Annotated in this window: 57 protein-coding genes (1 of these 57 running past the window's edge); 31 read left to right on the forward strand and 26 right to left on the reverse strand. The window is 35.2% G+C overall.

Annotation, left to right across the window (positions count from 1 at the left end; all coding sequences use genetic code 11):
- The 9 genes from BUE24_RS13675 to BUE24_RS13715 form a co-directional block, all read left to right on the forward strand.
- Nucleotides 1–1,321, forward strand: a 1,321-nt coding sequence (locus BUE24_RS13675) for a thioesterase domain-containing protein (RefSeq protein WP_244548151.1), incomplete at its 5' end; no start/stop codon positions are given.
- Between the two features lie 109 nt (nt 1,322–1,430).
- On the forward strand, nt 1,431–4,511 hold the full coding sequence (locus BUE24_RS13680; RefSeq protein ID WP_073316670.1) for a cyclic peptide export ABC transporter: 3,081 nt from the start codon (nt 1,431–1,433) through the stop codon (nt 4,509–4,511).
- A gap of 98 nt (nt 4,512–4,609) precedes the next feature.
- Nucleotides 4,610–6,091, forward strand: a complete 1,482-nt coding sequence (locus BUE24_RS13685) for a serine hydrolase domain-containing protein (RefSeq protein WP_084549549.1) — start codon at nt 4,610–4,612, stop codon at nt 6,089–6,091.
- A 96-nt stretch (nt 6,092–6,187) separates the two neighbouring features.
- Nucleotides 6,188–7,108, forward strand: a complete 921-nt coding sequence (locus BUE24_RS23630) for a CmcI family methyltransferase (protein ID WP_084549551.1) — start codon at nt 6,188–6,190, stop codon at nt 7,106–7,108.
- Between the two features lie 148 nt (nt 7,109–7,256).
- The gene (locus BUE24_RS13695; protein WP_073316674.1) at nt 7,257–8,195 is read left to right on the forward strand and encodes a TauD/TfdA family dioxygenase; all 939 of its coding nucleotides are present in this window, start codon (nt 7,257–7,259) and stop codon (nt 8,193–8,195) included.
- Between the two features lie 29 nt (nt 8,196–8,224).
- Complete coding sequence (locus tag BUE24_RS13700; RefSeq protein ID WP_073316676.1) at nt 8,225–9,019, forward strand: aspartate/glutamate racemase family protein; 795 nt, start codon at nt 8,225–8,227, stop codon at nt 9,017–9,019.
- Between the two features lie 61 nt (nt 9,020–9,080).
- Nucleotides 9,081–9,818 carry a thioesterase II family protein gene (locus BUE24_RS13705; protein WP_073316678.1) on the forward strand — a complete coding sequence of 246 codons (738 nt, stop codon included), beginning with the start codon at nt 9,081–9,083 and terminating at the stop codon, nt 9,816–9,818.
- 19 nt (nt 9,819–9,837) lie between these two features.
- On the forward strand, nt 9,838–10,512 hold the full coding sequence (locus BUE24_RS13710) for a 4'-phosphopantetheinyl transferase family protein (protein ID WP_073316680.1): 675 nt from the start codon (nt 9,838–9,840) through the stop codon (nt 10,510–10,512).
- A 154-nt stretch (nt 10,513–10,666) separates the two neighbouring features.
- On the forward strand, nt 10,667–12,085 hold the full coding sequence (locus BUE24_RS13715; RefSeq protein WP_073316681.1) for an FAD-dependent oxidoreductase: 1,419 nt from the start codon (nt 10,667–10,669) through the stop codon (nt 12,083–12,085).
- A 52-nt stretch (nt 12,086–12,137) separates the two neighbouring features.
- Here BUE24_RS13715 and BUE24_RS13720 read toward each other — a convergent pair whose 3' ends face one another.
- Nucleotides 12,138–13,310, reverse strand: coding sequence for a sensor histidine kinase (locus BUE24_RS13720; RefSeq protein WP_170864603.1), 1,173 nt, complete (start codon nt 13,308–13,310; stop codon nt 12,138–12,140).
- 193 nt (nt 13,311–13,503) lie between these two features.
- On the reverse strand, nt 13,504–14,886 hold the full coding sequence (locus BUE24_RS13725) for a sigma-54-dependent transcriptional regulator (RefSeq protein WP_073316685.1): 1,383 nt from the start codon (nt 14,884–14,886) through the stop codon (nt 13,504–13,506).
- Nucleotides 14,887–15,164: 278 nt separating this feature from the next.
- On the opposite strand from BUE24_RS13725, the gene BUE24_RS13730 reads away from it, so the two are divergent.
- The 10 genes from BUE24_RS13730 to BUE24_RS13770 all read left to right on the forward strand — a co-directional run bounded on the left by BUE24_RS13730 (nt 15,165) and on the right by BUE24_RS13770 (nt 23,440).
- Nucleotides 15,165–16,406, forward strand: a complete 1,242-nt coding sequence (locus BUE24_RS13730; RefSeq protein WP_073316687.1) for an efflux RND transporter periplasmic adaptor subunit — start codon at nt 15,165–15,167, stop codon at nt 16,404–16,406.
- Between the two features lie 29 nt (nt 16,407–16,435).
- Entirely contained in the window at nt 16,436–17,119 is a 684-nt protein-coding gene (locus BUE24_RS13735) for an ABC transporter ATP-binding protein (RefSeq protein ID WP_073316689.1), read from the forward strand.
- A 45-nt stretch (nt 17,120–17,164) separates the two neighbouring features.
- Nucleotides 17,165–18,505 carry a TolC family protein gene (locus tag BUE24_RS13740; RefSeq protein ID WP_073316691.1) on the forward strand — a complete coding sequence of 447 codons (1,341 nt, stop codon included), beginning with the start codon at nt 17,165–17,167 and terminating at the stop codon, nt 18,503–18,505.
- Nucleotides 18,506–18,859: 354 nt separating this feature from the next.
- The gene (locus BUE24_RS13745; protein ID WP_073316692.1) at nt 18,860–19,045 is read left to right on the forward strand and encodes a class I lanthipeptide; all 186 of its coding nucleotides are present in this window, start codon (nt 18,860–18,862) and stop codon (nt 19,043–19,045) included.
- 164 nt (nt 19,046–19,209) lie between these two features.
- On the forward strand, nt 19,210–19,383 hold the full coding sequence (locus BUE24_RS23975) for a hypothetical protein (protein WP_170864604.1): 174 nt from the start codon (nt 19,210–19,212) through the stop codon (nt 19,381–19,383).
- Between the two features lie 124 nt (nt 19,384–19,507).
- Nucleotides 19,508–20,272 (forward strand): molybdate ABC transporter substrate-binding protein, encoded by a 765-nt coding sequence (modA, locus tag BUE24_RS13750; RefSeq protein WP_139242004.1) that lies wholly within the window; start codon nt 19,508–19,510, stop codon nt 20,270–20,272.
- Nucleotides 20,269–20,667: a TOBE domain-containing protein gene (locus BUE24_RS13755; protein WP_073316694.1), complete on the forward strand. Its 399-nt coding sequence runs from the start codon at nt 20,269–20,271 to the stop codon at nt 20,665–20,667. Before modA ends, BUE24_RS13755 begins: the two co-directional genes overlap by 4 nt.
- Complete coding sequence (gene modB / locus BUE24_RS13760; RefSeq protein ID WP_425290165.1) at nt 20,667–21,338, forward strand: molybdate ABC transporter permease subunit; 672 nt, start codon at nt 20,667–20,669, stop codon at nt 21,336–21,338. The genes BUE24_RS13755 and modB overlap by 1 nt, the downstream gene beginning before the upstream one ends.
- Nucleotides 21,339–21,373: 35 nt before the next feature.
- A complete protein-coding gene (locus BUE24_RS13765; protein WP_244548152.1) occupies nt 21,374–22,210 on the forward strand; it encodes an ATP-binding cassette domain-containing protein in 837 nt (278 codons plus the stop codon).
- A 138-nt stretch (nt 22,211–22,348) separates the two neighbouring features.
- Nucleotides 22,349–23,440: a DUF2652 domain-containing protein gene (locus BUE24_RS13770; RefSeq protein ID WP_073316700.1), complete on the forward strand. Its 1,092-nt coding sequence runs from the start codon at nt 22,349–22,351 to the stop codon at nt 23,438–23,440.
- On the opposite strand, the gene BUE24_RS13775 is transcribed toward BUE24_RS13770, so the two are convergent.
- Both BUE24_RS13775 and gldJ read right to left on the reverse strand, forming a co-directional pair.
- The gene (locus tag BUE24_RS13775; RefSeq protein WP_073316702.1) at nt 23,437–24,714 is read right to left on the reverse strand and encodes a UDP-N-acetylmuramoyl-tripeptide--D-alanyl-D-alanine ligase; all 1,278 of its coding nucleotides are present in this window, start codon (nt 24,712–24,714) and stop codon (nt 23,437–23,439) included. The two genes, BUE24_RS13770 and BUE24_RS13775, sit on opposite strands and share 4 nt — an antisense overlap.
- A gap of 88 nt (nt 24,715–24,802) precedes the next feature.
- Nucleotides 24,803–26,479, reverse strand: coding sequence for a gliding motility lipoprotein GldJ (gene gldJ, locus BUE24_RS13780; RefSeq protein WP_073316704.1), 1,677 nt, complete (start codon nt 26,477–26,479; stop codon nt 24,803–24,805).
- Nucleotides 26,480–27,045: 566 nt separating this feature from the next.
- Between gldJ and porV the strand changes: the two genes are divergently transcribed.
- From porV to BUE24_RS13810, 6 genes are all read left to right on the forward strand, one after another.
- Nucleotides 27,046–28,197 (forward strand): type IX secretion system outer membrane channel protein PorV, encoded by a 1,152-nt coding sequence (porV, locus tag BUE24_RS13785; protein WP_073316706.1) that lies wholly within the window; start codon nt 27,046–27,048, stop codon nt 28,195–28,197.
- A gap of 106 nt (nt 28,198–28,303) precedes the next feature.
- On the forward strand, nt 28,304–28,786 hold the full coding sequence (locus BUE24_RS13790; RefSeq protein ID WP_073316708.1) for a cytidine deaminase: 483 nt from the start codon (nt 28,304–28,306) through the stop codon (nt 28,784–28,786).
- Nucleotides 28,787–28,935: 149 nt separating this feature from the next.
- Nucleotides 28,936–29,937 carry a pyruvate dehydrogenase (acetyl-transferring) E1 component subunit alpha gene (pdhA, locus tag BUE24_RS13795; RefSeq protein ID WP_073316710.1) on the forward strand — a complete coding sequence of 334 codons (1,002 nt, stop codon included), beginning with the start codon at nt 28,936–28,938 and terminating at the stop codon, nt 29,935–29,937.
- Between the two features lie 3 nt (nt 29,938–29,940).
- On the forward strand, nt 29,941–31,554 hold the full coding sequence (locus tag BUE24_RS13800) for a pyruvate dehydrogenase complex dihydrolipoamide acetyltransferase (protein WP_073316712.1): 1,614 nt from the start codon (nt 29,941–29,943) through the stop codon (nt 31,552–31,554).
- A 78-nt stretch (nt 31,555–31,632) separates the two neighbouring features.
- Nucleotides 31,633–32,622: a M20/M25/M40 family metallo-hydrolase gene (locus tag BUE24_RS13805; protein ID WP_073316714.1), complete on the forward strand. Its 990-nt coding sequence runs from the start codon at nt 31,633–31,635 to the stop codon at nt 32,620–32,622.
- 13 nt (nt 32,623–32,635) lie between these two features.
- Nucleotides 32,636–33,322 carry an SDR family NAD(P)-dependent oxidoreductase gene (locus BUE24_RS13810; RefSeq protein WP_073316716.1) on the forward strand — a complete coding sequence of 229 codons (687 nt, stop codon included), beginning with the start codon at nt 32,636–32,638 and terminating at the stop codon, nt 33,320–33,322.
- A 21-nt stretch (nt 33,323–33,343) separates the two neighbouring features.
- Here BUE24_RS13810 and BUE24_RS13815 read toward each other — a convergent pair whose 3' ends face one another.
- Both BUE24_RS13815 and BUE24_RS13820 read right to left on the reverse strand, forming a co-directional pair.
- Nucleotides 33,344–33,826: a hypothetical protein gene (locus BUE24_RS13815; RefSeq protein ID WP_073316717.1), complete on the reverse strand. Its 483-nt coding sequence runs from the start codon at nt 33,824–33,826 to the stop codon at nt 33,344–33,346.
- Entirely contained in the window at nt 33,823–34,683 is an 861-nt protein-coding gene (locus BUE24_RS13820; RefSeq protein WP_073316719.1) for a hypothetical protein, read from the reverse strand. Before BUE24_RS13820 ends, BUE24_RS13815 begins: the two co-directional genes overlap by 4 nt.
- A 178-nt stretch (nt 34,684–34,861) precedes the next feature.
- On the opposite strand from BUE24_RS13820, the gene BUE24_RS13825 reads away from it, so the two are divergent.
- Genes BUE24_RS13825 through BUE24_RS13840 form a run of 4 tightly spaced genes read left to right on the forward strand, consistent with a single transcriptional unit; the run spans nt 34,862 to nt 38,903 of the window.
- A complete protein-coding gene (locus tag BUE24_RS13825) occupies nt 34,862–35,725 on the forward strand; it encodes a DUF4349 domain-containing protein (RefSeq protein WP_073316721.1) in 864 nt (287 codons plus the stop codon).
- Nucleotides 35,726–35,776: 51 nt separating this feature from the next.
- Nucleotides 35,777–36,373 (forward strand): SprT-like domain-containing protein, encoded by a 597-nt coding sequence (locus BUE24_RS13830; protein ID WP_073317605.1) that lies wholly within the window; start codon nt 35,777–35,779, stop codon nt 36,371–36,373.
- A 3-nt stretch (nt 36,374–36,376) separates the two neighbouring features.
- The gene (locus BUE24_RS13835) at nt 36,377–37,453 is read left to right on the forward strand and encodes a mannose-1-phosphate guanylyltransferase (protein WP_073316723.1); all 1,077 of its coding nucleotides are present in this window, start codon (nt 36,377–36,379) and stop codon (nt 37,451–37,453) included.
- A 4-nt stretch (nt 37,454–37,457) separates the two neighbouring features.
- A complete protein-coding gene (locus tag BUE24_RS13840) occupies nt 37,458–38,903 on the forward strand; it encodes a DUF389 domain-containing protein (RefSeq protein WP_073316725.1) in 1,446 nt (481 codons plus the stop codon).
- Between the two features lie 43 nt (nt 38,904–38,946).
- Here BUE24_RS13840 and BUE24_RS13845 read toward each other — a convergent pair whose 3' ends face one another.
- The 11 genes from BUE24_RS13845 to gcvP all read right to left on the reverse strand — a co-directional run bounded on the left by BUE24_RS13845 (nt 38,947) and on the right by gcvP (nt 49,471).
- Nucleotides 38,947–39,711, reverse strand: coding sequence for an ABC transporter ATP-binding protein (locus BUE24_RS13845; RefSeq protein ID WP_073316727.1), 765 nt, complete (start codon nt 39,709–39,711; stop codon nt 38,947–38,949).
- Nucleotides 39,711–40,448 (reverse strand): MlaE family ABC transporter permease, encoded by a 738-nt coding sequence (locus BUE24_RS13850; RefSeq protein ID WP_073316728.1) that lies wholly within the window; start codon nt 40,446–40,448, stop codon nt 39,711–39,713. Before BUE24_RS13850 ends, BUE24_RS13845 begins: the two co-directional genes overlap by 1 nt.
- A 183-nt stretch (nt 40,449–40,631) precedes the next feature.
- A complete protein-coding gene (locus BUE24_RS13855) occupies nt 40,632–41,684 on the reverse strand; it encodes a flavin monoamine oxidase family protein (RefSeq protein ID WP_073316730.1) in 1,053 nt (350 codons plus the stop codon).
- A gap of 74 nt (nt 41,685–41,758) precedes the next feature.
- Nucleotides 41,759–42,055, reverse strand: coding sequence for a carboxymuconolactone decarboxylase family protein (locus tag BUE24_RS13860; RefSeq protein WP_244548153.1), 297 nt, complete (start codon nt 42,053–42,055; stop codon nt 41,759–41,761).
- A 28-nt stretch (nt 42,056–42,083) separates the two neighbouring features.
- Nucleotides 42,084–42,830 (reverse strand): SDR family NAD(P)-dependent oxidoreductase, encoded by a 747-nt coding sequence (locus BUE24_RS13865; RefSeq protein WP_073316734.1) that lies wholly within the window; start codon nt 42,828–42,830, stop codon nt 42,084–42,086.
- Nucleotides 42,831–42,889: 59 nt separating this feature from the next.
- A complete protein-coding gene (locus BUE24_RS13870; protein WP_073317608.1) occupies nt 42,890–43,456 on the reverse strand; it encodes a TetR/AcrR family transcriptional regulator in 567 nt (188 codons plus the stop codon).
- A gap of 81 nt (nt 43,457–43,537) precedes the next feature.
- Nucleotides 43,538–44,386: a glycosyltransferase family 2 protein gene (locus BUE24_RS13875; protein ID WP_073316736.1), complete on the reverse strand. Its 849-nt coding sequence runs from the start codon at nt 44,384–44,386 to the stop codon at nt 43,538–43,540.
- Nucleotides 44,387–44,400: 14 nt separating this feature from the next.
- Nucleotides 44,401–44,928 (reverse strand): class I SAM-dependent methyltransferase, encoded by a 528-nt coding sequence (locus BUE24_RS13880; protein WP_073317611.1) that lies wholly within the window; start codon nt 44,926–44,928, stop codon nt 44,401–44,403.
- A 79-nt stretch (nt 44,929–45,007) separates the two neighbouring features.
- Nucleotides 45,008–46,066, reverse strand: a complete 1,059-nt coding sequence (locus tag BUE24_RS13885; RefSeq protein WP_073316738.1) for a 3-oxoacyl-ACP synthase III family protein — start codon at nt 46,064–46,066, stop codon at nt 45,008–45,010.
- A gap of 123 nt (nt 46,067–46,189) precedes the next feature.
- A complete protein-coding gene (locus BUE24_RS13890) occupies nt 46,190–46,555 on the reverse strand; it encodes a group III truncated hemoglobin (RefSeq protein WP_073316740.1) in 366 nt (121 codons plus the stop codon).
- Between the two features lie 63 nt (nt 46,556–46,618).
- Nucleotides 46,619–49,471 (reverse strand): aminomethyl-transferring glycine dehydrogenase, encoded by a 2,853-nt coding sequence (gene gcvP / locus BUE24_RS13895; RefSeq protein WP_073316742.1) that lies wholly within the window; start codon nt 49,469–49,471, stop codon nt 46,619–46,621.
- A gap of 136 nt (nt 49,472–49,607) precedes the next feature.
- Between gcvP and BUE24_RS13900 the strand changes: the two genes are divergently transcribed.
- Entirely contained in the window at nt 49,608–50,435 is an 828-nt protein-coding gene (locus BUE24_RS13900; RefSeq protein ID WP_073316743.1) for a UbiA prenyltransferase family protein, read from the forward strand.
- Here the strand turns inward: BUE24_RS13900 and BUE24_RS13905 are convergent.
- The 8 genes from BUE24_RS13905 to BUE24_RS13945 all read right to left on the reverse strand — a co-directional run bounded on the left by BUE24_RS13905 (nt 50,424) and on the right by BUE24_RS13945 (nt 54,897).
- On the reverse strand, nt 50,424–50,684 hold the full coding sequence (locus BUE24_RS13905) for a hypothetical protein (protein WP_073316745.1): 261 nt from the start codon (nt 50,682–50,684) through the stop codon (nt 50,424–50,426). The genes BUE24_RS13900 and BUE24_RS13905 overlap by 12 nt on opposite strands.
- Before the next feature lie 76 nt (nt 50,685–50,760).
- A complete protein-coding gene (locus BUE24_RS13910) occupies nt 50,761–51,015 on the reverse strand; it encodes a hypothetical protein (protein ID WP_073316747.1) in 255 nt (84 codons plus the stop codon).
- Between the two features lie 5 nt (nt 51,016–51,020).
- The gene (locus BUE24_RS13915) at nt 51,021–51,575 is read right to left on the reverse strand and encodes a sigma-70 family RNA polymerase sigma factor (RefSeq protein ID WP_073316749.1); all 555 of its coding nucleotides are present in this window, start codon (nt 51,573–51,575) and stop codon (nt 51,021–51,023) included.
- A gap of 75 nt (nt 51,576–51,650) precedes the next feature.
- Nucleotides 51,651–52,049, reverse strand: coding sequence for an SRPBCC family protein (locus BUE24_RS13920; RefSeq protein ID WP_244548154.1), 399 nt, complete (start codon nt 52,047–52,049; stop codon nt 51,651–51,653).
- A gap of 85 nt (nt 52,050–52,134) precedes the next feature.
- The gene (locus BUE24_RS13925; protein ID WP_073316752.1) at nt 52,135–53,016 is read right to left on the reverse strand and encodes a methyltransferase domain-containing protein; all 882 of its coding nucleotides are present in this window, start codon (nt 53,014–53,016) and stop codon (nt 52,135–52,137) included.
- A gap of 40 nt (nt 53,017–53,056) precedes the next feature.
- Complete coding sequence (locus BUE24_RS13930) at nt 53,057–53,434, reverse strand: hypothetical protein (RefSeq protein ID WP_073316754.1); 378 nt, start codon at nt 53,432–53,434, stop codon at nt 53,057–53,059.
- A gap of 425 nt (nt 53,435–53,859) precedes the next feature.
- Complete coding sequence (locus tag BUE24_RS13940) at nt 53,860–54,300, reverse strand: hypothetical protein (protein ID WP_073316758.1); 441 nt, start codon at nt 54,298–54,300, stop codon at nt 53,860–53,862.
- Nucleotides 54,301–54,393: 93 nt separating this feature from the next.
- Entirely contained in the window at nt 54,394–54,897 is a 504-nt protein-coding gene (locus BUE24_RS13945) for a GbsR/MarR family transcriptional regulator (RefSeq protein ID WP_073316760.1), read from the reverse strand.
- 174 nt (nt 54,898–55,071) lie between these two features.
- On the opposite strand from BUE24_RS13945, the gene BUE24_RS13950 reads away from it, so the two are divergent.
- Nucleotides 55,072–57,597, forward strand: coding sequence for a M20/M25/M40 family metallo-hydrolase (locus BUE24_RS13950; protein ID WP_073316762.1), 2,526 nt, complete (start codon nt 55,072–55,074; stop codon nt 57,595–57,597).
- A gap of 62 nt (nt 57,598–57,659) precedes the next feature.
- Here the strand turns inward: BUE24_RS13950 and BUE24_RS13955 are convergent, their stop codons facing one another.
- On the reverse strand, nt 57,660–57,671 hold the final stretch of the coding sequence (locus tag BUE24_RS13955) for a M3 family metallopeptidase (protein WP_073316764.1). Its footprint extends 2,010 nt past the window's final position; 12 of the gene's 2,022 nt are visible here — the last part of the coding sequence; its start codon lies off the right edge, out of view; the stop codon is at nt 57,660–57,662.

Below are 57,671 nucleotides of genomic sequence, written 5' to 3' on the forward strand. Positions count from 1 at the left end.
AGGAGATGATCATTTGGTAGGTTATTATGTACCTTCATCTTCTTCGGTTAATGTATCCGATATAAAGAGTTATTTACAAGATCGTTTACCGGACTACATGGTTCCGAGTTATTATGTAGCGTTGTCTTCCTTACCATTGACTTCCAATGGTAAGATTGATCGCTCAGTTTTGCCTATTCCTAGTTTAGAAGATGTTGCTTCTTATCAAGCAGCAGAGACTTTATTAGAGTCTAAGTTGGTAGATATATGGAGTGATGTCTTAGGATTAGAGGCATCCAAGATTAGTGTGACCAGGAGCTTTTTTGAGTTAGGAGGTCATTCATTGAAGGCGACAAAATTAGTTTACAAAATAAAAGAAGAATTAGGAGTTACTCTCTCTGTAGTAGATATTTTTTCTAAACCAACAATTCGCGAGTTATCTCAGAAAATGGAAAAGGCAAATATAGCTGCAGTACATATTGACGAAAGTGTCATTTTGTTAAAAGAAAGCACTAACCAACTCAAAAATCTGTTTTTTATACATGATGGCGGTGGAGATGTGCAAGGATATATTCAACTTTCTCAATGGATTCAAAATTACAATTGTTATGGAATTCGAAGTAACACTCTAAATGATCTTCATCCTGTAGATCTTAGTATTCAAGATATAGCATATGATTATATCCAGATTTTAAAAACGATTCAGCCAGAAGGGCCTTATACAATTATTGGATGGAGCTTAGGAGGAGTCATTGCTTGCGAGATCACAAAACAACTGGAAAATGCAGGAGAAAAAGTAGACAAACTGATTTTGATTGATACGGTAATTAAGCAGCCAGTATCAAATGATAATAAAGGGTTTGATCTTGTTATCGAGAAAGATATTCTACGATCTATTATAGGAAACATACCGGGTCCATTACTTCAAGCACAAAAAGTTGAAGAGTTTTGGCAAGTATTGTTAGGACTTATACATGCTGAGGAAATATCATTTGATGTTGTTAAAAAAGCAATTCCAGAAAATATCCAAAGATTGATGTCAACTTTGGATCAGCAGAATGCCGAAAAGATGATCAAAACCTTTAATACAGTTAGATCTCTTGATCAAGCTATGCTGAGCTATACTGTTGAAGGGAAAATAGATGCCACGCTAGTATATATAATTGCTTCTGATTCTGGTTTGGATCACAAAACTCTTTTGGATAAGACAAAAAGACTCATTGTAGAAAAAATAGAAGGAGATCATTTTTCAATAATGAAATTTCCACAAGTCAAAGTACTTGCAACTGTCCTAGAATCTATGTTGTTACAGGAGGAACATATACTAGTTTCTCAACAATAAAATATTTCATAACAAAACTTTATTTACACCCTGTCTGTTCATCTATGAAGAAGAATAGATACTGGATGTGAGTAAATGTTTAGGACCTAAATTTAATCTAAAATCAATAATGAAAAGAAGGAGTAAAAATTTCCATTATAGTGTGATGGTAATGCTATTTGCATTTTATCAACTTTCGTTTTCTCAATCTGCTGCCAATGATCTAATTAGTTCGCAAATTGATGCAGAAGTAAACGAAATGATGAAAGAAGGTGATATCCCTGGGGTAAGTGTCATCATCATTAATGGCGACAAAAATGAAATCCGTAATTACGGGTACGCAAATCTTGAAAAAGAAATCCTGGTCACCTCTAATACTTTGTTTGAGCTGGGCTCATGTACAAAGGCATTTACAGCTCTTGCAGTAGCTAATTTGGTAGATCAAAATAAGATTTCTCTAACGTCTGATGTACAAACATACTTGCCATGGTTTAAGGTGTTTTATGAAGGTGACCCAGTGAATATAAAAGTGGAGCATTTGCTTCATCATACCAGCGGAATACCCTGGAGTACAATCTCCAAAATACCTGAGTCAAATGACGAAAACGCACTAGAGGAGACAATCAAAGCCATAGCAGGACAAGAACTTGAAGAACTACCAGGGCAGGAGTACGAATATGCTACAGTTAATTATGATATTCTCGCTTTAATTATCGAAAAAGTCACTCATATTTCATTTGAAAATTACCTTCAAAATGAGGTGCTAAAAAAAATAGGGTTAGACCAAACCACTATTGGAGAGCCTAAAGATGACAAAATGATGTCTTCTGGTTATAAAATAAGTTTTTTTCAACCCAGGAAATATAACGCTCCCAGATTCAAAGGAAACAATGCTGCAGGTTATGTGATTTCAAATGCAGAGGATATTTCAAAATGGTTGCAATTTCAAATGGGATTATTACAACTTGATTTTTATGAAATCGCTCAGCAAACTCATCAAAGAGACGAAACTGTACCATTACATAATATGTCATCATATGCCATGGGATGGGAAGTGTCATTGAGTGGAAATGGAGAGATTTATCACAGTGGTCTTAATCCAAATTTTACCTCTTATATCACTTTTAGACCAGATGAAAAATTAGGAGTTGCAGTTTTGGCAAATTCAAACAGTACATATACTCCAATGATTGGGGATCATGTAATGAAAATAATAGCTGGAGAAAAGGTGGTTAACGAGTTTGATCCCGGAGATAGAGGAGATAAGACATTTTCTATTCTTTCGATAACTCTATTGGTATACTTATTAATTCTAACGAGCTATTTCTTTTGGGCTATTCTCGATATTGTAAACAAAAAACGAGAATTTCAAGGATTGGATAAATCGGTACTAAAGAAATCAAGTACCATGTTATTATCAATTGTTCCTTTTATTTTAGGGTTGATCATTTTGCCACAGGCGATTGCTAATTTTGATTGGAAATCGATTCTGGTATGGACTCCAGAGAGTTTTGATTTTATGATAAAACTAGTAATAGGAGCAATGGCTGCGAGTTATTTTGTGTATGTCTTTACCATGTGTTTTCCAGAAAAGAATGCATATAAAAGAGCAATTCCCAGAATTGTATTAATGAGTATACTTTCTGGGTTGTCAAATGTAGTCGCAATAATCATTATAACTTCAGCCATAGGTAGTGATGTTGATCTAGAATATATTATTTACTTCTATTTACTAACAATATCGGTTTATCTATTAGGAAGAAGATTTGTGCAGGTCAACTTGATTCGATTTGCTAGAGGTTTGGTATTTGATTTAAGAGTTCGACTAGTAGATAAAATATTCGCTACTTCTTATCAAAAATTTGAGCGAATAGATAGAGGAAGAATTTATACGGTATTAAATGATGATGTGAACAGTATAGGGCAATCTACAAATATTTTTGTAGGCCTGATCACTAGTGTAATTACAACAATAGGTGCTTTTATTTACCTTGCTTCTATTGCGTTTTGGGCAACAGTACTTTCAATACTTTTAATTGTAGCTCTAGCTGCTATTTACTATTCTGTGGTTCAGAGTACAAATACCTATTTCGAAAAGGCAAGAGATGAAAGAAACATTTTTATGCGCCTTTTGAATGGAATGATTGATGGTTTTAAGGAAATAAGCCTTCATCGAAATAAAAAACATGAATATCAAGAAGACATCACTCTAAGTGCTGATAGATTTAGAAAAAAAATATCAATTGCAGATGTCAGATTTGTAAATGCTTTTTTAACCGGAGAATCCTTGTTGGTAGTGTTATTAGGGGTTGTTGCATTTGGGATGCCAGAATTTTTTCCAGACATGAAGCTTTATACGTTGATGAGTTTTGTTGTAGTGTTACTTTATCTAATTGGTCCTATTAACGGAATTTTGAATTCAGTGCCTGGTCTTATGCAATTAAAGGTGGCCTGGAATCGCATTCATAGATTTTTGGAAGAAATTCCAGCAGATATCCATGTAGCTAATTCCATCCCCAATGTAGAGAATAAAAAGTTGCACAATTTAAGTTTGGATCAAATAGAATATGAGTATAAAGATACTGATGGGAATACAGTATTTGGGATTGGTCCAATAGATCTTACACTAAAGAGTGGAGAAATTACATTCATCGTAGGAGGTAATGGAAGTGGAAAAACAACACTGGCCAAATTACTAACTGGTCTTTATAAACCAACTGGTGGGGCAGTAAAAATAAATAATCATAGTTTGTCCAATCTGGAGCTTAGCGAATATTTTTCGGTAGTTTTTAGTCCTTCACACTTGTTTAAAAAATTATACAACATAGATGCCAGAGGAAAAGAGAAAGAAATAGATGCTCTTCTCAATACACTACAACTCAAAGAAAAAGTTAAAATTATCAATAATGAATATAGCACAATTGATTTGTCGGCAGGACAAAGAAAACGATTGGCTTTATTTCAATGCTATTTAGAAAATTCACCTATTTATTTGTTTGATGAATGGGCAGCAGACCAAGACCCTGGTTTTAGAAATTTCTTCTACAGAACACTACTTCCCGAAATGAAAGCAATGGGAAAAACTATTATCGCCATCACCCACGATGATCACTATTTTGATGTTGCTGATACTGTTTACGAAATGAGAGAAGGACAGTTAAAACAATATAGAAAAGAGCTTGCTATAGAGAGTGTCTTCTCGAATGAATAATGATTCTCCATTATTCAGCAATCATAATCTTGAAATCAAATCCATCCATGAATATGCACATCTATGGATAATTTATCATAACACAAATTTATTTTAATATGAAACCACTTACGAATAGAAAAAAGAAAATGAGTCTTTTGAAACAGATGTTTTTCATTGGCTTAGCCTTGGCTGCAAACTGTTCAGTAGCTCAGGAAAAAGATTTTTTTGTCTCTAACAATGAGAAAATAAACAAAAAAGAGTTTGATGAAAAAATTGATAGTATTCTTGCTATCACAAATATACCTGCGGTATCCCTGGCAATAATTGAAGACAATAAAATAGCGTATTCAAATTCTTTTGGGTATAAGCATCAATTAAAAAAAGAGGTAATCGATAATAATACTCTTTTTGAGGCTTGTTCTCTCTCTAAAATATATTTGGTAGCTGCAGCCTATAAATTGGTAGATCAAGGGTTGCTAGATTTGGATAAACCAATTTTTGAGTACAAAACAAATGAAAAATTGGCTTATGATGCACGATATAAATTGATTACACCGAGAATGATATTAAGTCATACCTCTGGAATCGAGAACTGGGAATGGTTGAACGTTGGTGGTAAATTAGAAATATTACAGGATCCAGGAACTCAATATACGTATTCTGGAGAAGGGTTTCATTATCTGGCAAGGGTAATCCAAACAATTCTTGATAAACCCTATGAAGAATATCTGGATGAAATCGTTTTATCTCCATTAAATTTGAAACAAATCGACCTTAATTACACACCTGCCGACTCTATTGGAAATTATGCAAATGGACATAGTATAATTGGTAAGAGCCTAAACAAATGGGTGACAAAAGATCCTTGGCCGGCCTCATCAATTCATACTACTGCTGAAAGCTTTGCAAAGCTTTTGGTTTCGGTTTTTGATGAGCAATTTTTAACAAAAGAAAGTATCGCGAAAATGACAAAGCCAGTAATGGTTATTGAAGAAGGTAATGATTCTAAATATGGAATTGCAAATGGATTCTTTGTTCTTGAAAATGAAAATGATAAGATTGTGAATTTCTCTGGTGACAATAAAGGCTTCAAAGCTGATATGCTATACTCGCCTATTCATAAAAGAGGTTTTGTGTTTTTTACAAATAGTGATCTTGGTGGAGTGTTTGGAAAGCATTTAAATAAATTGACCACCAATTTGGATGCTAATTTGTACCTAGATAAACCATATTTCAAGGATTACGAAACTATATCAGATTTAATAGTACTCTACAATCAAGAGGGTAAAGGCAAAATGTTTGAAAGGATAGATAGCATGAAGGAAGAAGAGTTAAACTTTTATTTGCTCGAAGAGCTAATGTTTGATTTCTATTCGAAGGATAAAGAAGCATCTGAGAGAATTGCTGAAACGATTTTAAAATATGATAAAAAATCTGCCGCTTCCTATTTTCTTATCGGAGTGGTTAACTTAAAAGTTCATAATAATCCTGTCAAGGCAAAAGAATACCTATACAAATGTAAAAATCTAGGGTTTAATCGGTTTGATGTTGATAGTTATATCAGATCATGTGATGATAGCATCGCCCAGGGACACTAGAAAACTTCTTGCTCTTTTTTAATATTCACTATATGTAGTGATGGGGTGTAAGTGCCTATTGATTAAATATTTATAATTTAATTCTCAATTGTAGAAATGGAAGTAAAAGAAAGAAAACTCAACGGTAAAATTTTGAAGGATGCTTTTGATAAATTCACAGAGGCATGGGAACAAAAAACAAAGGATCAGGGAAATGCAGAGACGTTTAATGATCATTTGATAAAAGGAGGCTTGAACCTATTATCTGCAGCCAAAGATGCTATACCGTGGGAAGGTAGTTTACAGGCTATATTCTCAAAAATGGAAGATTATGCTCCACGCGAAGATATCGAATCTTTTGTAGCCTTGGTATTAAATAAGTACTACGGTAGATTTGTTGATTTCAATGACCGAACAACATCAAGTATTCATACTTCTGACGATATTAACTTAGATTTTCTTAAAAAATCTGATGAGGACGATAGCTTTATGATGAGTCAAGGTCGTTTTGATTGTTTGCGTTGGAAAGATACAATCATATTTAAAACCGTATATGATTTAGCAATTTATCAAATGATGATTTGGGAGCTAAAACCAAAAACTATTATTGAAATAGGGTCTGGATCAGGAGGAAGCGCAATATGGATGTCTGATCTTACGAACCAATATAATCTAGACAGCCATATCTTGTCTATTGATATTTATCCACCAAAAATGAAATACAGAAATGTATCATTCATTGAAGGCGATGTTAATCAAATAACTTCAATACTCGATGAAGAAACCATAAAGACGTTGCCACATCCTTGGTTAGTAATTGAAGATGCTCATGTAAACGTATTAAATGTTTTAAATCATTTTCATGGTTTTTTAACTCAGGGAGATTATTTGGTTGTAGAAGATAGCAAGTTCAAACAAGATGTTATTTCTGATTTTCTAAGAGAAAAAGAACAGGATTATCAGGTGGATACGTTGTATTGTGATTTTTTTGGTCAGAACCTCACTTGCTCTCACAATTCAATCTTTCGTCGTAACTGATCAAATTACAAAAGATAGAAGCTAAGACCTATAGAATTTCTTTTGCAGTAGGTTATCTATTTATACCCTATTTATTACAGAATTATAATTAATCATTGATGATTTAATGATCAGATCATCAATGCACATCATCTTAAACTACAAAAACATGATAGATAAATTAGTATTACCATTGGTTATAAATCTTGATGCTGTTACGGCCAAAGATTTTATCTCCTTTTATTTAGAAAATAAAATCGAGATCGAGACAAAATTAGAACATTATGGAGCAATAAAGTTTAGAGGAGTGCCTATTGCTTCTTTAACCGACTTTCAGGAAATAGTGAATTCCATATCAGATAAATTTTTAAGCTATATAGATGGAAATTCTCCCAGAACAAAACTTACTGGTAATGTTTATACCTCTACAGAATACGATAAGACCCAAAAAATTACCATGCATAATGAATTGTCGTATTCTGCCACTTGGCCTAATAAATTGTTTTTTAGTTGTTTGGAGCCATCAGAAACCGGAGGAGAAACCTTGCTCGCCGATAGCAGAGAGATTGTAAGAGTAATGAACCCTGATATCGTTGATGAAGTACAAAGTAAAGGGGTAAAATATATTAGAAATTTACATGGGGGATTAGGTATTGGGCCCTCTTGGCAAGATACTTTCGAGACCACGGATAAAGCTCAATTAGAATCGTATTGCAAGGCTTACAATATTAATTTTGAATGGAAAGAAGATGATAGCCTGCGATTAATACAATTGAGCAAAGGGATTATCAATCATAGAACTACTGATGAATTAATATGGTTTAATCAAATAGATCAATTTCACCCATCTCACTTAGGAGGAGAGTTATTTGATATTATGCAAACTATGTATGCAAAACCTATGGATTATCCAATGTTTGTTCAGTTTGGAGATGGAACCGATATCAATGAAGATATGATAAAAGAAGTGATAACGACTATTGATGCTGTTACGCAAGCTCCAAAATGGGAGAGAAATGAACTTCTATTAGTTGATAATGAATTGATAAGTCATGGAAGAAACCCATTTACAGGAGACAGGAAAGTTGTGGTTTCAATGTCAAAGTAGGATGTTGTATTAATTCGTAATGCATAATAATGAAAATTAAAAGAGATAAGACCGTTGGTATAGTTGGAGGGATGGGACCTCATTCGGGCTGTGATTTATTCGAGAAAATTTTGTCAAATTCTAGTGCAAAAACCGATCAGGAATATATATCAGTTGTGCTCATGTCTTTTCCGAGTAGTCATGTGGATAGAACTTCTTTTTTATTAGGGGAGACATCTATAAATCCAGCATATAGTATTGTAGATGTAATACGAAAATTGGAAGTTTCGGGAGCTGAAATTGTTGGAATATCGTGCAATACGGCTTACTCTCCACGTATTTTTAATGTAATTCAAAATGAGCTCAAAAGAGTAAAGTGTAACATCAAATTGTTAAGTATGCCTTTTGAAACTTGTATGAAAATTAAGAGAGAGCATAGTAATATTACTAGGGTAGGAATCATGGCAACTAATGGGACATATAAATCAGAAATCTACAAAAAACAACTAGTGGATCTAGGTCTAGAACCAATCACTCCTGATTTTGAATTTCAAAACGAAATAATTCATGCTATGATTTATGATCCGGAATACGGGATCAAATCTAATCCAGAACATATACATGCTAAGGCAAAGGTTTTGGTGAAAAAAGCGATTGAATATTTTAAAAATCAAGGAGCAGAGGCAATAATTCTTGGGTGTACTGAATTGTCACTGATCATTAAAGAGAAAAATATAAAGGGTATGGAAATTATAGATTCAACCCAAGAATTTTCAAGAGCATTAATTAAGGAGGCCAAAGTTGCTCTTCAAAATCCAAAAGAATTGTCTTTCCTAACTAATTAAAAAAGACTAAAAACGATACTTCAATTACGTATTAATCATACGATAAACGAATAAATTTAAGATGAATAAACTAAAACTTTTTTGTCTTCCTTATGCAGGAGGATCAGCTGCCATATTCAATAAATGGAAAGAGTTTATTGACGATACTATCGAAATTATTCCGATAGAATTGGCAGGACGTGGAAGCAGAATACAGGCTCCGATGTACACTTCAGTTTCAGAAGCTGTTGATGACATTTTTGAAATTGTTAAGGAGGGTATTACAGATGGACCATATGCATTGTTCGGTCACAGTATGGGAGCTATGCTCGCTTATGAGTTAACTACTAAGATTGCAACGCAAGGTTTAGAAGGGCCGCAGCATATTTTCTTTTCAGGAAGAGCTGTACCTCATATTAAAATGAGAGAGGATAAAAAGTATCATCTTTTGGATGAGGAAAACTTTAAAAAGCAAGTACGTAAATTGGGAGGTACCCCACCTGAGTTTTTTAAACATCCTGAATTACTAGAATTATTTCTTCCATTACTTCGAAATGATTTTATGTTGGCAGCAACAGATTATAGTAATAGAGAAATAGTTCCACATTCTTGCAATATCACAGTTTTTTTAGGCAAAGAAGAAGATATGACCCATGAACAGGCAGATGGATGGAAACTACATACCGAGGGAGTTTGTTCTATCCATTATTTTAACGGAGGTCATTTCTTTCTAAATCAATATGCCAAAGAGATGGTAGAATTAATGAATACAACATTGATTACGCAAAAAAATACCTTAGAAAAAATTAGACTTTCCTAATCCCGGAAAAATTAAAGAAATGAGTATATCATCAATTAATATTCTTTATACTTCTTTTTCTGAACGACTGCCTGGAAATATTTGGAATAAGTACTTCAATCTATTACCAGATAGAATGAAGGAAAAAAACATACGATTTCAACGTTGGCAGGATCGACATTCCCATTTATTTGGTCAGTTATTGCTATTAGTTAATCTCAAAGAATTTGGGTATGGTAAAGGATCTTTAGAACAAGTTCTTTATGAACCTAATGGAAGACCTTACCTTAATGCAGATATTGACTTTAATATTTCTCATTCAGGAGGAGAAGTATTATGTGCAATGACCAAAGGAATGCGAATAGGAATAGACGTAGAGGAAATCAAAAAGATTCATTTTCAAGATTTCAAAAACGTAATGAATCCATCACAATGGAGAACCATAAACAATGCAACTGAACCGTTGGGAGCTTTTTTTAAACTCTGGACGATAAAAGAAAGTGTTATCAAAGCGGATGGTCGTGGATTAGCAATTCCATTACCTGATATTAATATCGCTGAAAATATAGCCGAATACGATAATTGTATATGGTATTTAAGTGAAATCCAAACCCAATCAAACAGTAGTGCATATTTAGCTACAAGCAATAAAGAGGTTAAAATATACTTTAGGTGTTTGGATTTTTATCCAAGGTCATTACATCTTCAAAGATGACCTATTCTTTTTTAACGAATTATAAATCAACTTAATTCAAAGAAGCAAGTCCAATACAAATGGATAGCTTCTTACATATTTCCCTAGCTTTTTTTTAAAAGCGGGGATCACTCATTAGACTTTTTTGAATAAAAACAAAAATTAAAATCAAATTATGAAAAGTAAAATTGAAAAAACTGACGGTAACATCGTTATTGTTGGAGCAGGGCTTACCGGATCAATGTTAGCATTAATGTTAGCTCAAAATGGATTTAAGGTAGACGTTTATGAGAAAAGGGGAGATGTTCGAGAATATGTACCCACCAAGAAACGTTCTTTAGGAATGTCATTGTCCAATAGAGGTAGAAAAGCACTTAGAAAAGCGAACATTTTCAGTAAACTAGAACCAACAATGGCTTCAAAGCATGGTAGAGCAACGCATAATGCTAGTGGTGGAGTGAAATTTCAAATCTATGGAGACGGTGGTCAAACATTGAGCACGGTAAATAGAAAAAACATTAATAGTCTTCTAATCAATGAAGCTATTGATACTGGATTGGTGAACTTTCATTTTAATCAGCGATTATCTGAAATTGATTTAGAAAACCATGTGATAACCTTCCGAAGTTCAGAAACGCAGGAAGAAAATAATGTAGCCTATTCTTATTTATTTGGTGCAGATGGAGCAAATTCAAATGTTAGAGAGGTGCTTTCAGAAAATGATATATTGACTAGTGAACGTAAGAAGTTGTATCATGTGTACAAGGAGATGACGATACCTATGGGTGAGGATGGAGACTATGTTTTGGATCCAAAGTTTGTACATATCTGGAGTGCTCCTGATACCGTATTTGTTGCACTTCCAAGTTTAGATAAATCGTTTATCTCGACAATTTTTTATAGAAATGGTGAAGATGGAGAGCTCAAAAATGTAAAGACTAAGGAAGAACTTGATCTTTATTTTGAAAAGCATCTTCCTAATCTTCATAAGATTTTACCAAATTTGGAGGAAGATTTCTTCGGCAATCCAGATTCTGAAATTTTTGAAATCAAATGTTCTCAGTGGAATTATGAAAATAGAGTGTTGCTTATAGGAGATTCGGCCCATGCATTTGCTCCATTTTATGCGATGGGGATGAATACGTGTTTTGAAGATTGTAGTGTATTCATGAAAACACTAGAGGAAAACGGATTTGATTTTGGAGATGCAATATTAGAATTTGCAAATACCAGAAAAAAGGATGTAGACGCTATGCAGTTTTTAACGAATAGGAATTACCATAATCTTCAATTCTGTAAGCAACCTATTTTTGACCTAAAATGGAAGCTCGAACGAAAGATATGGGCTGCTCATCCTGATTTGTATATGCCAGAGTATTGTATGGTTGCTTTTTCAGAAATTCCTTTCTCTGAAGTAGTAGAAATATCCGAAAAGAACAAAGAACTCATTGAAGAAATTTATTCGCTATACCTAGAACAAATAGTAAATGAAACTCCAGAAATTGATATGGATTTATTCGTTCAAATAGAAGAGGTTAGAAATATTTTAATGAGTAGAGAAGCACACAGAGAATATCAAAAAGTGTTACTATAAAAACACATTGTGTATATCTACACACTTGCACTACAAGAAACAATAAAGATCTTTATTTTGTGAGTTGGTTAAATTTTAATTCGAAAGTGGTAAATGTATTTACTTCGGATCTTACCGTTAATGTACCTTGGTGCATTTGCAAAATTTGTCTTGATAAACTCAATCCAATGCCCGATCCAGTTTTTTTGGTGGTATAGAACGGGATAAAAATTTTATCTATAGCCTCGGGAATAATACCTTTACCATTATCAGTAATTTCTAGAATAAACTCTCGCTTGTGGTTGATATAGCCTTTTACAGAAATGGATGGAGTTTCATGATCAGATCGTTTAGCTTCAATAGCATTTTTAAATAAATTTATAAGCACCATTTCCAAAAGCTTGGCATCACCATATAAAAGAATATCTTTTGGTGTGGTTTGATATTTAAAATCAAAACCATTTTTGTCCAATTCTGGTTTCATCAAAAGATGTATATGCTTTAAAAGTTCTAGAACATTAATGCTAGCAAATACAGGAGTAGGAATATTGGTATAGTCCCGGTAAGCATCGATAAAACTAATGAGACCGTCGGCTCTGTTTTTAATAGTAGAAATCCCTTCTTTCAAATCGTTAAGGTTTTCGTGATCGATAACATAATTAGAGTCTAAGAGGGAAACATCTTCTTGTAAGATACTATACATTGTATCGTTTAGTGATACTATCGGCGTAATACTATTAATAATTTCATGGCGTAGAATTTTTGTGAGATTTTGCCAAGACTCTATTTCTTTACGCTGTAATTCTGGATAAATGTTTTGTAGTGCAATTATTTTTATAGGCTGATTTTTTATTTTTATCGTAATACTATGAATGGCAAGCTGAATTTCATCATCACTTTTTAAGAGGATATTTCTGCCAGAGGCTAGATCGACAACAGCTCTATGAAGTTCTTCATTATAGTTGGCTAATTCCTTAATGTTTTTTAAGTGTTTGATGTTAATTAGCTTTTTTGCGTAACTGTTTATTAGTTTTATTTCTCCCGAGGAAGAATAACAGATAAGACCGGTATTGACCTGCTGAACAATAGTGTTTAAGTATTGCAAATGCTCTTCTTTTTCACTTCGTTCTTCGCGAAACGCACTCAGTACCTCGTTAAAGGAAGTATTGAGGTTTCTGAAGCTTTTATCCAGGTGATTATCTACAGAGAGTTTAAGTACAAAGTCTGAATGCTTTATTGCTTCCAAAAATCGAGTGAGTTTTTTATCTGTACGTGTAAGATATTTGAATAAACTAACGAATTGAATGATAACGCTGAAAAATAGCAAAATAGCTATGGTATAAGCTAGTGCTGTACCATAGGTTATCGATAAATAAAACCCTACAGAAAGGGTAATGCATAGTAAAACAGTTTTTACTAATACATAAAATTTAAAATAACTAAAGCCCATGCTTTTTTAATCTTCTATATAATGCTGGACGAGTAATTCCAAGCTCATTTGCTGTTTTAGTAATGTTACCCTCATACTTCAAAAGTGTTTTTTGTATGAGCGTTTTTTCAACATCCTCTAATTTTTGGTGTTCGGTACTATTCTGATTAGAATTAGGCTTTAAATAAATGTCAAAATCATGAGGTTGTAAGATGATTTCGGAAGACATGATTACTGCCCTTTCTATAGAGTGCTGTAGCTCTCTAATATTTCCAGGCCAACTATGTTGTTGTAAGTTGGAAATAGCTTTTTTAGAAATGGATAAGTTTTTTTTGTTGTATTTTCTTGAATATATTTTCAGAAAATGATTTGCCAATAACGGAATATCTTCTAAACGTTCTCTTAGTGGAGGTAAATGGATCTCAATAGTATTGATGCGATAGAGCAAATCTTGTCTAAAAGTTTGTTCTTCGACCATTTCATATAACGGAAGATTCGTAGCGCAAATAAGACGAATATCAACATTTAATAGCTTGTTAGATCCGACTCGGTTTATTTTTCTACTTTGTAAAGAGGTGAGAAGTTTGGCTTGTAATGCTAAGGACAAGTTCCCGATTTCATCCAGAAAAAGGGTACCTCCAGAGGCAACCTCAAACCTTCCTGCTCGATCTTCTTTGGCATCGGTAAAAGCACCTTTTTTATGACCAAACAGTTCACTTTCGAATAGAGATTCGGATATAGAACCTAAGTCAACACCGACAAATGGTTCCCGATTTCTAAGTGAGTTTCTGTGAATAGCGTTTGCAATTAATTCTTTTCCCGTTCCATTTTCGCCAAGGATAAGAACGTTGGCATCAGTAGAAGCTACTCGGTCAATAAGATAAAAGACTTTTTGGATAGCAGGACTTTGACCAATAATTTCTTTGTATTTATTGTTTACATACGTATTTAATTCTTGTTGTTTACTACGTAGGTTTTCAATTTCTAATTTGCTTTCTCTTAATTGGATTGAAGAATAAAGAGTAGCCAAAAAGGAGTTGTTTTCCCAAGGCTTTAATACAAAATTAGTGGCGCCGGCTTTAATTGCTTTTACCGCAGTTTGGATATCGCCATAGGCAGTCATTAGAACAACCACAGCATTTGGATCAATATGGAGTATTCTTTCTAACCAATCAAACCCTTCTTTTCCACTGCTGACATCTCTTGTGAAATTCATATCGAGCAAGATGAGGTCATAGCTTTCTCTATTGAGATAGTACGGAATGGATTCGGGATTATCGGTAAGATCAATTTTTTCAAAATGACGTTTGAGGAAAATATTGGCAGCTTTTAAAATGTCTTCATTGTCATCAACGATTAATATTTTTCCTTTTTTCTGAGTGACCGTGGTCATAATAGTAGTATAGGTTTAAGAGGTAAATAAGATGAATGTAATCTTAAAATACAGGTTGGTTGGAGAATTAGGTTTTTAGAGTTTTTAAAGTATTAAATAGTATCAATATTTACATAAATAGATAATAATTGTATGTGATCGTTTACGAACAAAGGTGTTCGTTTATGAACGTTTTTGTGAGGTGAATATACGAAAAAATAAGGGTTTACAAGGTAAAATGTTGTTTGGTACGCTTGTTGCCAAAGTGGCATTGAAATGTTAATTATAATAAAAGTACAATGGACAAAATAATCAAAAAGAAAAAGTGGACAACGAAAAAAATCTCTTATACCGCAGTAGGAGTGGTTGTTTTATGTGCTGCCATCTATATCGGTTTTTCAGAAAGAGGATCAAAGCTTAATATTAATCCTGATAAGACTACATTTTCGATGGTGAAAAGAGGGCAATTTCAAGAGTATATTGTCCAAACAGGAGAAATAGTACCCAATGGCACCTATTTTCTGGATGCTATCGAAGGAGGAAATATTACTGAGGTAGTAAAAGAAAGTGGTGCAATCGTAAAAAAAGGAGATGTAATTGTTGTATTAGAGAATGCCAATTTAAGGCTTAATGTTTTGAGTCAAGAAAATTCGTTGAACGAACAAATCAATAGAATTAGAACAACGAGATTACAACTGGATCAAAATTATCTTTCTCAAAAACAACAATTGGCTCAAATTGAAAATCAATTACAAATTTTGGGACCTCAGTTTCGAAGAGATAGCGTTTTGTTTTCAAAAGAATTGATTTCAAGACAAGCTTTTGAAAAAACACAGGCGGACTACAGGTACAATCTAAAAAGAAAAGAATTTACTTATGAGTCTTTCAAAAACGACTCTACATCCAGAGTTACTCAGCTTAGTCAGCTAAGGTCTTCAGAAATTAGTATGATGGAAAGTCTAACAGGAGTAAGACAAATATTAAGTAATCTGGTAATTAAGGCCCCAATAGACGGTCAACTTACTACTTCTCGATTACAAGAAGGTCAAAACATCAGTAAAAGCGAACGAATAGGACAGGTTGACGTGATAGGGAATTACAAGGTTAAGGTTCCTATTGATGAATTGTATTTGTCTAGGATTGATAAAGGTTTGGTAGCTAGTACGCTGTATGCAGGAAAAGAGTATAAGTTAATGATCAATTATATCTATCCCAAAGTAGAAGATGGGAAGTTTGAAGTTGACATGAGTTTTATTGATGAGATTCCAGAGGGAATAAGAAGCGGACAATCACTACGATTGAAAATAGAACTGGGTAAATCATCAGAGCAGTTGCTTATTCCTGTAGGAGGTTTTTACAGAAGTACAGGTGGGAATTGGGTTTATGTTTTGGAAAATGATAATAAAGCTATAAGAAGAGAAATTAGATTAGGAAAAAAGAATTCAGAAAACTATCAGGTTCTAGAGGGATTAGATATCGGTGATAAAGTGATTACATCATCATATGATAACTTCGGAGATAACAAAATCTTGGTTTGGTAGGATTAATAACAACTAAAAAACAATTTAAAATGATAAAAGTAAAAGAACTTCAGAAAGTATACGTAGGCGAAGAAATTGAAACTTCGGCAGTGGATAAAATAGATATTGATATTCAAAAAGGAGAGTTTATTGCCATTATGGGGCCTTCGGGATGTGGAAAATCCTCTTTGCTAAATATATTGGGATTACTCGATAGCCCTTCTGGTGGAGAATACTGGTTTGGACAAGATGAGGTTTCAAGTTATTCTGAAAAGGAAAGATCAAAATTAAGAAAAGGTTCTGTTGGGTTTATATTTCAAAGTTTTAACCTTATCGATGAATTAACGGTTTTTGAAAATGTAGAATTACCCTTACTCTATATGAGGGTTCCAAAAGAGGAAAGAAAGCAAAAAGTAGAGGAAGCACTAGAGAGAATGAATATTATGCACAGGAGAAATCATTTCCCACAGCAACTATCTGGAGGGCAACAACAAAGAGTTGCTATTGCCAGAGCAATTGTGGCAGATCCTGATGTGATTTTTGCAGATGAACCAACGGGGAATTTAGACTCTTCTAATGGTGAAGAAGTTATGAGGCTATTAGAAGAGTTGAACGAACAAGGGACAACAATTGTAATGGTAACTCACTCTCCTAGAGATGCACAATTTGCCAATAGGGTTATTAATTTGTTTGATGGAAAAGTAGTAACTGAAACTGTAAACGCACAGTTTTGATGAGATATAGATAAATCACACTATATCATCTAATAAGAACATAAAATGATAAGAACATATTTTATATTTGGTTTTTTGTGGGCATTCCTAATTTTTGATATGAATGCTCAAGTGAAATTAAATTTAAATGAGGCTATTGATCTAGCATTAAAGCAGAATATCAATATTGCAAAAGAAGATAATAACCTTAAGGCGTCTGTAAAATCCAAAGTAAATGCTTTAGCTCGAGTGCTACCGAGTATTAATTTGAGAGGAGAAGGTTTTAATGCGACTGGAAGGAATTTTGACCAAACAACAGGAGTAGTTCGTACAGAAACGGGAGAATTTGTTAATGGAGCTGCTAATGTAAACTGGAATATTCTAAATTTTCTTGAAAATTATAGTAGAATAAGGATGTCTAACAATGACAGACACTCCAGAGAATTCAATTTAGAGGCTACAAGAGAGTTAACTACATTAAATGTTATTAATAGTTACCTTCAAATTTTGCAAAGTATCAAGCAAGATTCCATTTTACAAAAATTCTATGATACCCAAGAAACAAACCTGGATAGAACCCAAAAAATGATTGATATTGGATCTTTACCAGGGCAAGATTATTATACACAAAAGGCAGAGTTAAGTAGGATAAAATCCCTACAAATAGCAAATAATAATATTGTCGAAAACGCAAAAAGAGAACTGTTATTAATACTAAATCTACCGGCAAATACTGATCTGCAACTGGAAGATCATTCCGTAAACTCAGAGGCTTTCGATAATGAAAATGATGATTTGCAGAGTTTGTATAACTCTGCACTAATCAATAGGAAGGATCTAAAAAGTTTAGAATTTGATGTGAAGAGCAAAAAGAATCAGATATCTGTTTCTCGATCATCATATTATCCAAACATTAGATTATTTTACAATTATGGGTCCAACTATTCATCTTTTGCGGATCCGTCATTTAATGATCAGTTTTTTGATTTAAATATCACACAGACCTATGGTTTAGCAATCCAAATTCCCATATTTAACGGTCTAAATAGTCGAACGGAAGTGTATAGATCCGTAGTAGAATTTAAAAATGCAAATCTAGATTTAGAGCAGTTCAAAAACAACGTCTTGGTCGAGATTGCTAATGTAAAAGGAAACATTAAAGCTGCAGAGGAAACAAAAATCTACCGAGAAGAACAGATGAAAGCCACAAAAGTTGCTTATGAACTTCAAAAAGAAAAGTATTATCTGGGTGATGGAACACCTTTGGATTTAACTTTAGCACAAAGAGATTATATTGAGGCAACTTTATTATTAAACCAAATCAATTATCAATTGATATACAATAGATTTGAACAAGATTATTTTGCCGGGAATATTAGTGTTGCCCGATCAAGAGGTATGATGTAAATCTATTCTTCCATTTAATTTACTCTCAATTTTCGTACTTCAAAAAAATCCGGTTTATAGCTAGCAAGCATTTCTTTAAAGACATTGTCATTTAAACAACGGTACTAAAAACTCCGTATTGTTGAAAATAGCAAATTACATTCAGATCATTACCTGAGTTAATTACCGACACTAGCTTTCTCAAATAGCAGAAATCAACTATAGAAGAATCACCTTCACCAGTAAGCTTTATCAATAAAACTTACTGGTGGAGGTGATTTCATTATTAAATCAGAATTCTTCGACAGTATGGTCTAAGTCTTAATGGACCTAAAATGATTAAGAAAGTTTAAACAAAAACCAAAATTTTTTAGAATGAAAAAAAAACGTTTAAAAACACTTTCATTAAAGAAAGAAGTGATTACTAAGTTAAACCAAAGTCAAGTTCGAGGAGGACGTTTAGTAATTGACAAAACCACTACCAATCAGGATACAGAAAGAAATTGTACTCAAGGATGTTCTTTGGGAGGTACCTGTGGAGGAGGATCAGCGATATGCTAATGCTTTCTAACCTAAGAAATTAAGTTTTCTTAGGTTTTCTTCCTTAATCAAAGATGACCCTTAACCACCATGATATAATAGTGTTTTATGTTGTGATGAGGATGTTGAGTTACTATACTTTAAATCTAAAATCATTAACCGCATATTATTAAAATTTATTAAGCATGAAAAAAATAAGAAAAAACAATCTTAGCATAGACAAGTATACGATTGCTAAGTTGAACTACTCCAAAATAAAAGGAGGATATCCAAAAGCTTTTGCAACACAAAGTGATCAGCAAATAACGGGGTGTCAAACGAATTGCAAATCTGAAAATTGTGGAACAAATTATCAATAGTAAATAAAATTAGGAAGTTTCTGTTTTTTAGTTTTTTGGGAAGGGAGGATCTAATACTAGGTCTTCCCTTTTTTTATGATAAACGAATATTATTTCCTTTAATTTGTATAAAAGTACCTAAGGAATGATAAAGAGAGTAGTTTTAAGGGTTTGTATTCTCATTTTTAGTGCCGCTTGTGTTGAGCAAAAATCTGAGGATTTACGTATTGCTGTCTCTGCAAATATGCAATTTACCATCGATGATTTGGTTGCGGCTTTTAAAGAACGTACGGGAATAAGGTGCCAGGTAATCATAGGTTCTTCGGGTAAACTAACAGCCCAAATCAAAGAAGGAGCTCCGTACGATATATTTGTATCTGCAGATACTAGTTACCCCGATCAATTATTTAAAGAAGGGTATACGATGTCAGCTCCAAAAATTTATGGATATGGGAAATTAGTGGTATGGTCTAGATTGGATAGTACAATACCTTTGATTCCACTTTTAACAAGTCAACAAGTACATCATATTGCCATTGCCAATCCCAAATTGGCACCTTATGGTAAGGCAAGTGTTGAGGTTTTAAAAAAAATGAAAGTTTATGATGATATTAGGGAGAAACTGGTTTTTGGAGAAAGTATCCTCCAAACCAATCAATTTGTGATTTCTGGAGCTGCAGAAGTTGGTTTTACTTCAAAATCTGTAGTTTTATCAAATAAAGTTAAAGATATAGGAAGTTGGGTTGCCGTAGACCAAAGAGATTATAAACCGATTGCTCAAGCCTTGGTAGTTATTAAACACGAAGGAGATCAATACAAAAAAGCCGAAAGGTTTCAGGAATTTTTCTTTACCAATACCGCCAAAACAATTCTGGAAAAATCTGGTTACACTATAAATAGTGAAGAATGAACAGCTTAAAAGGAACAATAAGTGCCATTGAAAATAATGACGGGATATCTTTGATAACTGTCAATTTGGGCACAACAATATTTCATGTGCTGATAATAGAAACCGAAGATGAAACGACGTATCTTCGGGTAGGAAATACAGTGAAACTGATTTTTAAGGAAACCGAAACTATATTAGCTAAAACTGATAAAAATACTACCAGTATCCCGAATACTATTTTAGGACAAGTATTGACGGTACAAGAAGGAGCAATTTTGTGTAAAATTAGGATAGATATTAGTGTGGCCAAAATTACTGCTGTAATTACCAGATTGATGCAGAATCAGTTACAGTTTAAAACGGGAGATACAGTCACTGTATTGATAAAAGCATCAGAAATTATGTTATCAGAATGATAGATTGGCAACCTTTGATATTAACCTTTAAGTTGGCATTAATTACAACATTTTTGCTTTTTATCTTATCGATACCTTTATCGTATTGGTTAGCATACACAAAGTCTAAAATCAAACCTATTGTAGAAACCTTGGTAAGTATGCCTTTGGTACTGCCGCCAACAGTACTCGGTTTTTATCTTTTAGTTGTTTTTAGTCCCAACAGTTGGTTAGGGAGTTGGATACAAGAGTATTTAGGAATTCAATTTATCTTCTCTTTTCATGGTTTGGTGCTGGCCTCCATGATGTATAGCCTTCCATTTATGGTTCATCCTATACAATCTGGTCTTTCGGGGCTTAGTTCCTCGTTGACAGAAGCTTCTTATGTATTGGGAAAATCAAAACTGACTACGCTTTATAAAGTACTTCTTCCCAATATAAAACCTTCTCTGCTCACAGGCATTGTGTTGGCCTTTGCGCACACCATCGGAGAGTTTGGTGTAGTGCTAATGATAGGAGGGAGTATACCCCAAAAAACCAAAGTGGCTTCTATAGCAATTTATGAAGAAGTAGAAGCTCTAAATTATGATACAGCAAATGTGTATTCACTGATTTTGTTTGCTATAGCATTTTGTATTTTACTGTTCGTTTATGTAGGAAATGGCGGATATTTAAAAAGATTTTGGAAATGATTCATGTCAACATACAAAAAAAGCTACAAGGGGCTATGAATGAGATGGTACTTGATGTGGATTTCACCATTGAACACGGATCTTTTGTTACACTCTTTGGAGCATCTGGAGCGGGAAAAACATCTATACTTCGTATCATTGCCGGCTTAATGCGTCCTGATGCAGGGCAAATCAATATGGGCCAGGAAAAATGGTTTGATAGTGAGAAAGGCATTGATCGTAAACCGCAAGAAAGAAAAATTGGTTTTGTCTTTCAGGACTATGCCTTGTTTCCAAATATGTCGGTAAAAGAAAATTTACTTTTTGCATTAGAAAAAAATCAAAACCCCCAAGTGGTGGAAGAGTTAATTCAAATCATAGAGTTAGAAGATTTACAACACCGTAAACCTGAAAAACTATCGGGTGGACAAAAACAACGAGTGGCTTTGGCGAGAGCTCTTGTGCGTAAACCAACAATTTTGATGCTGGATGAACCACTCTCGGCACTGGATGCCAAAATGAGAACTAGACTGCAGGATTATATTCTTAAAGTTCATAAACAGTTCAATTTAACGACCCTATTGATTAGCCATGAAGTAAGCGAAGTCATAAAAATGTGTGATCGAGTTTTTATGATTGAGAACGGACGCATTTTGAAAGAAGGAAAACCTATGGAGGTATTTGCTAATCAAAAGTTAAGTGGCAAATTCCAGTTTTCTGGAGAAATTATAGAAATATTAGAGCAGGAAATAATTTGTATCGTCACCGTATTAGTGGGGATGAATTTTGTGAAGGTAATTGCGGATAAAGAAGAAATTAAAACCATGAATATCGGAGATAAGGTATTGGTGGCTTCAAAAGCTTTTAATCCGGTACTTCAAAAAATTGAATAAAAGAATTGATGTGCGCTAATTATACACTTCAAGAGCTTTGTAAGAACTACAATGGTTAAATAAAACCTAAGAGCGATAAAGGATACTCTAGGATTTGTATATTGCTATTAGGCAAAATTGTAAGAATATTTATAGTAGATGGCACAATCATTATTGTTTATACCAGATATTTCGGGGTTTACACATTTTATTCAAAATACAGAGGCAGAACATAGCCAGCATGTAATATCCGAATTACTGGAAGTTCTTATTAATGCAAATACGCAAAACCTTAAATTGGCCGAGGTAGAAGGGGATGCTTTATTCTTTTATAAAGTAAATGAAATCCCTTCGCAAGAAAAACTATTAGCACAGATAGAAACTATGTTTACTGCGTTTTATAGTCATTTGAAGCTGCTAGAAAAAAATCGAATTTGCCCTTGTAATGCCTGTGCTACCGCTCCAAATCTTCAACTGAAAATTGTCGTACATTCTGGCGAATTACAGTTTATAACTGTACAGGAGAAAAGAAAACCATTTGGGCAATTTGTGATCGAAGCACATCGATTGCTTAAAAACTCAATTCCTAGTGATAATTATGCTTTAATAAGCAATTCGGTTTGCGAAATGATTGGACTCACAGAATCATATCAAAGTAAATTATACAGTTTTAACAGGGGTGCTGATCGTTATGATGATCAGGATATTGGGTATTTGTTTTCAGAAATAGACAAGGAAAAACTCAAATTAAAGCCCTTTGCGATCCCAGAAGAAGTAGATTTTAAATCCGAGTCCTGCATTGTACTTGAACGTAATTTTGCTATTCCTGCAAATGAATTATTGGAATATATTACTAATTATGCATATCGACATTATTGGGCAAAGGGAGTGGATAAATTTGAGTATAATCCTGATGAGGTTACTCGATTAGGCACAGAACATGTTTGTGTAATTGATGGTAAAAGACTCAATTTTACTACAGTGACTAAAAAAGCTGAGGCAGATGAAATTGTCTACGGAGAACGTACTAATGATGTGCCAATTGATGAGTTATATCAGTTTTTTATTATTACTCCCATCTCGAACGCTAGTTGTAAGTTAAGAGTAGAAATGTATCCGAGAGCTAGGTCTATTTTTAAAAAAATATTGATTTCGTTGGTGCTCAAAAAGGCATTCAGGAAATCAATGAATACTTCAATAGATAACTTAGAGACAGCGGTAAAAAACCAATTGATGAAGGAAGTGGGTTAAAGGAGATCCAAGATCCGTTCAAGTTTCATGCCTCTAGAACCTTTGATAAGAATTTGTGTGTTGCTATTAGGAATATCTAGTTGATGAGCAAGATCTTCAAAATTTTCGAGCCTTTGCACACGAGTATCTGTACCTTTAGTTTTAAAGAAGTTGCTACCAATCAAATAAATTTTATCAGTAGCAGTATTGGTAATTAAATCGGCAATTCTTTGATGCTCGATTTCTGCTTCAACACCCAATTCAAACATATCACCTAAAAAAACAACCTTTGTACCTCCTTCAAATTGCTCAAAATTATAAATTGCCGCTTCCATACTCGTAGGATTGGCATTATAAGCATCAAGAATAATCGTGTAATTGTCCCTTTCTATAACCTGTGATCTATTATTGGTAGGAGTATAGGACTCTATAGCTGTTTTAATTTTTGCTGGATTAATTTTGAAATAGTTTCCAATAGCAATAGCGGCAGCAATATTAGTAAAATTATAGGAGCCTACTAAATTGCTTTGAATCTCTTGTTGGTCGTAAGAAACCACTACATTTGGGGCGGCCTTTTCAAATTTAATTTGAACGTCACTATCCTCATTTTTAGAAAATCTATAGGTCTTTATACCCGCAGCTGCATTAACTAATTTGGGATCATCAATATTCAGGAAAATCTGTTTGTTGTGTTTTTTTAGATGCTTATATAGCTCGGTTTTTCCTTTTAGAACACCTTCAATACCACCAAAACCTTCTAAATGGGCTTTCCCGATATTAGTGATATATCCGTAATTAGGTTTTGCAATATCTGATAATGCGGCTATCTCACCTTGGTGGTTAGCTCCCATTTCAACAACCCCAATTTCGGTTTGTTTGTTCATCGATAAAAGTGTTAAAGGAACACCAATGTGATTGTTCAAATTTCCTTTTGTGGCTTTTGTATTGAAACTACTAGATAGCACAGAAGCTATCAGTTCTTTGGTAGTTGTTTTTCCATTACTTCCAGTTAACGCGATAATGGGGGTGTCTAGATATTCTCTATGATATGTAGCCAGATGTTGAAGTGTTTCTAAAACATCTTTTACCAATATGTGTTTTTCTGAAGTTTTATAATTGGGATCATCTATTACCGCATGAGAAGCCCCTTTTGATAAAGCTTCATCGGCATAAGAGTTACCATCAAAATTTCCTCCTTTTAAAGCAAAAAAGATAGTGTTGTTTTTGATTTTTCGGGTGTCTGTTGAGATACCATCACTTTCCAAAAACAGCTCATGTAAGGTTGAAATTTTCATAAATACTTTGGTTTAGTATAGTAAAAAGCCCTGTACAAGTACTTTGCCAGGGCTTTTTCAATATAACGAACTTTAATATACTTCTATATTATCCTCTTGGTTTTTGGTGACGAGGAGTTTTCTTTCTTTTTGCTTTTGTACCTACTCTAGACATTGCATTTCTGAAACCGATGTAATCGGTTGCCATGTCTTGTGGAAGGAATCTTCTTTGTGCAGGGTCTAACCAATATGCTCTATCTTTCCAAGAACCACCTTTGTATACACGTACATTATCATCTACGATAGTTGTTCTTTTACTAGACTCATCATATCTTCTTTCTAGCTTGGTGCTGTCTTCTGCATCTGGTCCCACATAATGAATTGGCGCGTTGTACATTCTTCTATTAGGAAGGTTTTCATCTTGGTATCCTTCAAAATATCTAGAAGAGCTTTTATCACCATCTCTATAGTTTCTGTTGTCACTTTCTGTAAAATTAGTTCTCATATAAGTGTCCTCATCGGTGATAGGCACCTGAAGAATACCTCCCGGTAATACTCTCGAAATAATTTTACCGTTACTTAATGTATCATATACGATGGAGTCTGTCATTACAATTTTCACAGTACCATCAGGGTTGATAGCATTTTTGGTATACACATTACCTCTATAGTAGTTAAAATCGTTGTATTCATCATCTACAATAGGTCTGTATATATCGGCAACCCATTCGGCTACGTTACCAGCCATATCATATAAACCATAATCGTTTGGATCGTAAGATTTAACAGGAGCCGTAATATCAGCACCATCATCACTCCAACCAGCTATTCCACCATAATCACCATCTCCTTGTTTGAAGTTAGCTAATTGATCCCCACGGGTTCTTCTTTTTCCAGAACGCGTATATTTTCCATTCCAAGGGTATTTTTTTCTACCTCTATAGATATTATAACTTCTGATTTCTACTAAACCTAAGGCTGCATATTCCCACTCTGCTTCTGTCGGCAGTCTATATTTTGGTAATAATAGACCATCCTTACGTTGTATGTATAAGCCAGTGGAATCGTTGTCTTTTGCATATCTTTCTGATGCTCTACCACCGCGAATGGCTTCATCGTTACCTCCATATGTTTGTGAAGGGGCATTAAGATAAGTTTCAGTGTCGAAAGTACTTTCAGCAGAAACATCCTCAAATGGTGCATTTTCTCTGATTACACCTTCTTCTTCAAGAATTCTTTCATTAACTCGGTTGGTTCTCCAGTTACTAAATTCAACTGCCTGAATCCAGTTAACACCTACAACAGGATAATCTGCATATGCAGGGTGACGCAGGTAGTTATTAGTCATCATTTCATTGAATCCTAAACGATTTCTCCATACCAAAGTATCCGGAAGAGCTCCGTAGTATATGTTTCTGTATTTAGGTTCGGTTGGAGGATAAACACCTTTTAACCAGTCTAGGTATTCCAAATACATAATGTTGGTTACCTCGGTTTCATCCATGTAAAAAGATTGTACGTGCTGTTGCGTAGGGGTGTTATTCCAATCGTGCATAACATCATCCTGAACTCGTCCCATGGTAAAAGTACCTCCTTCAATAAATACTAAACCGGGTCCTGTTTCTTGTTCTTTGTAGTTTGTTGCTACCTGAAAGCCACCTTCCTTGGAATTGTATTTCCAACCAGTGGCTCTAGAACTACTCCCATAATCGTTCTTCGAGCAACTAAACAATAAAACACTAACGGAAAGTGCCATTAGCGACTTAAAAATAAACGCGTTTTTCATAATCTTAAGTTCGTTAAAGTAGAAATTAGGGCTTGCAATATAACAATTAACGTTAAATTTACCCTAAAATTTTTAAAATATTATCAATTCACAATTTTTTATGAATTGCCAACGACTTTGGTTTAACGCAATAATTTGTGGTTTATTATTTATCATTTAAGAAAAACCTAAAAAAAGAAATACAATACAAAAAAAGGATTTTACGACAATAAGCAATTGCTAAATAGCAGTTTTACTAATGGTTAAAATGGTATAAGACTCATTAAAAGTAGACGTAGTAATTTTTTTTAATTTTTTTTTTAGGGTAAATCAAAGGTTGGGTGTAATAGAGAAGAAAGATAAACATAATAGTGTGGTTTTTTTTATCACGGATAATAATTAAATTGATTCAGTATTTTTGGGTACATTTAGAATGGTGTGTAATGAGATTTAAAGAAATCAACACCTGCCATATAAGATATTGGTAAATTTTACGTTAAGAAAAGAACGAGTTGAAAAAATTAAACAACACACACTTTTTTAATCACTAAATAACTATATATTTGTCAAACTCAATTTTTGCAGGTATGAAAAAAACAATTATTCTTGGTCTTGCTTCTTTACTGTTTTCTAATCTTACTATCAAGGCACAAGAGAATAGAGCCATTACCACAGCCACCCCATTTTTATTAATTGCAGCAGATGCTAGAGCAGCTGGTTTAGCTGATCAGGGGGTTGCTACTTCGCCTGATGCTTTTTCACAGCAGTGGAATCCAGCGAAATATGCATTCGCAAAAACAAAACAAGGTGTTGGGGTAAACTACACTCCTTATTTAAGTAATCTGGTAAACGATATTTTTTTAGGGAATCTTAATTATTATAATAGAATCAATGAAAGAAGTGCAGTAGCTGCAAGTTTCAGATATTTTAGTTTAGGAGATATTGAGTTTAGACAAACCGCTGACGGTGCTGCAAATACGCAAAGACCTAACGAATTTACCTTGGATGTGTCTTATGCGTTGAAGCTTAGTGATCACTTCTCTATGGCAGTTGCAGGGCGTTATTTGCGTTCAGATTTAAGATTGCAAACCGAAAATGCAGATGATGCTAGTGCGGCAGGAAGTTTTGGAGTTGACGTAGCAGGTTTCTTTAGAAGTGAAGAGATTGCTTTCAATTCTTTTAACGGTAGATGGAGAGCTGGATTCAATATTTCTAATATTGGACCTAAAATAAGATATGACGATGCAGGTCAGGAAAACTTCATCCCAACTAACTTCAGAGTAGGTGGAGCTTTTGATTTCATCTTTAATGAGGATAACAGAATCACACCGACATTAGAATTTAGTAAGTTGTTAGTGCCTAGCCCTCAGGATTTTGATGGTGATGGAGATATCGATGCAGAAGATAATAGAGAGTATCAAGATATTAGCGCTTTTGGAGCGATCTTTTCTTCATGGGGAGATGCAGATGGTGGATTTAGTGAAGAGCTAAAAGAAATTACCTGGGCTTTAGGAGCAGAGTATATGTATAGAGATGTATTTGCTTTCAGAGCAGGATATTTTAACGAGAGTGAAGAAAAAGGAGCACGTCAGTTCCTTTCTCTAGGAACAGGTTTCAGATACAATGTAGTTAATCTAGACGTGTCTTACTTGTTTTCAACATCATCAGTACGTAGTCCATTAGAAGGAACACTTCGTTTTGGTCTTACGTTCAATTTTGGAGACGAATATTACGATTAAATAGAATAGATATAGTATTCGAAAAAAGTATCAAGCCAATGGTTTGATACTTTTTTTGTTTGTAGTACCTTGTGGTCCCTTTTTTTGAAAAGAAAATCAAGACAGCATGAAGGAAATAAAAATTACTTCAGTATTACAGATTTATGATTCGTTTGATGAACTGCCAGAGGATATTCAGGATTTAATGAAAAAATCCATGGAGATTAGGGATAAAGCTTATGCTCCCTACTCAGAATTTTTGGTTGGTGCTGCGCTATTATTAGAAAATGGAGAAGTGGTTCTGGGTAACAATCAGGAAAATGCATGTTATCCTTCGGGATTATGCGCTGAGCGAACTGCAATTTATTATGCAGGGGCTAATTATCCGGATGTAGCTATCCAAAAGATGGCACTTACAGCAAAATCCCTAAAATATAAGTTAGTAACACCAACTCCTCCTTGCGGAGCATGTAGACAAGCGATTGCAGAATACGAGGTAAAACAAAAAACGCCTATAGAGATATATTTTATGGGAGAGACAGGAAAAGTGGTGAAATCTTCCTCTTTATCTAATTTATTACCCCTTATTTTTGATAATTCGTATTTATAACGTTTTCGTAGATTTTATTGGTAAAACTGTTTTTCCCTTAATTTCGAATACCTTATTTTTGTTTTTCGTTCAGTTTTGAACGAAATCGGAAAAATTTAATAATTATCATTTTAGGTAATTAATTGTTACACTTATCAGCACAATTGTAAATGAAAAAAATAACCAAAGAAGTATACCTTAACTGGTATGAAGAAATGCTTTTCTGGAGGAAGTTTGAAGATAAACTTGCTCAAGTCTATATCCAACAGAAAGTAAGAGGGTTTTTACACTTGTATAATGGACAAGAGGCTATCCTGGCAGGGGCTTTGCATGCCATGGATCTTACAAAAGATCGTATGATTACAGCATATCGTAATCACGTTCAGCCTATTGGTATGGGAGAAGACCCAAAACGAGTAATGGCCGAACTCTATGGCAAAGGAACCGGTACTTCGCAAGGTTTAGGAGGATCTATGCATATTTTCTCGAAAGAACATCGTTTTTATGGTGGGCACGGTATAGTGGGAGGACAAATCCCTTTAGGTGCAGGATTGGCATTCGCTGATAAGTATCACAAAAGAGATGCTGTTACACTTACTTTTATGGGTGATGGAGCTACAAGACAAGGATCTTTGCACGAGACTTTTAACCTGGCAATGCTTTGGAATTTACCAGTTGTATTTTGTGTAGAGAATAATGGTTATGCGATGGGTACCTCGGTAGAAAGAACGGCAAATCATACCGACATTTGGAAATTAGGATTGGGTTATGAAATGCCTTGTGGACCAGTAGATGCCATGAATCCTGTAAAAGTAGCAGAAGCGTTAGATGAAGCGATTACAAGAGCAAGAACAGGTGGAGGGCCAACATTTTTGGAGCTGAAAACCTATCGCTATAGAGGGCATTCCATGAGTGATGCACAAAAGTATCGCACAAAAGAAGAGGTAGCAGAGTATCAAAAAATAGATCCGATTACTCAGGTGTTGGATATTATCAAAGAGAAAAAATATGCTACCGACGAAGAAATAGCAACAATAGACAAAAGAGTGAAGGATCGTGTGGCTGAATGTCAGAAGTTTGCAGAAGAATCACCATTCCCAGAAAAGAATGTGATGTATGATGTAGTGTACGAACAAGATGATTATCCATTTTTATCACACAAACCACAATAAATTATGGCTACAGTAATCAATATGCCACGTTTAAGCGATACCATGGAAGAAGGGGTAGTTGCAAAGTGGCTTGTAAAAAAAGGAGATAAAATTAGTGAAGGAGATATCCTTGCTGAAATAGAAACTGATAAGGCAACGATGGAGTTCGAATCGTTTTACGAAGGGACTTTGTTGCATATTGGTATCGAAGAAGGAGAAACAGCTCCGGTCGATAAATTATTAGCAATTATTGGTGATGAGGGTGAAGATATATCTGCATTATTAAATGGAGACGCTACAGTTGCACCTGAAACTTCAGATGAAAAGAAGGATGAAGAAGCGCCTGCTGCAACCAATTCTACTACAGAAATACCGGAAGGTGTTGAGATCATTACAATGCCACGTTTAAGTGATACGATGGAAGAAGGAACTGTGGCTACCTGGTTGAAAAAAGTAGGTGATGCTGTTGAGGAAGGAGATATTCTTGCTGAAATAGAGACCGATAAAGCAACCATGGAGTTTGAATCATTTTATAATGGGACATTACTTCATATTGGTATTGAAGAAGGGCAGACTGCACCCGTAGATGCGTTATTAGCTATTATCGGGCCAGCAGGTACAGATGTTTCTGGGCTTAAAGATGGAACTGTTGCGGCTAGCGCTAAAAGCGAAACTTCAACTACGAGTGCAGCACAACCAGAAGCTGAAAAAGAAGAATTGCAAACAGCAACAACGACTAATACCAGTGCATCTGGAGGCAGAATATTTGCATCTCCTCTAGCTAAGAAAATAGCTAGTGATAAAGGTATAGATCTTTCTCAGGTAAAAGGAACAGGAGAAAATGGACGTATAGTCAAAAAGGATGTAGAATCTTTTGTTCCGTCAGTATCAGCACCAGCTGAGTCTAAGAAGGTAACGGCAAGCCCAGCTGTCCAGGCATTCGTTCCTGCTGGAGAAGTAAGCTTTGAAGAGGTTAAAAACTCCCAAATGCGTAAAGCGATAGCGAGAGGACTTTCAGCATCCAAGTTTACCGCACCTCATTATTATCTTACTATAGAAGTAGATATGGATAATGCGATATCATCAAGGAAATTGATCAATGAATTACCTGATGTTAAGGTTTCTTTTAATGATATGGTGGTTAAGGCATGTGCAATGGCATTGCGAAAGCATCCTAAAGTAAATACTACCTGGAAAGAAGATGTTACTGTGTTTAATAAACACATCAGTATTGGTGTTGCGGTAGCTGTTCCTGATGGACTTGTAGTACCGGTACTACCTTTTACGGATAGGATGAATATTATGGAAATAGATTTACTTGTCCGAGAGCTTGCGACAAAAGCTAGAGATAAGAAATTGACTCCACAAGAAATGTCGGGAAGTACTTTTACGGTTTCTAATCTCGGAATGTTTGGGATTCAAGAATTTACTTCTATTATTAATCAGCCTAATTCTGCCATTTTATCGGTAGGAACTATCGTGCAAAAACCTGTGGTAAAAGACGGTCAAATTGTGGTAGGGAATACTATGAAAGTAACTTTGGCTTGTGATCATAGAACTGTAGATGGAGCTACTGGAGCTCAGTTTTTACAAACCTTAAAGCAATACTTGGAAAATCCAGTTACTATGCTGGCCTAATTATATTAAAACTTATTATAAGATCCCGCTTCACCTTGAGGCGGGATTTTTTTATCTTTAGCATCAAATAATTGAGGTATGAAAAAGTATTTAGGAATAATAGCAGTATTAAGTTTGTCTTTGGCTTGCAAACAGGCTACCGTTGTAGCACAATCTGATGTAAAAGAAGCACATACACAGATCGATAAAAAGAACAATTCAGGGGATATCACAGCAGAGTACGTAGCAACGACAATGAAGTTTTTGGCAAGTGATGAGCTGGAGGGTAGAGATACTGGGAGTAAAGGGTATGAAGCTGCTGTGCAATTTGCAGAAAAGGAATTTCAATCTATGGGAGTAGCGCCTTATTTTGATTCGTATCGAGACCCTTTTGAAGCCAAAGGTGTTCCTACGATGAACGTAGTGGGTTACCTAAAAGGGAATGACAAAGAACTTGCTAATCAATTCGTAGTGGTTGGAGCACATTTGGATCATATAGGAAAAGGTGGCGAAGTGAACGGAGATGCTATTGCTAATGGTGCCAACGATAATGCAGCTGGGAGCACTGCGGTTTTGGCTTTGGCCAAACAACTGTCTAAGCTTAAATCGAATAAACGAAGTGTTTTATTTGTTCTTTTTGGAGCAGAGGAAAAAGGATTATTAGGGTCTAAGCATCTGGCTCAGGTATTAAAAGATAAAGGTATGGATTTGTATACAATGGTCAATTTTGAGATGATAGGTGTGCCCTTAAATGAAAAGTCGTACAAAGCTTATATCACAGGCTATGAGAAATCAAATATGGCTGCAAAAATAAATGAATATTCTGGTGCGGAGTTAATTGGTTTTTTACCAAAGGCAAAAGAGTATCAATTGTTTCAGCGCAGTGATAATTATCCTTTTTTCAAACAGTTTAATGTACCATGTCAGACTATATCAACGTTTGATTTTACGAATTACAACTATTATCACCATGTGGATGATGAAGTCTCTGAAATGAATTTCGAATTTATGGCAGAATTAATCAATGCTTGTCTACCTGTAGTTGTAAAGATTGCAAGTACTTCAGAAAAAGAAATAAAGCTAAATTAAGCAGCTTACACAAATGAGTAATAAGAACATTATTATAACCGGGGCAAGCCGTGGTATAGGGTATGAATTAGCAAAATTATTTGCAGACGAGGGACATCATGTTCTTGCGCTATCCCGAAATGAAACCCCGATTCAAAAATTAAATCATAAAAACATAGCCAGTTTTCCTTTTGATATTTGCGAACCACAGGATCTTTCAAAAATGACGGATTATGTTACCAAAAATTGGGATCAGGTCGATGTTTTGATCAATAATGCTGGGAAATTACTGAACAAACCTTTTGCCGAAATTACTACAAAAGAATTTGAAGAGGTGTATCGGGTGAATGTTTTTGGCGTGGCCGAAATTACCCGATTAGTTCTTCCATTTATGAAGTTGGGAAGCCATGTGGTTACCGTGAGCAGTATGGGAGGCATACAAGGAAGTATGAAATTCCCTGGTTTAGCAGCATACAGCTCGAGTAAAGGAGCGGTAATCACTCTAAGTGAGTTGTTGGCAGAAGAATATAAGGAGAGCGGGATTGCTTTTAACGTACTTGCTCTTGGAGCTGTACAAACCGAAATGTTGGAAGAAGCTTTTCCGGGATATCAAGCACCTTTATCTGCTTTTGAAATGGCAAGTTATATCAAAGATTTTTCTCTTAGGGGGAATACTTTTTATAACGGTAAGGTATTGCAGGTATCTAGTAGTACTCCATAGTCAAAAGGGAAACACTTACTGCTAATTGTTGTTCTTTCCCTTTGTTTTAAGTCTTTCAAAATAAACCTGGGTTGTTTTCAAGGGTTTTCCATCAATTGTTGTTGTGCTTGTTTTGATAATAGTTAATATGGTGTCTATAGCGGTAGGGTAGATGATTTTTGTTTTTACCGATTGTACCGAGTCAGAAACAGCCTGAAACGAATTGATGAATTCAATTTTTGAAATGAGGGTGTCTGTTGTGTTGCCAATGATGTTTTCTGCTTCTGAAGTTATTTTAAATTTGGGATGAGTTGCTATCAGTTGTTTTTCATCTAGCAAAGCATTTAATTTCTGAATCACTAGAATTTTATAAGCTTCTTCTTTGGGAATTATACTGGTTTCCGTACTAGTTTCAGAAAACTCGAATTCAGGTACAGACAGGTCATCAGCCTCTTTTGAAGCTCTTTTTGAACATCCTATAAAGAGGAGAATGACGAAGATGATATAACTGAATTGAAACTTCATAGTCGTACTCTGAATTTTAGTTTTACAATTTGTCCATTCAATCTTTTGGATTCTATAATCTCTATATTTTTTAATTGTTCAGTAGGGGTGGTGAGCGTATTAATAAATTTTGTTTTGGAATACATCTCAATACCTAATCCATGAGGCAATACTTGAAAAATAGTAGCATCTTTTGCAATGAGTTGAAATAGTTCTTGCTTGCGATGTTCCCAGTCTTCTATCTTACCATTGGCATAGTAATGTAGCATCAATGCGTAGTCATCTGTGCGTATTTGTATTTCTTCATTTTTTCTAGAAGAAACAATTCGGTAAATCGTATCCGTTTTATGATATGGGGATTGTACCACAAATTGAATAAAATCATCTTTGGTAGTCCAACTAAAACACCCTAAACTATCACTTTTGGTATAGAAGGGAGATTGTTGATCATTAAGAATGATAATATCCATAGGGATCGTATTGATTGGTTGTTTTCGATCCTGATCAATAAAACAAAAATTAAAAGTGTTGGTTTTTGGAGTGAACATATATATAACGGTCAACAGAACCAGGCTCGATAGTAAAAGAATAGTCGCTTTTAAAAGAACAGGTTTTTTGTTCTTTAATTGGTCTTTGGAATGGGTAGTTTTAAAATCATTCCAATTTTTATAATCACAATATTGAGAAAGCAGATTTAGGATGTCTACCCTAGGGAGTTTTTCAGGAGTGTTTTTAAAGTAACTATAAAACGATTTTTCGCTAATACTTCCTTTTACTTTTTGCTGTAGGTCCTCTTGAAAAGAAATGATATCCTGTCCTTTCCAAAGAGAAATATCCTTGCTTGAAGCATTGTTATTGGATAAAAACTCCCGAGCCACTGCTTTTTTAAGCTGATCAAATAATATGTTGTCCTCTGTAGTGATTTTCTAAGTTTTTGATAAAAAGGCAATTACGTTTTGTAAAACAGATTACAAGTGTTTTACAAGTAAGCTACAACTCATGTCCATGACCTTCCAATACTTTTGATTTCAGTTTAACAAGATAAAAAATATAACAATGAATACGTTAAAATTAGGAAAAGTGTTGTTGGTGAGTTTTGTGTTCTTTCATCTTTCATGTAGTCAAGAAAAAAGTAATCTGGATATGCATTCAGAATCAATTGCTCTTGAGCCTACGGGAGAAACATTGGAGTTTAATAGTTACGAAATCGAAGAAGAAGTAAGTAAGAAAGAGTTGCAAAAAAAGAAGAACGATGATCGTTCTTTTGAGGCAAAAATTATCAAGAATGCAAATTGTCGTCTTAAAGTAAAAAGTGTTGAAGAGGCTACAAAAAGAACAAAGGCCTTTGTGGCCTTGTATCAAGGGTATATCGCCGACGAGAGGTTTACACACACTAATTATTCCAAAGAAAACAGATTTGTGATCCGCATACCAAAAGATAAATTTGACGTGGTTTTGGATAGCGTTTGTAAGTGGGCCGAGTTTGTGGATCATAAGAATGTTTCTACAGTGGATGTAACCGAGGAGTATATGGATGTGTCCTCCAGATTGAAAACAAGACTAGAAGTAAAGGAGCGTTACGAAGCTGTTTTGAGATCAAAAGCCAAAACGGTCGAAGATATTTTGAAGGCTGAGGATAAAATAAAAGATATTCAGGAAGAAATAGAAGCAGCTCAGGGACGAATACAGTATTTAAGCAATAAGGTTTCTTTTAGTACGATACAGATAGATTTGTATGAGGCTGTTGTTCCTAAACCTGAGCCTACAATATACGAACCTAGTTTTGTAAGTAAGGCAAAAGAAGGGTTCTCTTTTGGTTGGTCTATCATTCAAAATGCTACATTACTGCTCTTTTATATTTGGCCTATTGTATTTTTGGCGGTATTGGTTCTGGTGTATTTCAAATGGATAAGAAAATAAAATTAATACAAGCGTATCTCTGTGATACGCTTAATTTTGTATTTTTCACTCGTGAAAGAGATTTTAGCGCGATATATTCCTGAAAGAGCTATTGATCAAGCCTTTGATTTGATTGTTACTTGTAATGTGCATCTTAAGATTGTTAATGAAAGAGTGACTCGTCATGGGGATTATCGCAGAACTCCAGATGGAAGGCACCAGATTACAGTAAATGCTTCACTCAATAAATATCGTTTCTTAATTACGCTTATTCATGAAATTGCTCACTTGGTTGCTTTTGAAAAGTATGGTCGTTTTATCAAGCCTCATGGAATAGAGTGGAAAAGAGTTTTTCAGCAATTAATGTTGCCCTATATCAATCCAGAAGTTTTTCCATCAAAATTATTGCCGGTCATTGCTAATCACTTCAAAAACCCTCGGGCTAGTAGTGATACAGACGAAAAATTGTCGCTAGCCTTAAAGCAATATGATCCAGACAATGATAAAAGTTATATATTTGAATTACCTTTCGGAAGTACCTTTAGATTATACAATGGAAAAATTTTCAGAAAAGGAAATAAAAAGGTGAAACGATATGAGTGCGTCGAAATTGCAACAGGTAGAGTATACCTATTTAACCCCAATGCAGAAGTAGAACTGTTACATTAACTTATGAACAAAAATTATTATGCCATATTGATGGCCGGTGGAGTAGGGTCTCGTTTTTGGCCCGTTAGCACAACTAGTTTTCCAAAGCAATTTCATGACATGTTGGGTACGGGAGAAACCTTGATACAAAAAACGTTTTCTCGTTTGGCCAAGATTGTACCCGTAGAGAATATTTACATTTTAACCAATGAGTTGTATAATGACTTGGTATTAGAACAGTTGCCATCGGTTACACCAAAGCAGGTAGTCACAGAACCAGCGATGAGAAATACAGCTCCTTGTATTCTTTATGCAGCGATGAAAATTCAAAAAGAAAATCCTGATGGCGTTATGGTGGTAGCACCAAGTGACCATTGGATCGAGGATGAAGATGCTTTTATCGCTGACTTGCAACAAAGTTTCGAAGCTTGTAGTACTAAAGAAATGTTGATGACCTTAGGGATTCACCCTACATTTCCAAATACAGGGTATGGGTATATCAAATATCATAAAGAAGATAGTGCGATTAAGAAGGTAGAGCAGTTTACCGAAAAACCCGACTACGAAACAGCAAAGACTTTTTTGAACGAAGGAAACTATCTTTGGAATGCTGGAATTTTTATCTGGAGTGTAAGTAGTATTGTTAATGCATTTGCTCAATTTCAGGAAGAAATGACTACATTGTTCAAGAAAGGGGAGGATGTCTACAATACCGAACAAGAAAAAGCATTTATAGCAACCCATTATGCATTAGCAGAAAATATTTCTATAGATTATGCTATTTTGGAAAAAGCAAAAAATGTATTTGTTCTTCCTGCTAGTTTTGATTGGAATGATTTAGGAACATGGGGGTCATTATACGATAAATTGGATAAAACCAATGAAAAAAATGCAGTGGTGAATGCAAGAGTCCTGACTCAGGATGCCTCAGGAAATATGATAAGAACTACAAAGGATAAAATTGTAGTTGTAGATGGATTGACAGATTATATTATTGTAGACAAAGAAGAGGTGCTGCTGATTTATCCTAAGAAAAAGGAACAACATATAAAAGAGGTACGTTCAGAAGTTAAAGATACCTTTGGAGAAAAATATACATAATACAATGGAAGAGAATACCAAACCACCAGTATCTAATCAAGAAGAAATGACCGAGTCTGTAAAAAGAGACGCCAAAGGTCTTTTTACAAGTGTAAAAACATTTCTTCAAGAGTTACTGGATATAAGGTCTGAAACAGATAAGGATCAAACTATAGAGGATGTTAAGAATGATATTCCTTTTAAAGGGCATACGGCTTGGATTCTTATATTTTCTGTCTTTGTGGCATCTATTGGGCTTAATGTAAGTTCGACTGCAGTGGTAATAGGAGCCATGTTAATCTCTCCGTTAATGGGTCCGATCGTTGGGGTCGGATTATCTATTGCTATTAATGATATCGATACTTTAAAAAGATCGTTGATCAACCTTGGGGTGATGGTTGGGTTAAGTGTTGCAGCAGCTACTTTATATTTTTGGCTCTCTCCACTTACCGAGCTCACACCAGAGTTAGAGTCGAGAACAGCGCCCACCATTTTGGATGTATTGGTAGCAGTATCTGGTGGATTGGCATTAATAGTTGCCAAATCAAAGAAAGGGACCATGCCCAATGCTATAGCGGGAGTAGCAATTGCTACCGCATTAATGCCGCCATTATGTACTGTGGGATATGGTATTGCTGTTTGGGAACCCAACTTCTTTTTGGGAGCATTATATCTGTTTAGTATCAATGCTATATTTATTGCATTATCTACCTTTATCGTAGCCAAGTTATTGCGTTTTCCGATGATACGGTATGCAAATTCTGCAAAGCGAAAGCGTACCGCACAATTAGCGTCATTATTGGCAATATTAGCTATGATTCCCGCGAGTTATACATTTTATGTAACGCTAAAAGAAAGTAATGCAGAACGTGATTATTCTCATTTTATTGAAAATGAGGTGAATGCAAATGAAAATTTATACTTGCGTAAGGACTTCTATAATTACAACGAAAGAACCATTAAACTATATTTTGATGGAGAAATGCCAGAAGCAGTGATGAGTGATTTAAAAAATGAAATTAAAAACTACAAGCATATTTCAGATTTTGAGCTGGCCATTAATGGGAATAAAGCCCGTGGATTGGATCAAGTATCAAAAGCCTATGACCGCGCAATTGTAGAGCTAGATCGCATGCAAAAGGAAAATGATAAGTTGTTGGATGAGATCGAAGACCTTAAAATACAAATGGCCGGTCTGGAAACTAGCCTGAGAGAAGCGAATAAAGAAGTGCCAGTAGAGGTGTTGCCTTATTTTAATATTTCTAAAGATGCCAAAATTCGTTTTCCGGATCTGGAAACGCTGGGATATGCAGAAATGTTGAAATCAAATTTCTTGCGTATGGATACCGTTCAGGTCATCTTCCCGAGATGGAAGTTTAAAGTGTCGGATAGCCTTGAGATCGATAGAAATCAAAGATTAAGAGAATGGATTACCAGAGAGTTGAAAGCAGATACTTTGTATCTTGAATAATCTATCCTGAATAGCCAAAAAATCTTTTTGGACAGTTGGTATACTACAAACCTTTCAGTTGAGCATCTCTTACCTTTTTGAACAGGTTCGAGGAATATACAAAGTCGGTAACAGCTTTGTTATCGGTTTTAAAAATTTGAGTTTTATCACCTTCCCATTCCAGATCCCCTTTTTGAAGAAAAACGATTTTTTCGCCGATCTCCATCACAGAATTCATATCATGTGTGTTGATTACTGTAGTGATGTCATTCTCTTCGGTGAGTTCCTTGATTAGATTATCAATTACGATAGCGGTTCTTGGATCTAAACCAGAGTTGGGCTCGTCACAAAATAAGTATTTAGGTTGGGTTACTACTGCTCTGGCAATAGCAACACGTTTTTGCATCCCTCCACTAATTTCTGAAGGTAACTTTTTCTCAGCGTTTTCAAGATTAACACGCTGAAGTACTTCGTGTACTCGGTGTAACATTTCCTCTTTACTCTGTTTTGTAAACATCATCAATGGGAACATGACATTCTCTTCTACCGTCATAGAATCGAATAAGGCACTCCCTTGAAATACCATCCCCATTTGTTCTCTAAGATCCCTTTGTTCCTGCTCGTTCAAATCAGAATATGTTGCCCCATCATAACAGATAGTTCCTTTTTCGGGAGTAAATAGTCCTAATAAACATTTCAGGAAAACTGTTTTACCACTACCACTTTGCCCAATGATCAAATTTGTTTTTCCACGATCAAAGGTAGTCGTGATTCCTTTCAGAATCTCTTCTCCGTTAAATCCTTTATGTAAACCTTTTACTTCTATCATTAGCTAAGTAATAATTGAGTGATTAAATAATTAGAGATAATAATAACCACAGTAGTCCATACAAAAGCTGTAGTGCTGGCTTTACCTACTTCGAGTGCACCTCCTTTCATATAATATCCATGAAACGAAGGGATGGTAGCTAATAGAAAAGCAAAGAAAAAGGTTTTTATAAATGCATAGGTAAGGTGAAACGGCATAAACTCTTCTCGTAATCCAATCAGAAAATCAGTACTCGATATAAACCCTCCATATACACCAGCTACATAGGCTCCTACAATACCTATAAACATTGCAATAGCGATTACAAAAGGATAGGTGAGCATAGCTATGATTTTTGGAAATACCAAATAGTTTAAGGAATTGATACCCATTACTTCGAGTGCATCAATTTGTTCGGTTACCCGCATGGTTCCGATACTTGAAGTAATAAAAGATCCTACCTTACCTGCCATGATAACCGAAATAAAAGTAGGAGCAAACTCCAATATCACCGATTGTCGAGAAGCAAAAGCGATCAACTTTTTGGGAATTAAAGGATTGGTGAGGTTAAGGGCTGTTTGGATAGCAACTACCGCACCAATAAAGAACGCAAGGAATACTGTTATACCCAAAGATCCTATAATTAAGTCGTCTATTTCTTTAAATATTAAATTTCGTAAAACAGAACCTTTAGTCATACGACTAAAAACTCCTTTTAACATTAAAAAATAACGACCAATATCGTCTAGATAAAACATATATTCCCAATTAGAAAAGCTAAAATAGAAAAAAAAATATCCTTAGCATTTAACCTTTCATTAAAGTTTTGCTTTTATATCCACCGCGAATTTGCGGTCCAAATTGTATGAGGTAATGATTAGATGAACTTTTGGAACCTCACTTTTTTGTTATTGTCGGTTTCGGTCTAGATATAAAAGGAATTATAGAAGTTGTTGAAGTATGTTTTGTACACTTCTTACTGCGCCTTCCATATATCCTCCAAACTGAGGGGAGGTTTCTGATCCTGCAATGTAGAAGTTATTGTCATACAATCCATTTTGATAGGCTGGGTTTCCGTTGTTTTGATGTGGGAAAATAAACTGATTTGCATCAAACGTGGTGAATGCTTCATTTCTCCAGAGGGTTTCATGATATGCAGTATAAGAAAGAATGTCGTTGCCAAACATTTTTTGAAGCTGATTTAGAACTTTAGTTTGTCTTTCTTTGGTAGTGTCGAAGTGTATTTCATTTTTGACAAAACCTTTTAGGGCGTATTTGTTGTTTTCATAATTAGAATGATCATACAATTCTGTTACCGGTCCTACATTACTAAAAACAGCACCAGAATAATGGTGTTCTTTCCAAAAAGATTTAGAAAAAGAAAGTCCTACCTTTATGGAGTCACGCATCCATGTGTGTGTTTGGTTAGCGAGTGTAGTTATATTTTTGGGTAAGTTAGGATTGAATTTTACTGTATTCATTAATAACATTGGAGGAATAGTGGATACTACTTTATTGGATGTAAATTGTTGGTTTTCGGTCTTTACTATACATCCATTGATCTTATCATAGCTAATTTCGTTGACTTTACAACCTAATGCTATGTGGTTTGCAGGTATGGTATTTGCCAGTTGGTGTGTCAATGTACTGGTTCCTCCTTGTATTCTATAACTTGATGGTTGGTTTTCAGGTATTTGAATGCGTTGAGGTGGCGAAGTAGATAAGGATTCGAAAAGTGTGATGCCTCTCATTGATTGCTCAAAAACTGGAATTTTTAATTCCTTTAGTAGTTTGAATAAAGTGGTATGTTGTGTTCCTAACCAGGTGGCACCCATTTCTATTGGAGTATGATCGGGAGTATAAGTGGTGTGTATTCGACCTCCTATTCGATCTCTCGCTTCTACAACTGTAAAAGATATACCGTGTTGTTGAAGTCTATATGCTAGTAATAGTCCAGTTAACCCTGCCCCAATAATTGTAACTTCTGTTTTCATTGCATTTCAAAATTAAAAATAAAGAGTAAAGCTATACAACAGCTTTACTCTTTATTTTAGCATAAAAGTTGGTTTTATTTTTCCATTAAATGTGTGCCATGAACCACTGCGGCGCCTGCTCTAAGTGCAGCTGCAATAAATGTAGTTTCTGCCAACTCTTCCTGAGTTGCACCATGTTTTATGGCGTTGTTTTTATGGATTTCCAGACAATAAGGGCATTGTGTAGTTAACGCTACTGCAACTGCCATTAGCTCTTTATATTTTACCGGAATAGCACCTTCTTCTAATGCGATACTATCAAAAGCCTGAAATGCTTTCATTGCCTTTTCGGCATTTTTACCAAGTTTACCTAATTGCTTTAGGTTATTCATGTCATACATAGCGTAATTCGAATTTAGATTAGTTTCTACCAGCTATTACTCCTCCATCAGTATCCCAAATAGCACCAGTTACCCAAGATGCCTTGTCAGAAAGTAAAAAGGTAATACTATCAGCAATATCTTGTGGTGTTCCGTTTCTTCCGATCGGGTGGAAATTGTTGAAACCTACTAATGCTTTTTTAGCCTCTTCGGCACTTCCAAACACGCTGTCATACACAGGAGTCTCTACCACCGCAGGAGAAACTGCATTTACTCGTATACCTTCGTCGGCAAGTTCCATCGCTAGGTGTTGTGTAAGCGAATGCAAGCCTGCTTTTTGCATAGAGTACGCAGAAGACGGGGTAGCCTTAACTGCTTGCTTAGCCCACATAGAACCTACATTTACAATGGACCCGTACTGATTTTCTTTCATCTTCTTGGCAGCAGCTTGGGTAATAAAGAAAAACCCTCTGTTTAGATCCTGATACGAATCGTAATCAGCAACCGTATGATCCAAAAATGACTTCGGTCCAAAGATTCCTGAAGCATTTACCAAATGATCCAAACGATCCAGGCTTTCAATTTTGTTGATTAAGTCATTTACACTGTCCTGACTAGTTATGTCTACCTGGTGTTTGATCACGTTGGCTACGTCTTCTATTTTAGAAGTATTTCTTCCTACTACGTGCACTGTCGCACCTTCGTTAATTAGATTTTGTACGGTAGCTTTACCAATTCCGCTAGTTCCCCCTATAACTAAGGCAACTTTGTTACTAAATGTGTTCATGTTTTATAGTTTTAAGTTAATATTGAACAGACAAGTCTGTCTTTTTTTGATAAAAAAAATTATGCTACTAAACTTCTGCAAAGTGACAGGCCAGTCTCGATAGGCCATTTGCTTTGATGTAGTTTACTTTCTGAAATTGCACTTTCGTACAACAAATAAATCTTTCTTGCTAATAGTTCTTCTTCTTCTTGATCAGTAGCTTGGCTCAGATTTTTATTGATTAAAGCTTTAATAAATTGGATAAATTCTTCTTTTTGTTTCTGAATTTCCTGTTGCACTCTTTCGCTTCCATGCGGGAGTTCTGCTATGGTGTTTAAACACCAACATCCATTAAAATCCTTCTGATCAAAGAATTTCTGTAGAAACCCAAACAACGCATATAATTGATCTTTACCTTCTTCAGCTTGATTTACAAAATCTTTGATGTCTTTGGTAAAGGTGTTGTTCTTATATTGAAGATAGGCAAGGCAAATATCTTCTTTTGATGCAAAATGATTATACAAAGTAGCTTTGGCAATCCCTGCTTCTTTGATAATTTCATTGATTCCGGTTAGATTATATCCGTTACGGTAAAACAGATTGGATGCGGTTTCAATAATATGTTGCCTAATTAATGAATGTTTCATGGTACAAACATAGATAAAAAACAGACAAGTCTGTCTGTTTTTGTTTAATTTTAACATTTATGAGGCTCAAAAGAAGAAGAATTAGAGTAGTTTTTTTCTAATTTTTTTCCATCGTAATGCACGGACAAACTTACCTTCGTTGGCAGATATGAGATAAGTTTTCTTTTCTTTTTTGGCTTTAAAAAAGCCCGTGATATAATCTTTGATAAGAATAGGTCGCTTTTTGAGCAATGCTAACTTTATTGAGGCAATTAGAGTAATCCAAAACCCATAGCGCATTCGGTAAAAAGCTTCCCCTTGTTTGTATTTTGCTTTGGGATTGTAGGTGTTTCCAGTCGGTTTCAGATGTTTCACCTCTAAGGATTCGTCGGTCTTGATTTTCCATTGATGATATTGTGCTAGCAACTCATCGATGGTATCCCATCCCATTGCGGTTTTTAATCCTCCAATATCTGTAAAACAGTCTTTTCTATAGGCTTTAAGCGCTCCACGAATATGATCTTTATTGGTTAAATTCTCTAGTACCCATTCTTCATTTTTCTCAATAAAACAAAAACCTCCGACCATACCAATTCGTGAATTGGACTCGAAATGAGAGATCATTTTTTCTATATAGTTGTTGGGGAAAATCAAATCGGCATCAAACTTACAGATGATATCGTAGTCCTGATCTAATGTTTCATATCCGTTATAAAAAGCATTGATGACTTTGCTACCTGGTAAATGAAGTTCTGAAGCCGAGGTTTTTATTTGTGTTATGAAGTTATATTTCTCCGTATAACTAGTAACGATGGTTTCAGTATTGTCATTAGAATTGTCATTTACCACAACGATTTTCTGGGGTAGTAACGTTTGGGAAACCAAAGAATCCAAAGTTTTGGCGATAAAGCGTTCTTCATTATGAGCAGGTATGACGATATAAACCTTCAAATTTTATTGATTTTTTAATCTGTTATTCTTTCTGCATAAACCATATAATAGCGTGGAGTAAAAAGTCGTAACAGAGGTCTGAATCCTATTTTTTTTACCGGATGTGTCCATTTTTCCCTTGCCATGATTTTCCAACCTGCTTTTTCTAATAACCAATCAAATTGCCAATCTTCAAATTCGTGATAGTGTCGGTCCCAGGGATCAGTCTTACTGCGGTATGCTGGAGAGAACCATAGTTTTAACGGGATAGAAGCAACTAATTTGTTAGCCTTTATATCTCGAAGCACATTAAAAGGCGCTATTAGATGTTCAAAAATTTCGAAAGCTGTTACCATATCAAAACCCTCATTTATAACTGCTGTTGTATCAAGATCCAGATCTTCGCCTGTGGTATTCGCAACAGTGTATCCTTCTTTTTCCATGAATTCGACAAAAGGATTTCGTACACCTAGATCCAGGACGTTGGAAGGGGCAGGGGTGTGATTCCGTAAGAATTCTAGCGTTTTTTGATAGCGTTTATGAGGAAAAGTTCCTTCGTACATAGTAATAAGTGCATTATTGCCTGTAAAAATAGACAATTACTAAGATTAGCTGCACTTGTTCTTATATTTTTATCAATATCTAATGCTGATATAGAAAGGCATTAATGTTCATTCCGGCACCAACACTGGCAAATAGTAAATAATCACCTTTGTTAATGGTTTGATCGTCAATTTTATGGTTTAGAATAAGATCGTAGAGGGTAGGGATAGTGGCTACACTACTATTACCAAGTTTTTGAATACTCATCGGCATCACATTTTTAGGAACTTCTTTTCCATAAAGCTCATAAAACCGTTTTACAATGGCTTCGTCCATTTTTTCATTAGCTTGATGGATAAGTATTTTTTTGATATCACCAATACCAACATCCGTTTTATCCAAACAAGCTTTCATTGCTTTTGGAACATGATTTAGGGCAAATTCGTAGATCTTTCTACCGTACATTTTGATATATTTGTTGGAGTCGGTAGTATTTTGATTATAGGTTTTTCCAAAAAATAGAAAGTTAGCTTCTTCCAAAGTATAGGATGCGCTTATCGAAGAAATTATTCCTCCTTTATCTTCGGAAATCTCAATTACGGAGGCTCCGGCACCATCAGAATAGATCATAGAATCCCGATCATGTGCATCGATTACTCGGGATAAAGTTTCTGCCCCAATGACGAGGCATTTTTTGGCCATTTTACTTTTTATAAACGACTGTGCTTGTATCACACCTTCTATCCAGCCAGGACAACCAAATAATAAATCATAGGCAACACAATAAGGGTTTTTGATTTGCAATTTGTGTTTTACTCTTGCTGCCAAACTAGGAACTGTATCGGCTTGTGAAGTATTTTTGTCTACATCACCAAAGTTATGAGCTACAATGATATAGTCCAAAGTTTCAGGATCAACTTTTGCATCTTTTATGGCTGCTTTTGCGGATAGAAAGGCCAGATCAGAGGTATTTTGTTCTTGAGAAGCATATCTACGCTCTTCAATACCAGTGATTTTTTTGAATTTTTCAATGACCACTGAAGTTGGATGATGTATTTCGGTACCATCTGCGTTCAAAAACTGATGATTTAAAAAATCCTCGTTTTGCTCTATTAGTGCTGGTATGTAGCTTCCTGTGCCGGTTATCTTAATGTTCATCGTATTCCTTTTCCTATTGAAAGGATAAGATAGGTAATACAATCTTTTTTGCTATGCATGCATAATAAAAATTACGATGCCCAACCTTAGGTTTTTGTATGAAAACCTCTGATAATTTGCTTTTTACTGCATTTTTATGCGCATTACAGTAGCGATAGAAAGCGCTCTCGTTTTCATCAGGTTGGCAAGGTCTCCTTCGAAGTTTTGATCAATAGCTTTATTGAATAAAGCAAGCCAGGTTTGAAAATGAATTTCTTCAAACTTCTTTTTGACATTAAGATCTAAATGGATTTGCAGTACATTTTTTTGATAGCGCCCTTTTCTAAACAACTGTTGTTCCCAAAAATCTGTAATTTCTGGTAAATGTTCTTCAAGATGTAGACGGGCAATTTTGGTAAAGAAATCTCCGATTATAGGATCAACAAGTGCTTCGGTATAGAAAGTTTGCATTATGTGCTCAATATCTTGTCTTGAAGAAATGTCTTTCATTATGTTTGTATTAAAAAAAAGAGGCAACTTTTTGTTGCCTCCTTTTACTATCTAAACTTTTAATTAAGCTTCTGCTTCCATATATTCTTCGATAGGAGTGCAGGTACAAATAAGGTTACGATCTCCGTATGCATCATCTACTCTTCGAACCGTTGGCCAGAATTTATTATCCGCAACATAAGATAGGGGATAAGCCGCTTGCTCTCTGGTATAGGGGAAATCCCATTGATCTGAAGTGAGCATTCTCATAGTGTGAGGCGCATTTTTCATCACATTGTTAGGATTGTCTTTACTGGCTTCAGCGATCTCTTGACGTATAGATATCATAGCATCGCAGAAACGATCTAGTTCTGCTTTACTTTCACTTTCTGTAGGCTCGATCATTATCGTTCCAGCTACAGGGAAGGATACTGTTGGAGCATGAAATCCATAATCCATCAATCGTTTTGCGATATCAGTAACTTCTATTCCATTTGCTTTAAAAGGCCTGCAGTCCACAATCATTTCGTGTGCAGCTCTTCCTCGCTCACCAGTGTATAATACATCATAATGTCCGTCTAAACGTTCCTTGATATAGTTGGCGTTCAGAATAGCATACTCTGTAGCTTCTTTTAATCCTTTGGCTCCAAGCATGGTAATGTATCCGTAAGAAATCAAACAAGCCAATGCAGAACCCCATGGAGCACTAGATATAGCCGTTATTGCTTCTTCTCCTCCCGTTGGGATAATAGGATTACTAGGAAGGAATGGTGCCAGTTGTTTTGCAACACAAATTGGACCTACTCCAGGGCCACCTCCTCCATGAGGAATAGCAAATGTTTTATGTAAATTAAGGTGACAAACATCGGCTCCAATAGCTCCAGGATTGGTTAGCCCTACCTGTGCATTCATATTGGCTCCATCCATATATACTTGTCCACCATTATCATGAATGATTTTGGTAATTTCTTTAATTGCTGATTCGTATACTCCATGAGTAGAAGGATACGTAACCATAAGTGCAGCTAAGTTGTCCTTATACTGAAGCGCTTTTTCTCTTAAATCATCAACATCGATATTTCCTTCTTCGGTAGCTTTGGTAACCACTACTTTCATTCCGGCCATTACAGCAGATGCAGGGTTTGTTCCATGAGCTGATGAAGGAATCAAACAAATGTTTCTGTGATGATCGTTACGAGATTCGTGATAGGCTCTTATCACCATTAGACCAGCAAACTCTCCTTGAGCACCAGAGTTAGGTTGCAACGAAGTAGCAGCAAAACCTGTGATCTCGTTAAGTTGATCTTCCAGCTTTTTAAGAACGATCTGATAACCTTCGGCCTGATTCAACGGAGCAAATGGGTGAATGTTCCCCCATTGCGGATTACTCAACGGCAACATTTCTGAAGCTGCGTTAAGTTTCATTGTACAAGAGCCTAGAGGAATCATAGAGTGATTCAAAGAAAGATCTTTACGCTCTAACTTTTTGATATAACGCATCAACTCGGTTTCAGAGTGGTACGTATTAAATACTTCATTGGTCAAAAACTCAGTATCTCTCTTAATAGTTACATCAAAACCAGTTGTAACATATTCATCTATAGCAATCGTTGCTGTACCTTTTGCTTTAGCAAAGATGGCAATGATGGTATTAATGTCTTTTGCTGTGGTAGCTTCGTTGATTGAAATTGAAACCGTATTCGCATCAGGATAATAAAAGTTTACTTCATGCTCCTCGGCGATTTGCTGAATTTCTTTTGCATCAGCAGCAATACGGATAGTATCAAAATAGGCAGTATTAAGCTGTTGATACCCTAATTTTTCTACTGCAACACTCAATTGAGTAGTTAGAGTGTTTACTTTGTTTGCAATATATGTTAATCCTTCTGGACCATGATACACCGCGTACATACCAGCCATAACAGCCAGGAGTACCTGGGCTGTGCAAATATTAGATGTGGCTTTATCGCGTTTGATATGTTGTTCTCTGGTTTGCAACGCCATTCTTAGCGCTCGGTTGCCATCGGTATCTTGAGTGACTCCGATGATACGTCCAGGGATGTTTCTTTTAAATTCTTCTTTTGTAGCAAAGTATGCTGCGTGTGGTCCTCCGTATCCTAAAGGAATACCGAAACGTTGTGTAGTTCCTACTACCACATCTGCACCGATACTTCCAGGAGATTTTAGCATTACCAGACTTAGAATATCAGCTGCAACTGCTACTTTTATTTCAGATTGATGTGCTTTTTCTATAAAGCCGGCATAATCATATACCTGTCCCGATTTACCAGGATATTGTAGAATAGCACCGTAAAAATCTTCAGAGAAATCAAATTGCTGGTGATCACCTATTACCAACTCGATACCTAATGGAATTGCTCGGGTCTTTAATAGGGAAAGCGTCTGAGGTAGAATTTCTTCGGAAACAAAAAACTTATTGGTTCCATTTTTTTTCTGGGCTCTAGAACGTACCGCAAAAAGCATTGTCATCGATTCTGCCGCCGCTGTACTCTCATCCAGCAGAGATGCATTAGCCAATTCCATACCTGTAAGATCACAGATCATGGTTTGGTAATTCAATAACGCTTCTAATCTTCCTTGAGCGATTTCGGCCTGATAAGGAGTATAAGCGGTGTACCATCCCGGATTTTCGAGAATATTACGCTGAATAACAGCTGGTAAACAAGCTTCGTGATATCCTAAACCGATATAGGATTTAAAAACTTTATTTTTTGAGGATAATTTCTGTATGTGAGCAGAATATTCCTGTTCACTCATCGCAGCATCCAGATTCAATGGATTTTTTAAAAGAATATCATCAGGAACAGTTTCATATACCAGTTGCTCCATCGAATCAGCTTTGATAGTGTTTAACATGCTGTCCAGATCCTTCTCTGAAGGGCCTATATGACGCAGTTTAAATGAGTCAGTTTTCATAGCTAAAAAAACAGTTGAGATTCAGACGGCAAAAGTACATATTTAATTGCTAAAAATTTCACAATTAATTAACTCGACCGTGCCAAGTTTTTAACCATTTTCGAGTGTTATTAACAGATTACCCTAAATTTACAGTGTGAAAACCTTAAAAAGCCTATTTCAATTTTATATAAACGGTAGTATTCATGTTGCATTAGCTATTTGTGCTTTGGTACAAATTACCTTTATAAAGCTCGGTGTTTCAGAACGCTATGCTTTTCTTCTTTTTAGTTTTTTTGGAGCTATAGCAGCCTACAATTTTGTGAAATACTCCAAGGTTTCCAAATTGTATCATAGACGATTAAATAAATCTATGAAGGGTATTCAGATACTTACCTGGGGGGCACTTTTGGTATTTTTATATCTCGCTTTTGATGTTTCTAGAGATACTTTATTGTATATGATTCCCTTTATTTTGTTGACAGTCCTTTATACGGTTCCAGTTTTTCCAAATAAAAAGAACTTGAGGAGCGTAGCGGGAATCAAAATTTTTATTATTGCTATCGTTTGGGCTGGGATTACAGTTTTGGTTCCTCTAACTTACGCCGAGGAGGCTGTAAGTTTTGATATGTCCATAGAAATGATACAGCGCTTTTTGTTTATCGTAGTGATGATGCTCCCTTTTGAGATAAGGGACTTGGCATACGATGATGAGAAGCTGGTAACCGTGCCTCAAAAAATTGGAATCACCAAGACTAAGGTATTCGGAAGTGCCTTGTTGGTGTTGTTTTTGTTATTAACTGCTGTTAAGGATGAGTTGTCTCCAATAGAAATCTTAAGTACCATTTTGGTGACTACCATTAGTTTATTGTTTCTTTGGGGGACCGATAAGAAACAATCAGAATATTACTGCTCTTTTTGGGTAGAAAGTGTTCCTGTAATGTGGTTACTTATTGTGCTAATACTAAAAGAACTATTTGCTTAACTCTTTTTCCAGAAGCTTTTTCATTTCTTCTTTTTGAGAAGAGCTTATAGTTTGTATTTCAGCTTTTTTCATTGTTTTGGTAAGCTTACCATTCCTTTTGGAATACGCTCTGGTTACCTTGCAATATATCAAACGTATGTTTAGTTTGATAACTTCCATGAACGAAGCCTCTCCATACTGATTTTTGTCACAGATATGTTTTGCTTCCTCACAGGATACAAATAGTCTATTTGATGTAGAAGTGCTCATTACAATTTTTGTTCTTTTTTTATTTTAGGGGGCGTTTGTTATATAAAATTTACATTCTTTCTGGGGGGAAAGAATCTTATTCACTCATTTTTTGTTTTAGTCGTTCTTTCATAGCATTCTTTACATTTTGTTCCATGCTAATTACTTTAGGGTCTTTGACCAGCTTACTTAATTTATTATTGTTTGCAGAATACTTTCTACAGGCTCTACAATATATAAGATGTAAACTCAGCCTTATTTTTTCCCATAAAGAGGCTTCTTTGTACTGATTTTTGTCACAAAAATGATTTGCGTCAGAACAGCTTACAAAAATTTTGTTTCCCTTTTTCATTTTACTTAAAACCAATCTTTTTCAAGGCATTCAGCCATGGCGGTACGAGCACGATGGATGATTACCCACAGGTTAGACGCGGTTATATCAAATTCATTACAAATGGCTTCTGTATCGAAACCCTGTATCGTTTTCATTTTGAAAATGGAAGCTTGCTTTTCAGGTAATTTTCCTAAGCAATTATGGATTGCCATCCCTAATTCTTCATTCTCAATATCACCTTCTGCATTTTTGTCAAAAGGATCAGCGACACGTTCTTCCAACCAATCACCTTCGGTTTCACTATCTCCGGTATAGTTTATTCTTACCTCTGCCTTACCTTTATTGCTATTAATCTTTCTATAATGATCAATAATTTTTCTTTTCAGTATCGATATCAGCCAGGTGCGCTCACTAGCTTCACCTTTGAAGTTTTTCATTGATTTCAGGCCTGCAAAAAAAGTCTCTTGAACCAAATCCTGCGCTATTTCCTTGTCATCAACTCTTACGATGGTGTAGTTAAACAGATAATCACTGTATTTATCAACCCATGTAGTGGGGTCTATGGCGTTTGTTGACATGATCGTATCTATTGTTGTATTCACCAAAAATAGGATAAAAAGTTGAATATTAATATATGCTTTAAAGAATGTGTATTAAGTAGTTGTTTTTATTTCAACCTTACAGTTTGTTTCTAAATAAAATTTTAGAGATTGATTGCGTTTTTTTAAGAACCTAGTTAGGTGTTTTTTTAATAAAAAATAATCGAAAATACGTCCTATTGGACCATAGGGAACATCATATTCTACAATGTCGGTCATAAGAGTACCATTTGTTACTTCTTTAAAAATGTGTAGATGTTTAAAATGTATAAACTTTCCCTGCACCATTTCATCTGTAAATGAATATGGATAATTGAATTGAGAAATGGCACTTTGATGATGTATATAAAATCCAAAATGTTTTCCACGCCAGGTTACGGTTTCATTCAATTGTATTAATCCAGAAGTCCTTCCTGCGATAGCTTTTTCATTTGTTTGTTTTGCTGAAAGCATGTGAAAATCAATATTTCTCGACAGATCAAAAACCTGGTTGATGGGCGAATGGATCAAAGTTTTGAATTGTAGTTTGGTCATCTTGTCACTTTTCTGCAGTTATGATATAATATCCGAATGATTTAAAATGTAATCCGGACAGTAAGGCAAACAAAGAGCCTTTTAAATTTTTAATGCTTTGTGGTTTTAAGGATTGTTTTTTAAAAAGTTTTTTTAACATAAAACCAATTATGGCAAACGGCACATGCAAAACAGAAGGTGCTACTCGATGGGAGACGTTGTTAATTGTTATTTTAGAGAACCCCAATTCTTTCAAACGGTTTTGTACTTGTTGAATACTCCCCAACCCTTGTAGACTCCATCCTTGGCATAGTTGTTCGTAGCAATAATTACTTCCTACACATAACTGAGCTTCTTCTTTTTTAAGAAAAGCATCTGCTATTACTAATCTAGCACCTGGTTTTAGTATACGATGAGCTTCTTTTAATGCAAGGTAGTTATGTCCAGAATGACATAAGCTTTCTATAGCATAAGCAGCATCTACAGAATTGTTTTTGAAGGATGTATTATGATAGTTTTCTTCTAGAATAAGTCCGTTCATATTTGTTAATCGCTTGTTTCCCTCTCTAACCTGAAAAGGGGATAGAGTGATCCCTATGATACGTAGCAGGGGGTGTTTGCGAAGCCCATATCGCATAGTACCGCCTATACCACATCCTAAATCAACTACCAAAGAATTGCGTTTAGGAGCTTGCAATCGATCAAATACCTGATGGTTCATTTCATTAAGCATGGTGTCTCTTTTAAACAGGCTAGTTTTGAATGGAATATAATATCCAAAGTGCATATTGAAATCTTTACTCCAGAATTCATAATCTTCAGTTGCTTCATCATAAAAAGTGGTGATATTCTGCTTTGAAGCTGATCGTTTTTGTCTTAGTCTTTCTGTAATGGAAATGGTGCTCATCGTTTTTATATTTTAGTTTGACATCATGAAATACTCGCTGTTATTTGATCATAGTGGCAGCTCTGTTCGATCTTTTTCTTCCTCTGAAGAATAGAAACAAATTGATGAATAACATAAAGCCCAGATATATAGAAAATCCACCTATCTTAAAGCTCAATACTTCTACAAGGTTTTGATAAGAGTTTTGAAAATGGTAAGCATCAATTTTTAGAATTAATAATGCCCACCCTATGTTTAGAAGATAGAAACCTACTTCAAATAGTTTGTTGGTTGCAAGAGCGATTTCTTCTTTGCCGTTGAAAATATCAATCATAAATATTTTTCCATTTTTAAAAAGTGTTCTGGAGACATAATAAGTTAAAGAGATCGCAATGGGTAAATAAATAAGGTATCCAATAAAAATTTTTGTTTTTTCCATGATCAAATAGTTTTAGTGTTATTGATGTTTTTAATAAATTTTGAAATCCAGAATACATTGAAATAATGTAGTATGGCTAATGTGAGAATGATTTTAGCAGTTTGATAAGAAACTGTTTCAATTAAATCGATATAGGTGGTTATTTCGTTCCATTTGGACAATGTAATTATTGCATATCCCATGTTTAATAGGTAATAGCCGGTTAATAGTATATTGTTAATTCTCAAACAAAATTCTTTATCATTAGGAATTAGATGTATTACAAAGGTTTTACCGTTTGTGTAACATATTGAACCTACTTTAATAATGATAATTATCGTTATTAAAAGATATATGAGATATGAAATCAGATTTAAGTTCATTACGTTTTACTTATGGAATAAGTGAGGAAAACAGAGTTTTTTCTATTCAACTTTGGATAACAATCAAGAATTGAAATACCCTATGCAGTTATGAATGAGTAATAGTGTATTGACAATGGCAAATAGAACAAAAAGACAATTCATAAAATAACTCCCTATTTTAAAGATCGTTTTCTGAGGAATGTCATACATAGGGTAGTAAGCAACCTGAGTAGCTACTTTTCCTATCCAGTAGGCTGCAATAAGTCCGGTTAGGGCTATTGCAAGTACAGATTGTTCTTTAAGATGCGTTGTTAGCAATATAGCAATCAACCCAAAAGAAAAGTTTAGTCCTTGAATGTATCTGCCATAGGTCTTTGCGATTTCTTGATTTAGGGGTTTTAGTTGTTTCACATCGTTGTACCAATCAAACACCTGATGACGGATGTATGGGTAGATTAACGCTGTGAATATTTGACCAGCTCCTGCTACGATAATGATCCAGTTTGGGATATATGCTTCCATGTTTTGTTAATTTTAAACTTTCAAAAAATATTGAAATTTATATTGAAAAATAAAAGGAGATCTATCCTCCTTTACTTGAGATGCCTTATTGTTTTATTTAACCAATTTTACCAATGCTTTTGTTATCCAGTTGTTTCCTTGGCCCACCACCTTGTTCATCATGATATCTAGCGTCTCTGCCATTTCGTGTAATGCTTTGGTTTGCTTAATCAACTCTTTAGTTTTATCGGTACCATCATCCTTTATGTTCGAAACATCATTCAAAATCTTGATCGTCGGTTGTAGCTCTCTTCGACTTCTTTCTTTAGCAATTTGTCGTGCCAATTCCTGAACGTCTTTTTCTGAGGTGAAGAACTCTTTGCGTTCTCCAATTTTGTTTTCCTTAAAAACGATTCCCCAGTCCATCAATTGACGAAGATTCATACTGGTGTTTCCTCTAGAGATATGCAGCTCTTCCATGATGTCTTCCATAGAAAGTGGCTCTGGAGAAATTAATAACAATGCATGGATCTGTGCCATAGCTTTGTTGATGCCCCATAAGGTTCCCAGTGAACCCCAGGTCGAAATAAATTTACTTTTTGCGTCATCGTATTTCATAGTACAAATATACAAAAAATATCAAACTTTCAAAAAATATTGAAAGTTTAATATTGTGAAAGCTTCTTTCAAGATTTTTTCTAGGTGAATACAGTTATTATTTTGCGGCTCCCCCGTTTTTGTTAAATACTGATTTTGTGTAAGTTATACTACTAACACAAACTCGTATTTATAATGAAAAAATTAAATTTAATTATTTCAGCAGTATTGCTATGCTTACTCTTTTCGTATAGCCATGCACAACAAACCAATGACATGTTTTTTGCTACCATGCAAACTAATGATGCGAAAGAACTATTATTGAATCATCCAAATGACATTCAAATTCTGAAATCTGCCAATGGCTACAGCGCTGTAAAACTCAGTGATAAAGCCGCAGAAGAGTTACATCACAAAGTATTGGTGCATGGTCCTGGATTTGTTTATGAAAGCTCGGCCAAAAAAGCCATCGCGGCAATTGGGGCTATCTCCAAAATGTCGAATACCGTGCAGCAAAAAATGAGTTATGCTATTACTCAAGATGCTTTGGTAAGGCAAAGTCTGGATTTAGTGAACAACCTTAATATTGCTGATCAAATTCAGGAGTGGGAAAATTATGGTACACGTTATCATACCACTAACACTGCGCGACAAGCTATTTTGGATCTAAAAACTAAATGGGAAAGTATTGTAGGTGGACGTAGTGATGTTTCAATAAGAGTAGTAGAACACACTAGTACCGCAATGCCATCGTTGGTGATGACCATTACCGGTTCAGAAAAACCGGATGAATTCGTTGTGCTAGGAGGACATGCAGATTCTACTGCAGGTGGCAACAATACAAATGCACCAGGAGCAGATGATAATGCCTCTGGGATCGCAACTATTACCGAAGCAGCGCGTGTATTGTTTTCAATGAATTTTACACCTAAAAGAACCATCGAATTTATGGCATTTGCCGCAGAAGAGGTTGGACTAAGAGGGTCCAGAGAGATTGCCGAAGACTACCGAAGTCGTAATGTTAATGTGGTGAGTTATATGCAGCTGGATATGACCAACTACAAAGGATCTACAAATGATGCTTTTATTTCTACTGATTCTTATAATGATGATACCTTAAATAATTTTATGATCAGTTTATTGAATCATTATAATGCTTCAGGTACTCATAGAATCACTTACGGTACTTCTCAATGTAATTATGGCTGTTCAGATCATTATAGCTGGGCACAAGAAGGATACCCCGTTACCTTTCCTTTTGAGGCAAGATTTGGAGAACACAATCCCCATATTCATACAACAAGAGATACCTTTGATCGATCGCCTACTCCAAATGCAACACATGCGGCCAAATTTGCTAAGCTGGCTCTGGAATATTTAATAGAAATTTCCAACGGAGTGTCTGGAGGGCCAGGAGGTGGAGATACATGTGCTACCAGTATTACCACTTATCCGTATCAACAGGGTTTTGAAAGTAATGTAGGAAGTTGGACCCAATCTACTAGTGATGATTTGAATTGGACAGTAGATAGCAATGGAACACCCTCTAATGGAACAGGACCAAGCAATGCCGCTGAAGGTTCTTCTTACATTTATGTAGAAGCTTCTGGAAATGGAACAGGCTTTCCAAATAAGCGGGCTATTCTTACATCCCCTTGTTTTGATTTGGCTGGTTTGTCTTCGGCAACTTTTAGTTTCAAATACCATATGCAAGGAAGTGCTATAGGAAACCTTGCAGTAGAAGTAAGTGCAGATAATGGTACATCATGGACAAGTGTATTTGCTCAATCGGGAGATCAGGGGAGTGCTTGGAATGATGCTTCTGTTGATCTTGCTTCTTATATCGAGTCAACGATACAGTTGAGATTCAATACCGTTACAGGAAATAGTTGGCAAGGAGACGTTGCGGTAGATGATGTAAAATTAACTGAGTCCGGTGTTGACCCAGGTCCTGGTAACTGTACGGCTTTAAATTTTAATGATTTTACGGTTTCCTCATTCTCTAATCAGGACAACGCAGGTGATTTTTCTGTCGTTAATGGCGGATCAGGGTTGTCTTTACAAAATAACACCTGGAAATCTATAGCATATGATTATGTGGTAACCGCATCGACAGTTATCGAATTTGAGTTTAGCAGCACTAGTCAAGGAGAAATTCATGGAATCGGTTTTGAAGATGATAACAGTTTGACCTCTTCTAGATATTTTAAAGTGCATGGGTCACAAAATTACGGAGTGACTAATTATGACAATTACTCCAACGGTACTACAACATATACCATTCCTGTAGGGACTTTTTATACAGGAACTATGAATCGTTTGGTATTTGTTAATGATAATGATGCCGGAAGTGGCAATACTTCTGTGTTTTCTAATGTAAAAGTATATGAAGGTTCTTGTTCTGGTTCTTTAAAAGAAAGAATAGACTTTGGAGATATTACTCCAGTTTTGGGAACAGAAGGCGAGGGAATTTTGGCAGCAGTAAAAATTACTCCAAATCCAACTACGGATAGCTTTACCATCAATATGCCTGCGAAAATTTCAACTGCCGTTCATGCTTCGATACATACGCTATTAGGCAGAGAGATCAAGCATATGGAGTTGACTTCTGGCACCAATACAATTTCTGCTAAACAATTATCTCTACAGGCGGGAGTGTATTTGATCACTCTTGAAACTAAAGGAGAGGATTCTTTGACACAAAAAATAGTAATTCAATAAGGAACAGGTCATAAAAAAAGGTGCTTCAATATTTTTTGAAGCACCTTTTCTATATGGTGTAATTATTTTATTAA

The sequence above is a fragment of the Aquimarina spongiae genome, assembly GCF_900141785.1.
In the GTDB taxonomy this organism is placed as follows: domain Bacteria; phylum Bacteroidota; class Bacteroidia; order Flavobacteriales; family Flavobacteriaceae; genus Aquimarina; species Aquimarina spongiae.

Excerpts from the sequence above, each read along its gene's own strand:
- BUE24_RS13920 (WP_244548154.1), bottom strand. The coding sequence starts at position 52,049 with ATGCTTTCAGCAAAACAAACAAATGAAAAAGCTATCGCAGGAAGGACT.
- BUE24_RS13915 (WP_073316749.1), bottom strand. The coding sequence starts at position 51,575 with ATGTCAACAAACGCCATAGACCCCACTACATGGGTTGATAAATACAGT.
- BUE24_RS13705 (WP_073316678.1), top strand. The coding sequence starts at position 9,081 with ATGAATAAACTAAAACTTTTTTGTCTTCCTTATGCAGGAGGATCAGCT.
- BUE24_RS13680 (WP_073316670.1), top strand. The coding sequence starts at position 1,431 with ATGAAAAGAAGGAGTAAAAATTTCCATTATAGTGTGATGGTAATGCTA.
- BUE24_RS13850 (WP_073316728.1), bottom strand. The coding sequence starts at position 40,448 with ATGTTTTATCTAGACGATATTGGTCGTTATTTTTTAATGTTAAAAGGA.
- BUE24_RS13700 (WP_073316676.1), top strand. The coding sequence starts at position 8,225 with ATGAAAATTAAAAGAGATAAGACCGTTGGTATAGTTGGAGGGATGGGA.
- BUE24_RS13735 (WP_073316689.1), top strand. The coding sequence starts at position 16,436 with ATGATAAAAGTAAAAGAACTTCAGAAAGTATACGTAGGCGAAGAAATT.
- BUE24_RS13910 (WP_073316747.1), bottom strand. The coding sequence starts at position 51,015 with ATGAAAAAGGGAAACAAAATTTTTGTAAGCTGTTCTGACGCAAATCAT.
- BUE24_RS13695 (WP_073316674.1), top strand. The coding sequence starts at position 7,257 with ATGATAGATAAATTAGTATTACCATTGGTTATAAATCTTGATGCTGTT.
- BUE24_RS13905 (WP_073316745.1), bottom strand. The coding sequence starts at position 50,684 with ATGAGCACTTCTACATCAAATAGACTATTTGTATCCTGTGAGGAAGCA.
- BUE24_RS13745 (WP_073316692.1), top strand. The coding sequence starts at position 18,860 with ATGAAAAAAAAACGTTTAAAAACACTTTCATTAAAGAAAGAAGTGATT.
- BUE24_RS13775 (WP_073316702.1), bottom strand. The coding sequence starts at position 24,714 with ATGAAAATTTCAACCTTACATGAGCTGTTTTTGGAAAGTGATGGTATC.
- BUE24_RS23630 (WP_084549551.1), top strand. The coding sequence starts at position 6,188 with ATGGAAGTAAAAGAAAGAAAACTCAACGGTAAAATTTTGAAGGATGCT.
- pdhA (WP_073316710.1), top strand. The coding sequence starts at position 28,936 with ATGAAAAAAATAACCAAAGAAGTATACCTTAACTGGTATGAAGAAATG.
- modA (WP_139242004.1), top strand. The coding sequence starts at position 19,508 with ATGATAAAGAGAGTAGTTTTAAGGGTTTGTATTCTCATTTTTAGTGCC.
- BUE24_RS13945 (WP_073316760.1), bottom strand. The coding sequence starts at position 54,897 with ATGAAATACGATGACGCAAAAAGTAAATTTATTTCGACCTGGGGTTCA.
- BUE24_RS13840 (WP_073316725.1), top strand. The coding sequence starts at position 37,458 with ATGGAAGAGAATACCAAACCACCAGTATCTAATCAAGAAGAAATGACC.
- porV (WP_073316706.1), top strand. The coding sequence starts at position 27,046 with ATGAAAAAAACAATTATTCTTGGTCTTGCTTCTTTACTGTTTTCTAAT.
- gldJ (WP_073316704.1), bottom strand. The coding sequence starts at position 26,479 with ATGAAAAACGCGTTTATTTTTAAGTCGCTAATGGCACTTTCCGTTAGT.
- gcvP (WP_073316742.1), bottom strand. The coding sequence starts at position 49,471 with ATGAAAACTGACTCATTTAAACTGCGTCATATAGGCCCTTCAGAGAAG.
- BUE24_RS13890 (WP_073316740.1), bottom strand. The coding sequence starts at position 46,555 with ATGAAAGACATTTCTTCAAGACAAGATATTGAGCACATAATGCAAACT.
- BUE24_RS13765 (WP_244548152.1), top strand. The coding sequence starts at position 21,374 with ATGAATGAGATGGTACTTGATGTGGATTTCACCATTGAACACGGATCT.
- BUE24_RS13715 (WP_073316681.1), top strand. The coding sequence starts at position 10,667 with ATGAAAAGTAAAATTGAAAAAACTGACGGTAACATCGTTATTGTTGGA.
- BUE24_RS23975 (WP_170864604.1), top strand. The coding sequence starts at position 19,210 with ATGAAAAAAATAAGAAAAAACAATCTTAGCATAGACAAGTATACGATT.
- BUE24_RS13950 (WP_073316762.1), top strand. The coding sequence starts at position 55,072 with ATGAAAAAATTAAATTTAATTATTTCAGCAGTATTGCTATGCTTACTC.
- BUE24_RS13770 (WP_073316700.1), top strand. The coding sequence starts at position 22,349 with ATGGCACAATCATTATTGTTTATACCAGATATTTCGGGGTTTACACAT.
- BUE24_RS13940 (WP_073316758.1), bottom strand. The coding sequence starts at position 54,300 with ATGGAAGCATATATCCCAAACTGGATCATTATCGTAGCAGGAGCTGGT.
- BUE24_RS13685 (WP_084549549.1), top strand. The coding sequence starts at position 4,610 with ATGAAACCACTTACGAATAGAAAAAAGAAAATGAGTCTTTTGAAACAG.
- BUE24_RS13845 (WP_073316727.1), bottom strand. The coding sequence starts at position 39,711 with ATGATAGAAGTAAAAGGTTTACATAAAGGATTTAACGGAGAAGAGATT.
- BUE24_RS13865 (WP_073316734.1), bottom strand. The coding sequence starts at position 42,830 with ATGAACACATTTAGTAACAAAGTTGCCTTAGTTATAGGGGGAACTAGC.
- BUE24_RS13860 (WP_244548153.1), bottom strand. The coding sequence starts at position 42,055 with ATGAATAACCTAAAGCAATTAGGTAAACTTGGTAAAAATGCCGAAAAG.
- BUE24_RS13880 (WP_073317611.1), bottom strand. The coding sequence starts at position 44,928 with ATGTACGAAGGAACTTTTCCTCATAAACGCTATCAAAAAACGCTAGAA.
- BUE24_RS13885 (WP_073316738.1), bottom strand. The coding sequence starts at position 46,066 with ATGAACATTAAGATAACCGGCACAGGAAGCTACATACCAGCACTAATA.
- BUE24_RS13730 (WP_073316687.1), top strand. The coding sequence starts at position 15,165 with ATGGACAAAATAATCAAAAAGAAAAAGTGGACAACGAAAAAAATCTCT.
- BUE24_RS13755 (WP_073316694.1), top strand. The coding sequence starts at position 20,269 with ATGAACAGCTTAAAAGGAACAATAAGTGCCATTGAAAATAATGACGGG.
- BUE24_RS13855 (WP_073316730.1), bottom strand. The coding sequence starts at position 41,684 with ATGAAAACAGAAGTTACAATTATTGGGGCAGGGTTAACTGGACTATTA.
- BUE24_RS13835 (WP_073316723.1), top strand. The coding sequence starts at position 36,377 with ATGAACAAAAATTATTATGCCATATTGATGGCCGGTGGAGTAGGGTCT.
- BUE24_RS13870 (WP_073317608.1), bottom strand. The coding sequence starts at position 43,456 with ATGAAACATTCATTAATTAGGCAACATATTATTGAAACCGCATCCAAT.
- BUE24_RS13740 (WP_073316691.1), top strand. The coding sequence starts at position 17,165 with ATGATAAGAACATATTTTATATTTGGTTTTTTGTGGGCATTCCTAATT.
- BUE24_RS13800 (WP_073316712.1), top strand. The coding sequence starts at position 29,941 with ATGGCTACAGTAATCAATATGCCACGTTTAAGCGATACCATGGAAGAA.
- BUE24_RS13805 (WP_073316714.1), top strand. The coding sequence starts at position 31,633 with ATGAAAAAGTATTTAGGAATAATAGCAGTATTAAGTTTGTCTTTGGCT.
- BUE24_RS13925 (WP_073316752.1), bottom strand. The coding sequence starts at position 53,016 with ATGAGCACCATTTCCATTACAGAAAGACTAAGACAAAAACGATCAGCT.
- BUE24_RS13930 (WP_073316754.1), bottom strand. The coding sequence starts at position 53,434 with ATGGAAAAAACAAAAATTTTTATTGGATACCTTATTTATTTACCCATT.
- BUE24_RS13825 (WP_073316721.1), top strand. The coding sequence starts at position 34,862 with ATGAATACGTTAAAATTAGGAAAAGTGTTGTTGGTGAGTTTTGTGTTC.
- BUE24_RS13710 (WP_073316680.1), top strand. The coding sequence starts at position 9,838 with ATGAGTATATCATCAATTAATATTCTTTATACTTCTTTTTCTGAACGA.
- BUE24_RS13810 (WP_073316716.1), top strand. The coding sequence starts at position 32,636 with ATGAGTAATAAGAACATTATTATAACCGGGGCAAGCCGTGGTATAGGG.
- BUE24_RS13815 (WP_073316717.1), bottom strand. The coding sequence starts at position 33,826 with ATGAAGTTTCAATTCAGTTATATCATCTTCGTCATTCTCCTCTTTATA.
- BUE24_RS13790 (WP_073316708.1), top strand. The coding sequence starts at position 28,304 with ATGAAGGAAATAAAAATTACTTCAGTATTACAGATTTATGATTCGTTT.
- BUE24_RS13725 (WP_073316685.1), bottom strand. The coding sequence starts at position 14,886 with ATGACCACGGTCACTCAGAAAAAAGGAAAAATATTAATCGTTGATGAC.